The 57,671-nt window shown below is 44.6% G+C and carries 42 protein-coding genes and 1 pseudogene (1 of these 43 running past the window's edge); 25 read left to right on the forward strand and 18 right to left on the reverse strand.

From position 1 onward, the window contains the following. The coding region (locus tag GJQ68_RS23405; protein WP_235941702.1) for a hypothetical protein at positions 1-184 on the reverse strand (184 nt) is incomplete at its 3' end. Positions 185-237: 53 nt separating this feature from the next. On the opposite strand from GJQ68_RS23405, the gene GJQ68_RS17325 reads away from it, so the two are divergent. The 6 genes from GJQ68_RS17325 to GJQ68_RS17350 all read left to right on the forward strand — a co-directional run bounded on the left by GJQ68_RS17325 (position 238) and on the right by GJQ68_RS17350 (position 13,554). After that, positions 238-2,148 (forward strand): hypothetical protein, encoded by a 1,911-nt coding sequence (locus tag GJQ68_RS17325; protein WP_162418559.1) that lies wholly within the window; start codon positions 238-240, stop codon positions 2,146-2,148. A gap of 2 nt (positions 2,149-2,150) precedes the next feature. Next, the gene (locus tag GJQ68_RS17330) at positions 2,151-3,296 is read left to right on the forward strand and encodes a PKD domain-containing protein (RefSeq protein WP_235941704.1); all 1,146 of its coding nucleotides are present in this window, start codon (positions 2,151-2,153) and stop codon (positions 3,294-3,296) included. Positions 3,297-3,384: 88 nt separating this feature from the next. Continuing rightward, positions 3,385-4,395 (forward strand): Gfo/Idh/MocA family protein, encoded by a 1,011-nt coding sequence (locus GJQ68_RS17335; RefSeq protein ID WP_162418560.1) that lies wholly within the window; start codon positions 3,385-3,387, stop codon positions 4,393-4,395. A gap of 7 nt (positions 4,396-4,402) precedes the next feature. After that, the gene (locus GJQ68_RS17340; RefSeq protein WP_162418561.1) at positions 4,403-5,437 is read left to right on the forward strand and encodes a Gfo/Idh/MocA family protein; all 1,035 of its coding nucleotides are present in this window, start codon (positions 4,403-4,405) and stop codon (positions 5,435-5,437) included. 69 nt (positions 5,438-5,506) lie between these two features. Beyond that, positions 5,507-11,962, forward strand: a complete 6,456-nt coding sequence (locus GJQ68_RS17345) for a PAS domain S-box protein (RefSeq protein ID WP_162418562.1) — start codon at positions 5,507-5,509, stop codon at positions 11,960-11,962. Then, the gene (locus tag GJQ68_RS17350) at positions 11,959-13,554 is read left to right on the forward strand and encodes an ATP-binding protein (protein ID WP_162418563.1); all 1,596 of its coding nucleotides are present in this window, start codon (positions 11,959-11,961) and stop codon (positions 13,552-13,554) included. Before GJQ68_RS17345 ends, GJQ68_RS17350 begins: the two co-directional genes overlap by 4 nt. Before the next feature lie 144 nt (positions 13,555-13,698). On the opposite strand, the gene GJQ68_RS17355 is transcribed toward GJQ68_RS17350, so the two are convergent. From GJQ68_RS17355 to GJQ68_RS17375, 6 genes and pseudogenes are all read right to left on the reverse strand, one after another. Beyond that, positions 13,699-15,168 carry a Gfo/Idh/MocA family protein gene (locus GJQ68_RS17355; protein ID WP_162418564.1) on the reverse strand — a complete coding sequence of 490 codons (1,470 nt, stop codon included), beginning with the start codon at positions 15,166-15,168 and terminating at the stop codon, positions 13,699-13,701. A gap of 173 nt (positions 15,169-15,341) precedes the next feature. Then, positions 15,342-15,491, reverse strand: a complete 150-nt coding sequence (locus GJQ68_RS23410; RefSeq protein WP_235941706.1) for a hypothetical protein — start codon at positions 15,489-15,491, stop codon at positions 15,342-15,344. Next, on the reverse strand, positions 15,491-15,904 hold the full coding sequence (locus tag GJQ68_RS17360; RefSeq protein ID WP_162418565.1) for a hypothetical protein: 414 nt from the start codon (positions 15,902-15,904) through the stop codon (positions 15,491-15,493). Before GJQ68_RS17360 ends, GJQ68_RS23410 begins: the two co-directional genes overlap by 1 nt. Further along, complete coding sequence (locus tag GJQ68_RS17365; protein WP_162418566.1) at positions 15,901-16,743, reverse strand: hypothetical protein; 843 nt, start codon at positions 16,741-16,743, stop codon at positions 15,901-15,903. Before GJQ68_RS17365 ends, GJQ68_RS17360 begins: the two co-directional genes overlap by 4 nt. A 376-nt stretch (positions 16,744-17,119) precedes the next feature. Then, a complete protein-coding gene (locus GJQ68_RS17370; protein ID WP_162418567.1) occupies positions 17,120-17,818 on the reverse strand; it encodes a class I SAM-dependent methyltransferase in 699 nt (232 codons plus the stop codon). A 174-nt stretch (positions 17,819-17,992) separates the two neighbouring features. Next, positions 17,993-18,712, reverse strand: a pseudogene (locus GJQ68_RS17375) (TerC family protein). 297 nt (positions 18,713-19,009) lie between these two features. On the opposite strand from GJQ68_RS17375, the gene GJQ68_RS17380 reads away from it, so the two are divergent. Then, the gene (locus GJQ68_RS17380) at positions 19,010-19,957 is read left to right on the forward strand and encodes a ketopantoate reductase family protein (protein WP_162418568.1); all 948 of its coding nucleotides are present in this window, start codon (positions 19,010-19,012) and stop codon (positions 19,955-19,957) included. Positions 19,958-20,095: 138 nt separating this feature from the next. Here the strand turns inward: GJQ68_RS17380 and GJQ68_RS17385 are convergent, their stop codons facing one another. The 11 genes from GJQ68_RS17385 to GJQ68_RS17435 form a co-directional block, all read right to left on the reverse strand. Beyond that, on the reverse strand, positions 20,096-21,793 hold the full coding sequence (locus GJQ68_RS17385) for a DEAD/DEAH box helicase (protein ID WP_162418569.1): 1,698 nt from the start codon (positions 21,791-21,793) through the stop codon (positions 20,096-20,098). 261 nt (positions 21,794-22,054) lie between these two features. Further along, entirely contained in the window at positions 22,055-23,341 is a 1,287-nt protein-coding gene (locus GJQ68_RS17390) for a citrate synthase (protein ID WP_162418570.1), read from the reverse strand. A gap of 297 nt (positions 23,342-23,638) precedes the next feature. Further along, positions 23,639-24,055: a BrxA/BrxB family bacilliredoxin gene (locus GJQ68_RS17395; protein ID WP_162418571.1), complete on the reverse strand. Its 417-nt coding sequence runs from the start codon at positions 24,053-24,055 to the stop codon at positions 23,639-23,641. Positions 24,056-24,082: 27 nt separating this feature from the next. Then, on the reverse strand, positions 24,083-24,418 hold the full coding sequence (locus GJQ68_RS17400; protein WP_162343716.1) for a DUF59 domain-containing protein: 336 nt from the start codon (positions 24,416-24,418) through the stop codon (positions 24,083-24,085). Between the two features lie 5 nt (positions 24,419-24,423). Continuing rightward, positions 24,424-24,855 (reverse strand): SufE family protein, encoded by a 432-nt coding sequence (locus GJQ68_RS17405; RefSeq protein WP_162418572.1) that lies wholly within the window; start codon positions 24,853-24,855, stop codon positions 24,424-24,426. Beyond that, the gene (locus tag GJQ68_RS17410) at positions 24,856-26,112 is read right to left on the reverse strand and encodes an aminotransferase class V-fold PLP-dependent enzyme (RefSeq protein WP_162418573.1); all 1,257 of its coding nucleotides are present in this window, start codon (positions 26,110-26,112) and stop codon (positions 24,856-24,858) included. It abuts the gene before it with no gap. Next, positions 26,087-27,397, reverse strand: coding sequence for a Fe-S cluster assembly protein SufD (gene sufD, locus GJQ68_RS17415; RefSeq protein WP_162418574.1), 1,311 nt, complete (start codon positions 27,395-27,397; stop codon positions 26,087-26,089). The genes GJQ68_RS17410 and sufD overlap by 26 nt, the downstream gene beginning before the upstream one ends. 25 nt (positions 27,398-27,422) lie before the next feature. Then, complete coding sequence (gene sufC, locus GJQ68_RS17420; protein WP_162418575.1) at positions 27,423-28,184, reverse strand: Fe-S cluster assembly ATPase SufC; 762 nt, start codon at positions 28,182-28,184, stop codon at positions 27,423-27,425. 12 nt (positions 28,185-28,196) lie between these two features. After that, positions 28,197-29,642 carry a Fe-S cluster assembly protein SufB gene (gene sufB / locus GJQ68_RS17425; protein ID WP_162418576.1) on the reverse strand — a complete coding sequence of 482 codons (1,446 nt, stop codon included), beginning with the start codon at positions 29,640-29,642 and terminating at the stop codon, positions 28,197-28,199. Between the two features lie 252 nt (positions 29,643-29,894). After that, entirely contained in the window at positions 29,895-30,368 is a 474-nt protein-coding gene (locus GJQ68_RS17430; protein WP_162418577.1) for an Lrp/AsnC ligand binding domain-containing protein, read from the reverse strand. A gap of 140 nt (positions 30,369-30,508) precedes the next feature. After that, the gene (locus tag GJQ68_RS17435; RefSeq protein WP_162418578.1) at positions 30,509-31,537 is read right to left on the reverse strand and encodes a LacI family DNA-binding transcriptional regulator; all 1,029 of its coding nucleotides are present in this window, start codon (positions 31,535-31,537) and stop codon (positions 30,509-30,511) included. A gap of 360 nt (positions 31,538-31,897) precedes the next feature. On the opposite strand from GJQ68_RS17435, the gene GJQ68_RS17440 reads away from it, so the two are divergent. From GJQ68_RS17440 to GJQ68_RS17525, 18 genes are all read left to right on the forward strand, one after another. Next, complete coding sequence (locus tag GJQ68_RS17440) at positions 31,898-33,148, forward strand: DUF6807 domain-containing protein (RefSeq protein WP_162418579.1); 1,251 nt, start codon at positions 31,898-31,900, stop codon at positions 33,146-33,148. A 165-nt stretch (positions 33,149-33,313) separates the two neighbouring features. Continuing rightward, complete coding sequence (locus GJQ68_RS17445) at positions 33,314-34,735, forward strand: Gfo/Idh/MocA family protein (RefSeq protein WP_162418580.1); 1,422 nt, start codon at positions 33,314-33,316, stop codon at positions 34,733-34,735. 33 nt (positions 34,736-34,768) lie between these two features. After that, complete coding sequence (uxuA, locus tag GJQ68_RS17450) at positions 34,769-35,929, forward strand: mannonate dehydratase (protein ID WP_162418581.1); 1,161 nt, start codon at positions 34,769-34,771, stop codon at positions 35,927-35,929. Positions 35,930-35,961: 32 nt separating this feature from the next. After that, entirely contained in the window at positions 35,962-36,786 is an 825-nt protein-coding gene (locus GJQ68_RS17455) for a glycerophosphodiester phosphodiesterase (RefSeq protein ID WP_162418582.1), read from the forward strand. 240 nt (positions 36,787-37,026) lie between these two features. Beyond that, positions 37,027-37,248 carry a hypothetical protein gene (locus tag GJQ68_RS17460; protein WP_162418583.1) on the forward strand — a complete coding sequence of 74 codons (222 nt, stop codon included), beginning with the start codon at positions 37,027-37,029 and terminating at the stop codon, positions 37,246-37,248. A gap of 148 nt (positions 37,249-37,396) precedes the next feature. Beyond that, entirely contained in the window at positions 37,397-37,984 is a 588-nt protein-coding gene (locus GJQ68_RS17465) for an RNA polymerase sigma-70 factor (protein ID WP_162418637.1), read from the forward strand. A gap of 149 nt (positions 37,985-38,133) precedes the next feature. Then, positions 38,134-39,108 (forward strand): FecR family protein, encoded by a 975-nt coding sequence (locus GJQ68_RS17470; RefSeq protein WP_162418584.1) that lies wholly within the window; start codon positions 38,134-38,136, stop codon positions 39,106-39,108. 125 nt (positions 39,109-39,233) lie between these two features. Then, on the forward strand, positions 39,234-42,611 hold the full coding sequence (locus GJQ68_RS17475) for a SusC/RagA family TonB-linked outer membrane protein (protein WP_162418585.1): 3,378 nt from the start codon (positions 39,234-39,236) through the stop codon (positions 42,609-42,611). 11 nt (positions 42,612-42,622) lie between these two features. Beyond that, a complete protein-coding gene (locus GJQ68_RS17480) occupies positions 42,623-44,146 on the forward strand; it encodes a RagB/SusD family nutrient uptake outer membrane protein (protein WP_162418586.1) in 1,524 nt (507 codons plus the stop codon). 49 nt (positions 44,147-44,195) lie between these two features. Beyond that, positions 44,196-45,599, forward strand: a complete 1,404-nt coding sequence (locus GJQ68_RS17485; protein WP_235941710.1) for a sulfatase — start codon at positions 44,196-44,198, stop codon at positions 45,597-45,599. Next, complete coding sequence (locus tag GJQ68_RS17490) at positions 45,592-47,643, forward strand: sulfatase-like hydrolase/transferase (protein ID WP_162418588.1); 2,052 nt, start codon at positions 45,592-45,594, stop codon at positions 47,641-47,643. Before GJQ68_RS17485 ends, GJQ68_RS17490 begins: the two co-directional genes overlap by 8 nt. Before the next feature lie 451 nt (positions 47,644-48,094). Beyond that, positions 48,095-49,438 carry a sulfatase family protein gene (locus tag GJQ68_RS17495; RefSeq protein WP_162418589.1) on the forward strand — a complete coding sequence of 448 codons (1,344 nt, stop codon included), beginning with the start codon at positions 48,095-48,097 and terminating at the stop codon, positions 49,436-49,438. 167 nt (positions 49,439-49,605) lie between these two features. Then, complete coding sequence (locus tag GJQ68_RS17500; protein ID WP_162418590.1) at positions 49,606-51,063, forward strand: alkaline phosphatase D family protein; 1,458 nt, start codon at positions 49,606-49,608, stop codon at positions 51,061-51,063. 294 nt (positions 51,064-51,357) lie between these two features. Beyond that, positions 51,358-51,891: a DUF7800 domain-containing protein gene (locus tag GJQ68_RS17505; protein ID WP_162418591.1), complete on the forward strand. Its 534-nt coding sequence runs from the start codon at positions 51,358-51,360 to the stop codon at positions 51,889-51,891. Positions 51,892-52,157: 266 nt separating this feature from the next. Continuing rightward, the gene (locus GJQ68_RS17510) at positions 52,158-52,463 is read left to right on the forward strand and encodes a RagB/SusD family nutrient uptake outer membrane protein (RefSeq protein ID WP_162418592.1); all 306 of its coding nucleotides are present in this window, start codon (positions 52,158-52,160) and stop codon (positions 52,461-52,463) included. 57 nt (positions 52,464-52,520) lie between these two features. After that, a complete protein-coding gene (locus GJQ68_RS17515; RefSeq protein ID WP_162418593.1) occupies positions 52,521-53,450 on the forward strand; it encodes a dihydrodipicolinate synthase family protein in 930 nt (309 codons plus the stop codon). Between the two features lie 10 nt (positions 53,451-53,460). After that, on the forward strand, positions 53,461-56,160 hold the full coding sequence (locus GJQ68_RS17520) for a sodium:solute symporter family transporter (protein ID WP_162418594.1): 2,700 nt from the start codon (positions 53,461-53,463) through the stop codon (positions 56,158-56,160). Positions 56,161-56,243: 83 nt separating this feature from the next. Next, on the forward strand, positions 56,244-57,671 hold the 5' portion of the coding sequence (locus GJQ68_RS17525; RefSeq protein ID WP_162418595.1) for a sialidase family protein. 90 nt of this gene lie beyond the right edge of the window; the window shows 1,428 of its 1,518 coding nt (coding positions 1-1,428); its start codon is at positions 56,244-56,246; the stop codon falls past the right edge of the window.

Raw genomic sequence — 57,671 nt, forward strand, 5'->3', positions numbered from 1 at the left:
AATATTCCGGAAAAATAGCCGCATAAAAAAGGCTGCCCTTTTCGGACAGCCTCATTTGCTGAAACGGACATTTGCTGCGGAAGTTGAAAAATGCAATCGGGCTGAATGACGGTGCGGTTATTAAATACCGTAAAGCCGAACGCGTACAAAAGGCCGCGTCGGGCAATAGGGATTTTTGTGTCATATCTTTTTATTTTAAATACTTATTTTATTATATTCCAATCCCAAATAACCTATATGATGAATTGTTTTCTTAGCGCTGGCTTGTGGATTATTTTATTGCTCGTGTCACCTGATGCTCTTCCCCAATCGGACACTACTTTTCTTAAAACCGTCCCCTATCATACTCTGGCACCGCCTCCGGAATGGGCCCTGTTGCAAAGGCAATTAATGGATGCGCTCTATCCAGCGGCTATGGAATTCGTGGAGAAATACACCCATCCGGATGGCAGCTTGATATGGCGGGATGAGTGGCCGGGAATGGATGGCTCGGACGATGGTTACGAAAGTTTTTACAATTTCCCGCTGTATTACGCCTTGGGAGGACCTAAGGAAATGGACAAGCTTTCCAGGAAATTATGGGAGGGAGTCACCCGGCAATTTACCGAATATGGTCAGGTCGTAGATGAATTTGATGCCGGTTACGATTGGATGCATCATGGCGAGGCCTACACCAACTTTTACTTTTTTGGTTTGGCAGATCCGACCGATAAAAAAATGAGGGACAGGGCACTGAAATTTGCGGCCCTGTATTTCGACGATGGGACTGAAAACTCCAATTTTGACAGTGAGTTGAAAATCATCCGCTCCCCCTTAAATGGAAGCCTGGGTCCCAGAATGGTCAATACCGCCGAAGATTGGGTTACCCACAGGCCTATCCTTTCCAATTACCCCCTTCCTTACGACGATATTCCCCATGTCACCTCAGGAAAAGACTGGAACAACGACGAAAAATTCGCTTATATCCTGGAAGCGTTAAACGAAAGGATGATGAAAGGGGACGTACCGCTGAACCTGGCCGCTACCAGCTTAATGCTAAATGCTTTTATGTATACGGGGGATGAAAAATACAAAAAATGGGTGTTGGAGTATGTACAAGCCTGGATGGATCGGGTAGAAAAAAACGGGGGCATCATTCCGGACAATGTGGGATTGTCCGGCGAGATCGGCGAACACATGGATGGCAATTGGTGGGGAGGCTATTACGGTTGGAAGTGGCCGCACGGTGTCCGGAATAAACTGGAGGCTACCACCATTGGAGCTTCCAATGCGTACCTGGTATCAGGCGATGAGCGTTACCTGGAACTGCCCAATTCCGTCATTGAAGCCATCAGCCGGGAAGCCAGAGAGGAGGATGGTAAAAAGCTTTTGCCCCATCGGTACGATCAACGAGGCTGGTATGATTACAGACCCTTACAAGCCATGTACCCCACCCATATCTGGTACATGTCCAGAAAAGAAAGGGACTGGGAAAGGGTAAAAGAAATGTTGGATCCGGATGAAATGTTGCAGCTAAATTATGTTAAGGGAAAAGGGGAGGAACGGAATACGGCCACCTGGTTGGGGTATTTGGAAGGAGAGGTACCCAGCTATCCGGTTGATATCTTAAAGGCCACCTATCAGGAAATGCAAAAACGACTGGAAAAAATCAGAACGGATACCACTACTCCGGATCAGCAGGACGTTCATCATTGGCTGAACCTCAATCCGGTAATTCTGGAAGGTATCGTGCAAACCATGCTGGGAGCACCTAACCATATTTATCACGGGGGATTGCTGCATACCTCCGTTCGCTATTTTGATCCTGAAAATGAACGGTCGGGCCTTCCTGCGGATATGGCTGCCCTGGTGGAACAAATTACGGAAGCCGGAATTTCCCTTACCCTGGTCAATCTTCACCCCACCGAAGCCAAAAAGGTCATTATTCAGGGAGGCATGTTTGGGGAGCACCATATCCAAAGGGTGAATCAGATTGAAATTTATCCCTATCAATTTGATACCGTGGACCATAAATTTTTCCAGGCGGAGCTTGGCCCAGGATCGGTGGTTAAACTGGAAATAGAAATGTCCCGTTTTAAAAATACCCCCAGCTATGCCTTCCCCTGGCATGGCGATGAAATACCGGTGATAGAAAAGACATACGAATAACGATGGATTCGAGAAACCGATGGCGTTTTGGTTTGATGTGGAGCATGCTGTTATGCAGTGCATCATTGGTCTGGTCTCAGAAAGCTACGGAAGGTTCCTTTGCGACCGCCAGGGAGGGCCGGGTATTTAAAATTTATCAGTTTTCCCCGGAAAACATGCCGTATATAGATGGCAAAGCAGGTGATTGGGAAAGGGTACCCGATTCCTACACCTATGGCACCTCATTACTAAAGGATACCGAAGATGGGCATGGGGCTGAGATTGACACTACGGACATCGATGTTCGCGTAAAAGTTGGGTGGGTCAAAGGGATGAATCGTCTTTATTTTCTGTACGAGGCCTATGACGATTTTTGGGATTTCAAACGGTTTAATCCCAAAGGTTACCTCAATGACATTTTCGAAATTGTGGTAGACGGTGATTTCTCAGGAGGCCCTTTTATCTATAATCCTTTGCGGCCGGAAGCCAGAAAGTGGGGGAATCATCCGGCTCATATCCAAAATCACCTGGAATTCAGTGGCTATCACGCCCAGAATTACCATATTTTCACGCCTCCGGTAAACGGAAGCTGGGTGCTGATTTGGGGGTCCCAGCCCTGGGTAGCTGCTTTTCCCCATGCTCACCAGGCCTATGATTTTGATTTCAAACAGGGGGAATCCGGAAAATTGACCCTGGAATTTTGGATTACGCCGTATGACCATGCCCCCTATGAGGGAGCGGAGCTGGCAGTGGAATCGAAACTTTATGAAAACAAGGTAATCGGCTTGTCCTGGTCTGTTTTGGATTTTGATGGGGGAGACAGAGAGGGGCATTACAATTTATCTCACGATACCCGAATGGTATCGGATGCTTCCTATTTGTGCGCCTTTCGGTTGATGCCCCTGGAAAAGGATCAATTGCCGGATATCAAAGCGGACTGGACCTTTTCATTGGTAAAAAATAAAGCAAGAACGGTAGCTTTTAAAGATGAGTCGGTCGGTGAAATGGAGGCATGGTATTGGGATTTTGGAAATGGTGATTATTCCAGAGAGCAACATCCTGTATATCAGTATCCTGAATCCGGAGTACATTACAATGTTACCTTGGAAGTATCCGGTAGAGGTGGAAAGGATAAGAAAACCCGTTTTTGGGAAGTGATGATTCCCTGATTTTGTACTTACTTTAGATTTGGCAGTTAGCAGAAATCTACTGCTGCCATCGTTACACATTTAAAAACTTTTTCCTAAGTTTAGCCTTATGAAGAAATTGGAAGGTAAAGAAGTCAAATGGGGTGTTCTTGGTGTGGGGGATGTCTGTGAGAAGAAAAGCGCACCCGCCATGCAAAAGGTAAAAGGCTCCCGCTTAGTGGCGGTCATGCGTCGGGATGGGGAAAAGGCAGCAGATTATGCCCGAAGGCATGGAGTCTCCAAATGGTATGATGATGCCCAAAAACTAATCAACGATCCGGAGGTCAATGCCATCTACATCGCCACCCCACCTTATGCCCATCTGGAATTGACTAAACAAGCGGCAGCAGCGGGGAAGCCGGTTTATGTTGAAAAGCCCATGGCCCGGAATTACCAGGAATGCAAGGAAATGATCCGAGTGTGTCAGGCAGCGGAAGTGCCGGTATTTGTTGCTTATTACCGGCGAACCCTACCCAATTTTCTGAAAGTAAAAGAATTGGTGGAGGCAAGGGAAATAGGAGAGGTCCGCTATGTAAGCATTACAATCAACCAACCCAGGCATCCGGATATGAAGGAGGACACGGCAGCCAACTGGCGCATTGATCCCGAGATAGCCGGAGGAGGGTATTTTTACGATTTGGGTTCTCATCAACTGGATTACCTTGATTTTTTGTTTGGCCCCATAGCCGAAGTCAGTGGAATTGCTAGTAATCAGGCGGGTGAATACCCCGCAGAAGACATCGTATTGGCTAATTTTAAGTTTGAAAGTGGGGTTTTGGGCAGTGGAAACTGGTGTTTTACCACGGGAGAATCATCCAAAAAGGACGAAATCAAGGTTATTGGTACGGCTGGAGAAATCAGTTTTCCCTGTTTTTGGGGAACGTCGGTTACCCTCCGTAAAGACGGCAAAGAAGCGCAGGAATTTACGTTTGACATGCCTGAAAATATTCAGTATTTTTTGATTCAATCGATTGTAGAGGAATTATTGGGCAAAGAAAATGCCAGCCCAAGTACGGGAGATACCGCTGCACGAACCAATTGGGTGATGGAGGAAATGACGAAGAATTATTATAAAAAATAAGAACAAGATGACTCAAAACAAACCTTTAGGATTTGGGATTATAGGAACAGGGGCCATAGCCGGGATGCATGCGGAAGCCATCAATGCCTGTGAAGATAGTAACTTGATAGCGGTATGCAGTTCCAGTCCGGAACGTGCCCAAAAGGCAACTGCGAAATTTAACGTACCGGCCGATGCGGATCGAAAGGCCTTTCTTTCCAGAAAAGAGGTGGATGTGGTTTGTATTTGCACCCACAGTGGCAATCACTTGGAGCCTGCCCTGGAAGCCGCTCGGGCAGGTAAGCATGTTTTGCTTGAAAAGCCCATAGAAGTAAACCTGGAGCGGGCCGATGCCCTGATAAAAGCCTGCAAGGACGCAGGGGTGACATTGGGGGTTATCTTTCAAAACCGGCTTAAGCCGGGTTACCTGAAATTAAAAGAGGCCGTTCAATCGGGGAAATTAGGAAAGTTATTGATGGGTACGGCGGCCATTAATTGGTATCGAGATCCCTCGTATTACAGTAGTAGTTCCTGGAAGGGAACCAAAGAGGGCGATGGAGGAGCTGCGTTGATTAATCAAGGGGTGCATACCATTGATTTGTTGTTGGATATTATGGGAGATGTCGAGGCCGTATTCGGTCAGGTACGAACAATGGTGCATGCCATTGAGGGGGAAGATACCGGAGCAGCCATTGTTAATTTTAAAAGTGGAGCCCTTGGTACCATTACCGGTGGTACTTCCTTGTATCCGGGCAGTCCGGAACGATTAGAAATTTATGGGGAGAAAGGAACGATCATTCTGGAAGGAGGTAAAATTCTGGTTTATGCAATCAAAGGGGAGGAATCAGGCATTGCTGCGGATTCCGATTTGGGAGGTAGCGGGGCTTCCGACCCCATGGCGATTGACTATAAATTGCATCAGGGGCAAATAAAAGACATGGTTGAAGCAATCCGAACCGATCGTAGCCCCATGGTGACTGGCGAGGATGCCCGACGGTCTCTGGATTTAATTTTGGGGATTTACCGCTCTTCTGCTGATAACAAAAAGCTAGAATTAATGTAAATTTTCTTTTAAAAAGTGTAGCTTTAGTGCCAGGGAATCGAAGGAATTAAAAACGATTTTTAATTTTTTATGGGATCAAAGGAGCATCAAAAAGTGCAAGACAAACTGGAAAAATACGGTTTGCTGGACATTAGGAAGGAAGAAGAATTTGATTCCATTTCCCGACTAGCTAGTATATTATTTGATGCGCCCATATCCCTGCTTACTGTGCTAACGGAAGAAAAGCAGTACTTTAAGTCCCGAATAGGCATCGAACTTACGGAAACTTCGATTGATGAATCATTTTGCAAGTTTTCGATAGAAGATCCGGATGAGGTGATGGTAGTAGCCGATGCCAGGAAAGACCCCCGATTTAAGGATAACCCATTGGTTACCGGCGATCCAAAAATTGTTTTCTACGCCGGAGTTCCGATTTTCACCCCCGAAGGTCATCCTGTAGGAGCGCTTTGCGTCATCGACCATAAGCCCAGAAGGGTAGCGTCACATAAATTAGCCGCGCTGAAGGCCCTGGGGACTCAGATAAAGCGCATACTGGACCTTCGAAAAAGTCATCAGGAGCTCGAGAAAACCAGCGATAGGCTTCAAAATGAAACCAGCCGCCTTTCGAATATATTAGAGGCGACGCGGGTGGGTATCTGGGAGTGGGATATGGTGAAAGATAAGGTGGTAATTAATGAGCGGTATGCAGAAATGGCCGGATACACCAAAGAAGAATTAACGCCATTTTCCATGGAAACCTGGTATTCCCTTGTGCATCCCGAGGACCGAAATGTGTCGGATAAGATTCTGGAAGAGTGCTTTGAAAAAAAGAGGGACTTTTACAATACAGAATGCCGTTTGATTCACAAGGAGGGCCATCTGATCTGGATCAACGACAGGGGGAAGGTGACCAAATGGTCTGCTGACGGCAAACCGCTGATGATGTCCGGTACCCATACGGATATCACCGAAAGGAAAAACAGGGAAATTCAATTTCAATCCATTTCTGACAATATACCTGGGGTAGTTTACCGCTATCGCAGGTATCCTGATGGCAAGGATGCGCTGGAATTGGTCAGCAACGGGGCTTCGCGCCTTTGGGGTGTTACTCCCGAACGGGCAATGAATGATAACCAGGTAATTTGGGATCGCTACCACCGGGAGGATTTGAAATCCCATTTGGAAACGATAGCCGAATCTGCAAAAAACCTGAGTTTCTGGACTCACGAGTGGCGCTATCTTCACCCGGACGGCAGTACTCGCTGGCATAAAGGTACGGGAAACCCAAGCAAATTGAAAGATGGCAGTATTGTCTGGGATGCAGTTATCCTGGATATTACCAAAAGGAAGGAAGCAGAAATAAACCTTGAAAAAACATTCGATTCGCTTCGGGAGCGGATTAAAGAACAGGAGTGCTTATACCGCATCACCCGGTTAAGTAATTCCCTTTCGGAGTGGGATTCATTACTTGAACAAGCGGTGGAGATACTTCCGACTGGTTGGCGCTACCCCGAACATGCCATCGCTACCATACATTATGGAGAGAGGAACTTTTTTAGTTCCGGGTTTACCTCTTTTTCAACCTCGCTAAACGCCTCCTACACGACTATTGAGGAAAAAAAGCTTTCTCTCAAAGTGGGATATCCGATTGGTTTTGAGGTAAATGAAAAGGATTTTTTTTTCAAGGAGGAAGTCCGGTTATTGGATACACTGGTTGCCCATTTGGGGGCTGCCATCGATCAATTAATCGCAGAGGAAGCGATAAAGGCCTCCAATGACAGGGTTAATGCCTTGGTACGGAATATTAACGGTATTTTTTGGGAAGCAGCTATTCAAAACAATTCCATGAAATTTTTTAGCCCTCAGATAAAGGATATTTTAGGGTATACTGCAGAAGAACTGCTGGGATCGGAAAACTTTTGGGAGGAGCATATCCATAAAGATGACATGGAGCGGGTTCTTACCGAGTCTCGTAATAACATACGAGATGGAAAAGATTATACCGTTGAATACCGGATACAAACTAAAGATGGAAAATGGGTATGGATTAATGATATGGTTCATATTGAAACAATCCAAGGCAAGGTAGCGACCGTTAGAGGCTTTATGCTGGACGTAACGGAGAGGAAATTAGCCGAAGAAGCGCTGGCAAAAAGTGAAAAGCGATTTAAGGCATTAGTACAGGCGGGTTCCGATTTGACAGCCATTTTGTCCTATGATGGCGAATACCTGTATGTTAGCCCTAATTACCCACAACTTTTGGGTTATAACGAGGTAGACATTTTAGGCTCCAATGCCATCGAAAAATTTCACCCGGATGACCGGGAAAGGGTTATTGCTGAATTTGCGGATTTGGCTCAAGAAAAGCGGATAAAATGCAGTCCTTACCGGTATAAGCGGAAGGATGGTTCCTGGTGTTGGTTGCAAAGCGTGGCCACGGATCTTTCCGATGATCCGGTAGTGGGTGGCATCGTGGTAAATAGTGTGGAAATTACAGAATTGATTGAGGCACAGGAGCGACTGAAGAAAAGCGAAGCGAGGTACCGTGGATTTTACGAATCCCAGACCAATTTTGTCATCAGAACCGACCTGGATGGTAATTATACGTATGTAAATAAAAAATTCATAACCGATTTTGGATGGATTTATCCTGATGGGAAAATAATCGGGAAAAGTTGCATGCCCTCTATTTGTGCGCATGACCAGCAAAGGGTGATTGATATCGTGGAAAAATGCATGGCCCTTCCGGAAAAAATTTTCAAAATTGAGATCGATAAGCCTAAGCAGGGGGGAGGCACGGTCACTACGCTTTGGGATTTTATTTGTATGGTGGATGGCCAGGGAAATCCTCAGGAGATCCAGTGCATGGGCATTGATATCAGCGAGCGGGTCGAATTCGAACGAGAGCTGAGGAAAACAAATGAGCGGTACGAATACATTAATCGGGCTACGAAGGATGCTATTTACGAGTGGGATGTAGTGGCTGACGAATTTCTGTGGGGAGAGGGTTTTTACCGAATTTTTGGATTTGAAAAGGGGGAGGAAATTGCAAAAATCTCCGATTGGCCAGCATTTATGCATCCCATTGATGCTAAGAATCACCAGAGCGACTGGGATTATTTTTTAGCTGATGCGGGTCAAAAACGTTGGCATAAAGAGTTTCGCTTTCGCCATAAAAGCGGTGGCTACTTATATACCGAGGAGATCGGGCATCTGATTCGGGACGAATCGGGAAGACCCGTTCGAATGATTGGCGTATTGCGGGATGTTTCGGAAGTAAAAAAAGCTTCTCTTTTGCGGGAAATGGAGTATGAAGTTTCCAGTTTCTTTAAAAGTGAAGTCAGCCTAAATGAAACCCTTTTCGGCGTTTTGGCCTATTTATCCCGCTACGGCGGGTATGCGGGCGGAGAAATCTGGATGGTGGGTATCAAGGGCAAACAGATTAATTTGGTTCAAAGTTATTGGCAAAATGATAAACTGGCTCAAATAGCTGGGAATACCGGTTCGTTCTCTTATGGAAGCGGACTTCCTGGCAAGATATGGCAAGATGGAATCCTGCAGGTTTTCGAAAATTTATCGGAAGTTTCTTCCTTTAGCCGGAAAAAGCTGCTCACTTCGGGAAATATGAAGGAAGCTGCTGGTGTTCCACTCTTTCAAAAAGATGAAGTGGTGGGCGTGGTGTTGCTTTTTGGGGAGAAACAGGGGGAGGTCATTTTGACCGATACTCAGGTGTTCCATTCCCTGGGAGTATTTTTGGGGGCTGAGATCCGGCGTAAACAGCAGGAAGAAGAAATGAAGTTGTTATTCGAGAGCGCACCGGAAATTCTGGCCATCACGGATCCCGAGGGGTATTTCTTAAAAGTTAATCCTGCTTTTTGCGAGTTGTTGGGCTACTCATCCGGAGAGCTGGTTTCCAGGCCTTTTACGGATTTTGTTCATCCCGAGGATCAGGCAAAAACGAAGAGTGAGATTCCGGAAATGTTTTCGAGCGAACGACAAACCCGGAATTTTGTAAATCGCTACCGTACCAAATCCGGAGCTGTTCGATGGATTTCCTGGAATTCTTCCGAAGTTTTTGGAGAAGAAGGATTGGTATTTTCCTATGGCCACGATATTACTGAGCGGGTGGAATTGCAGGAATTGCTGGACAATGCTACGAAGCTTTCCCGGGTAGGAAGCTGGGAGATAGATTTGAAAAATAATAAATTGTTTCTCTCATCGACTTCCAGAGAAATTTACGAACTGCCGGAGGATCAATTTCCGACCGTCGAAGAAGCGATCCATTTTTATCGTCCGGATGTCCGGGAATATTTAACGGAGACCATTAATGAAACCATTCAATCCGGAAATCCATGGGATGTCCAACTTCCCCTAATTACCTATACGGGGAATGAAAAATGGGTAAGAAGTATTGGAAAAGCCGAATTTGAAGAGGGAAAGTGTACGCGATTGTTCGGATCTTTTCAGGATATTCACAAGCAAAAAACCAATGAAATTCAGCTTACCAAAAATAACCGCTTATTGGAAGTGATTTCCAAGGTAATTGGTAAGTTCTTGTTGGTGGAGGATTGGAGTCAGGTTTTGAATGAGGTCTTGGAGCTGACCGGAAAGGCCATCAGCGTCGATCGGGTGTATTTTTTTCAACGTCACCCGCTGCCCATTCATGGAAAGCCGGTAGTCAGTCAAACAGCTGAATGGTCCAGAAAAGGAATTCCTTCACAACTACATAATCCGGATCTCCAAAATATGACACTGGAGGATTATCCTGAAATATATCAACGGCTCCAAAACGGAGAACCTTTCGCAATTAACCGGAGGGATTTACCTGATGGTAAACTAAAATACTTACTTGATGACCAAGGGATTGTCTCCACATTGGGCATGCCAGTCATAATAGATAATGAGTTAAATGGATTGTTGGGATTTGACGATTGCGCCAAAGAACGGAGCTGGTCTGAAAATGAATGGTCCTTTTTGCAAACCATAACCTCCAATCTTTCCTCGGCCATTCAGCGGAGAAACAGCCAACTGGCACTTCAGCAATCCTTTGAAGAAAAAAATGCCATATTAGAGAGTATTGGGGAAGCTTTTTTTGCGTTGGATAAGGATTGGAAAATCCGTTATTGGAACCATCGGGCAGAGCAGCTTATGGGCTTAAACCGATCCAGTCTTTTGGGACTGGTGTTGTTCGAAGTGTTTCCGGATATAAAGAGATATAAATTTAAAAGGCAATACCTTCATGCCCTGGCCACGCAGTCTCCGCTTCATTTTGAAGAATACTTTGAACCTTTGAATAGTTGGCTGGAGGTAAATGCCTATCCCTCAGATGGTGGCTTGAGTGTGTTTTTTAAGGACATAACGAAAGAGAAAATGGCTTCTGAACATGTCCGCCTCTCCAACGAGCGATTTGAAAAAATTGCCGAAGCGACCAACGATGCCATTTGGGATTTCGATGTCGAAAATAACCGGTTATTTTGGGGTAAAGGGTTCAGCACCTTATTTGGCTATGATCTGGAGTCCCTTAAACCTACCTTGGATCTTTTGGTGGAATTCATTCACCCGGATGATCGGGAAAAGGTGGTCAGCAAAATTCAGCAATTTTTTAAAAGTGAAACGCTTACGAGCTGGTTTGAGGAGTACCGGTTTTTGCAAAAAGATGGATTTTACGCTTTTGTAATGGACAGGGCGGTATTTATCCGAAACCAGGAAGGTAAGGTTACCCGCGTGGTGGGAGCCATGACGGACATTACCTACAGGAAGGAATACGAAGAGTCATTGGAAGCCCTGAACCAACAGATGACCATGCATGCGAAAGAACTGGAACGGTCCAACCTGGAACTGGAGCAATTTGCCTACGTGGCCTCCCATGACCTACAGGAACCCTTGCGGATGGTGAGTAGTTTTATGGGGCTTTTGGAACGGAAATACGGGCCGGAACTGGATGAAAAGGCGCATCAATACATTCGTTTTGCCATTGATGGGGCGAAGCGAATGCGGCAGATTATTTTGGACCTGTTGGAATTTTCCCGCATTGGAAAACATGAGGAAAGTTTGAAGCTGATCTCGACCAAGCAATTGGTGGATGAAGTATGTGTATTACAAAAAAGAATGATTAGGGAAGCCAAGGCGCAGGTAATATACGGAGAGCTTCCCTCAGTGGTTTCCTATCGGGCACCACTCATGCAGGTGTTTCAAAATTTGATCGGAAACGCCCTAAAATACACCCGGGCCGATACTCCGCCGCGAATTGCCGTTCATGCCGAGGCGGAAGGAGATTTCTGGAAATTCTCCGTCGAGGACAATGGTATTGGAATTGATTCCAGCTATCACGAAAAAATCTTCATTATTTTTAACCGGCTTCATAGCGACAGAGAATTTGCAGGCACGGGTATGGGGCTGGCGATTGTGAAGAAAATCATTGAAAATTTGGGGGGTAAGATAGGGCTGGATTCCACTATAGGGAAAGGAAGTACCTTTTATTTTACCATACCCCGGACCTTAAGTTCCGTGGATAGTAATAGGCAGGAAAACGTGAAGGAGAGATGAGGAGAATTCCTAACCGACCGTTGTTAAATAGTATGATTGCCTTTATCGGCACCTTGCTGGTAACGTTTATTATCAGTAACCGCGTGTATGTTGTTGGAAAGCGTAATGATCAATTTTTGGTCAGAGAACAGGCGATAAGCATAAAAGAAAAAATTCAAAACTCACTGAAATACAGTGTTAGTTCTACGAGATTACTGGCATTTTTAGTAGAAAAGGACCTGGTGGCATCTGATTTTGAGTCACTGGCAGGGCAAATTTTGGCAGAGAACCAATCAATAGATGCGTTGCAGTTGGTAGAGGGGGGGATAATTGTAAGAACCTATCCGTTGGCAGGTAACGAGGCTGCTATTGGGTTAAACCTAATGGATGACGTGTATCATCGAAGGGCGGCCGAAAAAGCGAAAGCCAGAAACAGCTTGTTTTTTGAGGGACCTTTTGCGCTGAAACAGGGAGGTATGGGGTTGGTTGGAAGACTACCGGTTTATAGGCAGGGTAAGTTTTGGGGTTTTTCAGCGGTGGTAATCAAGTTGGAAAGCTGGATTGAAAATTTGCAACTGGGTCAGGATAGTTTCAGGGAGTTATACAGTATTCAACTGGCCAAGGTGAATGATGACGGATCTGAAACGTATTTTCCTTTTTCCGGTAACGAAATCCCGATGGATGGTCTTTACCAAAAAACCTATATTGAGGAAGGAGATTGGTATTTGTACGTCAGCCTGAATAAACCGAGGCATCTGCAGGAGGCGGGGCTTTTTTTTATTTTCGGACTGATTTTTTCTGGGCTTTTGGCGGGATTTGTTTATCAGAAAACGGCAGAACCCATCAAACTTAAACGGTCGGTATCGGATAAAACGAAGGATCTTGAGGTGCTGAATCATAAATTGGAAAACCGAGCAAAGGAGTTAAGCAGGTCCAACCTGGAACTCGAACAGTTTGCCTATATCGCTTCTCATGATTTGCAGGAACCCCTACGCATGATCAGTAGCTTTCTTACCTTACTTGAAAAAAGATATGCTCCGAAACTGGATGACAGGGCCCGAAAATACATTTATTATGCTGTTGACGGCTCCGACCGAATGCGGCAAATCATTCTGGGGCTTTTAGAATTCAGCCGGGTAGGGAAAAATGAAGGGAAACTGGAGAAGGTGGATCTTAACAAGGTGGTAGAGGAGGTTAGGTTGGTTTTTCGAAACCGGATTAAGGACCTGGATGCGTCGGTTCAGGTATCGGCCTTACCGGTGGTCCAGGGATATTACCTTCCGCTGATTCAGGTTTTTCAAAACCTCGTGGGCAATGCATTGAAATACCATTCCGAAAGCAGAAAACCGGAAATTCGATTGACAGCAGCAGAGGAAGGAGCATTTTGGAAAATCTCCGTAAACGACAATGGAATTGGCATCGCCCCTGAAAATTTTGATCGAATATTCGATATTTTTGTCAGGGTTCAGCGTAAAGAGGATTACGAAGGAACGGGAATCGGACTGGCTACCGTGAAAAAAACCATCGAAAGATGGGGCGGAAGGGTAGGAGTGGAATCCCAGATGGGGGTTGGATCCACCTTTTATTTTACCATTCCCAAAAACGCCGACTAATGCACCCTGTTTTGATTTCTAGATACATACCAACCAGCGACGATGTTTATTCTGTCAATAGGTGTCTTGCTATATCGTAAAAGGCATAAAAAAACCCTGAAGATGTGCTCCAGGGTTTGGTATAGGTAAGGATAAGATCCGAATTTATACTTGCGGTAACTCGAATCCTTCCCGGTAAGACTTGCTGACAAATTGATTGGCAGGCTCGAAATTGGTTACCTTCATGTTCTTTCCGTCCCAAAGCAACTTAATGCCTCTTCCCGGATAGTTGTATCCATCGCCGTCGGCTTGTGGTTCCCGGTAGTCGTAGCTTCGAATAGCCAGATTACCCATCAGTACGGATTCTGTCAAAGGTCCAGCAATGGAAAAGGGAGAACTTAGTTCCCTGTATTCCTTACTGCCATGTCCGGCAATGCAAGCATTAACCCACTGGGCATAATGGCCACCGATACCCCCTTCTACCCGGGGCAGCGTAGGTGCCACGTTTATGCTTTCATTAATAGAGGTCGGTAATAATTTAGGGTCAATTCCATAGGTGGAGCAAACCATCTTTCCCCGGGTACCTTCTATAATTACGCCGTTTCCATTATCTCCCAATTGTTCGTTGGCGCCAAGTTCCTCCGGTCTGCTGGGCTGAATACCTCCATCCATCCAATGGAATTCAAGGTCTTTACCAGAAGGCATTTTAAACCTCAAGGTGATATGGGAAGAAGGAGGGCAACTCTTAGGGAAATACCCTCTCGTAAATTCGCCAGTGTATACCGACCCTACGCTACATTCCGCTTCCGTGGGGTAGCCCAGATCCAGCGTTCGGAATGCTGGTTCCATGAGGTGACAGGCCATATCACCTAAGGCTCCTGTTCCAAATTCCCACCATCCTCGCCAGTTAAAAGGATGCAGGTTTTCTACGTACCCTTTCTTCTCAGCAGTTCCCAGCCATAGATCCCATTCCAAGTTCTTGGGGGCTTTTTTGCCGGATTCGCCAGGCCAGGGAACTCCCTGAGGCCAAACCGGCCGGTTGGTCCATACGTGTACCTTCGTCGCCTCTCCAATTAATCCTGCGGCATACCATTCTCTCATTTGGCGGACGCCATCTCCGGAAGCACCCTGATTTCCCATTTGAGTAACCAGTTTGTACTTTTCTGCCGCTTCGGTCAGCATTCGTGCCTCCTGGATCGTATGGGTAAGTGGTTTCTGAACATACACATGCTTGCCCATTTTCATCGCAGCAAGTGCCTGAACGGCATGATTATGATCTGGTGTGGAAACAGATACCGCATCAATGGAATCGCCTTCTTTTTCCAGCATTACCCTGAAATCATGATAAAAATTTGCTTTAGGATAGGCTTCTATGCTTCTGGAAGCCCTTTCCGGATCCACATCGCATAAGGCCACAATGTCTGCATTGCCACTTTCGTAAAAACTGCGAAGATCCCCGTGCCCTTTACCTCCGGCTCCGATTCCTGCTATCCGAAGCTTGTCGCTGGGGGCTTTGAATCCAGGTCCTCCCAGAACATGACGGGGTACAACGTAGAATCCGGCAGCTGCTGTGGTAGCTGTTTTCAGGAAATTCCTTCGGGAATTAGCCTCATTGGGCATATTGTCTTTTTTCATTAGTTATTTTTTAATTAAACGAATGGTCTAAAATAAAAATTATTTATGAAACATTTTAAAATTTATTCCAATTATCCCAGGCGCAGGTTGATTTGTAAATTAACCGGTAACTGACCGGTATAAAGGTGAAACCACTGCATCACCTGAAATCTTTTCCAGGTCTCACCTTATCCCTATTTGGTTGATGGCGACGGTTTTGGTACCGGCAATTGATATTCCTCCTGAATTTCGGGATCATCTTGATAGCACACCGGAGAGGAAGGCTCGATTACAGGAGTATGTGGCGCCGGGCGACTATTTTTCTCTTCGATTTTACTCTTCATTATTCCTCGGTTTTTTTTGCTAAAACATTCATAATGGTCCGAATATTTTCAGCAATGGAAGCTGGCTTTTTTTCCACTACCGCCTGCGCTAATTCCCCCAGGGTGCCAATCAAATTAAAAGCCACTTGAATGCTTTTTAGGGAAGTTATATTGGCCTTTATTTCCTGATTGATGGCTTGTAGCTGTTGGAGTGCTTCCGCAGCCTCTGGTTCCACAATAAGGGTGGATATTAATTTCATTTCCCTAGCCGTTTCCATGAGTTGGTTGGCTTTTATGCCCATCTCGACAAATGTCGTCTGGCTGATTAATTGCTGACTGATTTTTTCAAAGCGGTAATCATTGAATTTTTTGGCTATTTCCAAAAAATCGTCTGCCACCTGGCTCAAAAAAACGCTATCCACTCTTTCTTTCATTCGTTTAATTTCTCAAATTCATAATGTAAATTCCTGATCTCTTCTGATAATTTCATCACCCCGGATTTAAACCCATCTTGAGACGCCTTTTGATTCTTCCTGGATAGCTCGCTATGGCTTACGGCCAACAGGTCTAATAGACCTGCCATTGATTGTACGCGTAAATGAATGTTATCCGAATCCTCCAATAGACGGTAGTATTTTTCAACAGCCCATTCTTTTTCCAAGGGGCTAAGGGTATCATTGATAGTGAGTGTTTTGTAGTAAGCATACCAACTTTCCTTTTGAATTTCCAGCAGCCCAAGCAGGTTTTTCTCGAGAACAAAAGCTAGTTTTTTGCTGATCAGGCTCAGGTGGGGATCGGCCTCTTTCATGTAATAAACGATCCGATTTTTTCGGTACTGTCCCGTACTTGCATTTACTGCCAATTCTGAGAGCCTTTGGAAGGCTGAGGCCTCTCCTTCAGTCATGTCAATCAGATTTGCGGTTTGTAACCCTTTCACCGGATAGTAGAGATCATAATTCACCAGTCCGGGTGAACCCAACGATTCTAGTCCATTCCAATAATTTTCCAATACCAGAAATAAATTCTTTACTACCCTGTCGGCTTCCTGGTAATCCGTACAGGAGCAATCGAGCTTCCGGTCAATGGTATACGTTTGAATTTTCTGAAAATAACAATCGTCCTTGCAGTGGCTGGTAAAACTGTATTCCAGTTCATGCATGTGATCAAGACCCTGACTGGCCTCGGAAGATAACTGTTGGATAGGTTTAAGGTTGGTACAGGCCAGTAGAAAACCAGGCACTAGAAATATTACCGCTGGAATTTTTCTAACCATGGGCAAAGATACCAAAAAAACTGAGATTTTTGCAGCTGAGAAGCCATATAACCCGAAGAAAACCTTGTTTGAGAAGGCTTTTTTGCAGCGAGAACGGCTTTTACCTTCACATTAAAAATTATCCGATCTGCCTTGTAGCTGGCTACCCTATGGTGGGCCTTGATGAGTCAAGGAAACGATCCTGTGGTTTTCAGGTCCAAATTCCTTGCCGCGTATTAGGGTGTGTCGCGACTCAGGCTGGAGGGCCTGACTATCCGGAAAACTGAGCGATGCAGGTAAACACTATTTTCGATTTACTGCAATCGGAAAGGAATCCAGGTATAAAAAGGCAGTTACATTTTGTTGGGTATGGGAGAGGTTAAAAAACCTGCGGGACTTAAGATTTCGGCGGCTTTTCACAGAGGTAGGTTACTAATACCCGGTCCCGGGAGGATACTTCCCGGACCTTAAAACCAACATTTTTCAACATGGATTGCATGATCCAATCAAAGGTTGAAAATTCTTCCTTAAAATGGATAAGAGTATCTTCGCGTAAGAAATCTCCTCCTCTTTCGCCCTGCAAATCGATAAATTCCTGAATGGCTTTTTCCGGAAATTCGTTTGGGATTACCACATCGTGCAAGTAAAGTTTTCCAGCGGGTTTTAGCACCGAAAAAATTCGCTCCAGTGCCTTTTCCTTCCAGAAATCCGGCAAATGATGCAGGGAAAGGGAGCTGATTACCCCATGTATTGAATTATCAGGCAATTCATAATGTAAGTATCCCCCATGGATAAAGTCAATGTTGTCCAAATCTTCCGAGACTGATTTGGCACGGGCAAAAGAAAGCATGGGAGGGGAAATATCTATGGCATACACTTTTCGGCAGCTTTTGGCAAAGTGTATCGAAAAACTTCCGGTGCCACAACCAATATCTAAAATGGAGGCGTTGGGATCGGGCAGCATCCAACTTTCAGCATGAGCAATTTCTTGTCGGATGTTCCGGAAGTCATCGTGTGAGGGGTCATAGATTTCTACTTCCTCCTGGGAGGCATAGTCCTTTCCCGTTTGTTTGAATTCGTTATAGATCCAGTCCATTTCCGTTTATCGCATTTATATAAGCTAAAATAATTGGAATACCAATAGGTAGCAAATAAGACCTCCGGAAAAGGATACATGCTCGATTATCAAAATCCCGATTTCTGCTCAAGATAGCCAGGGATAAAATGAACTGGTTGGAAGGCTTACGAGAACATTATCCAGCTGTCAACGTCAGCTTTTTTCTTTAATACGTGGGTTTAACTGAACGGTATCGCTGCTACCCTTTTTACGCATCCGCATGTTCACGATTTCTACCCCCAGTGAAAAGAACACAGCAAAATAGATATACCCCTTAGGAACTTCAAAGTGCAACCCTTCTACCAGTAGCATGAACCCAATTAGCATTAGGAACGACAAGGCCAATATCTGCAAAGTGGGATGCTTATTAATAAACCGACTGATGGCACCTGCAAAGGCCATCATAATAGCGATGGAAATGACCACGGCGATAATCATGATAATCACTTCATCCACCAGACCAACCGCCGTAAGAATGCTGTCGAATGAGAAGATGATATCCAGAAAAATGATCTGAAAGATTACGCTTTTCATGCTGGTAGCGGACTTCGGCTTGATTTCCTGAGCCTGGCCTTCCATTTTATGATGAATTTCCAATGTTGACTTGAATAACAAAAAGAGGCCTCCAAGAAAAAGGATCAAATCCCTCGCGCTGAGATCAAATCCGGCGATCGTCACCAAGGGATGCGTGAATTTAATAATATAGCTAATCCCCAACAACAACAATATTCGAAAAATCAAAGCCAAGGCGAGTCCTAACTTTCTGGCTTATGGCTGCTGGTGTTCTGGTAATTTGTTGGAGACAATTGAAATGAAAATAATATTGTCTACACCCAAAACGATTTCTAGAAAGGTGAGGGTAAGCAGGGCAATCCACGTTTACGTGTGAAGAAAAATTTCCATTTTTTATTTTCCTTTATATTAAGTTGCAAATGTGATCAAAATATGGATGGGTAGTATCTGTAGGAATAAACTATTTCTATTCGTTAAGAATTTTAAGCAATAAGGGCGATGGAAACTGGGACGATTTTTAGGACACAGAAAGGTATCGAAATATCTGATGGTGAAAATCAATGCATTTGAAATTGGGTTGGATGCCATTTTCGTTCTAATTTCGTCCGGGGAGCGAAGCAAATGTCGCACTATTATTAAATTGGGTATATCAGAGACATGGTATTTGAAAAGAAACATAAACGGATTGCTATACTGGGATTAGGAGGAGTTGGAGGCTTTTTGGGCGCAAAGCTGCTCCTCGCAGATCGTCCGGCGGGAGTTGAAATTACCTTTGTCGCCAGGGGGGACACCTTGGCATTTTTGCAGGAGAGTGGACTGGTATTTGAGTTCGACCAACAAAAAGCCGTGATTCATCCCGATCGGATTCAGAAAAGTGGCAGCCCTTCCACGCCATGCGATGTGGTTATCCTGGCTACGAAAGCACCGGGATTGGTTGCGGCCGTACAGGAAAATCAGGGGCTCTTTTCCGAAAAGACGCTGGTAATCCCCTTGCAGAATATGGTGGACGCTGCCAGCCGGATCCGTCCCTTCGTTAGGGAGGCTGAGGTGTTGGATACCTGTATCTATCTAATTTCCAACGTTGTTAGCCCCGGAAGGGTGAAACATCTGGGAGGACCGGGGAATGTGGTAGCCGGAGTACTTTCGCAACATGATTTCCAGTGGTTTTTTTCTTTTCTGGAAAATTCTGGCGTGCCAGTCAATTTGACTCCTGACATCCAGCTTCACCTGTGGAGAAAATTTTTGTTTATTTCGAGCTTGGGTTGCCTTAGTGCTGCGTATGGGGTGAGTTTTGGCCAGGTGAAGGACTCTCCAGAACTGATGGCAGACTGGCGGGGATTAATGCAGGAATTAGTAGCACTGGCCCGTGCTAATGGAATCGCACTAAACGATGAAGACCTGGAAGTTACCCTCTCCCTGCTTTCAAATTTTCCTTACGACTCAAAATCTTCTTTTCAACTCGATGTAGAGCAGGGCAAAACCGGCGAAAAAGCGACACTCGTGGAGGATGTCATCGAAAAGTCCCGGCAAGTCGGGTTGGAAGCATTAAACTATCAAAGAATGGGAGAACTAATAGACACAAAAATAAAGGCATTCCGCAAATAATTGGCCTTTCTGTTCGGGAACAAGCACCTGCTTAGGTAAATAAGTTCATCCCCGACAGATGGCCAAAGCGTATGAAATGCAGAAAGTCACCCGGTTAAAGGTGACTTTCTGTTTTAACATCTAAAAATGCTAGGTGAATCAGGGCTTTGAAATTTCAAAATTCACCTGTTTACCTTTAATGGTGTTGGTATTCATTACTTTGATTACGTGCGTAACATCTTTTTTGGGAATGTCCACAAACGAAAAGCTATCGTAAATATCTATTTCGCCTATGCTTCCTCCGGATACTCCGGTTTCACCCGCAATGGCACCTACGATGTCATTGGGACGAATCCGGTCCTTTTTACCCAGATTCAAAAATAGCCGGGCCATATTTGGCTCTCTTTCTCTTTTCCCCTTTCTTCCGCCTCGTTCGCTTCCACGGTGACTTTTGCCCCCCCGGTCACGATCCGGACGATCTCTTCTGGGGCGTTTGTCATCCCTTCCGAAAGCCCGGTCTTTATCGGGAGTGAAATTCATTTCTTTGAACTTTTCCACCGCTTCTCCTAAATGCAACTTCACCAGCCCCATGGCAACCTGCTCCAGGGATATCCCTTCTGCCAATAAATTGCCTATCACTTCTTCAAATACCTGATCGTCTCCGGTTTTGGCAAGCTGTCGGTGAATATCTTTGATAAGCTGCTCTTTCTTCATTTGGATCAATTGATCCACTGAAGGGGGAGCTGCTTTATCGATTGAGGTTTTGATAAACCTTTCCAGATCATTTATTTTGCCAGCATCCCTTCTTCCGGAAACAAAGCTAATGGCAGTTCCTGATTTTCCGGCCCTGCCAGTACGACCTATTCGGTGAACGTAATTTTCTTCGTCCAATGGCAGGTCGAAATTAAATACCGCTTCTACATTTTCTACATCAATGCCCCTGGCAGCGACATCTGTCGCAACCAACACGGCGCAATGCCCTTTTCTGAACTTATTCATGACCTTGGTACGCTGTGCCTGAGACAGGTCACCGTGCAAGGCCTCTGCAGGAACTCCTTTGGCATTTAGTTCTTCCGTAACTTCATCCGTAACCCTTTTGGTATTGCAAAAAATAACACTGAGTTTGTATTGATGAAGGTTTATCAGCCTGCTAATAAGGTCCGTTTTTAAACCAGACCTCACTTCATAATATACCTGTGATATGTTTTCTACGGTTAGTTCTTTTCGGAGTACTTTGATGATCTCCGGATCCGTCTGATACTTTCTGGTAAGTTCCAGAATAGGTTTCGGCATGGTAGCGGAGAAAAACACCGTTTGCCTTTCATTAGGCATGGAACTCAGTATGGTTTCGATGTCTTCGCGAAATCCCATGTCCAGCATCTCATCGGCTTCATCCAGAACAATCACTTCCACCTGACTCAGGTCTAGTGTTCGCCTGTTCATGTGATCCATGATTCTTCCAGGGGTGCCTACTACAATCTGAACACCCCTTTTCAGACTTCTTATCTGCCTGTCAATGGCCTCTCCACCATAAATACAGGTAGAAGAAATTTGCTTTTTGTACTTGGTGAGTTTGACGATTTCTCCCTCTACCTGCACGGCCAGTTCCCGGGTAGGGCAGAGAATCAATGCTTGTGGCTTGCTTTTGCTGGTATCGATCCGGTCGATGATCGGAATGCCAAATGCAGCCGTTTTACCGGTTCCCGTTTGAGCTTGACCGATGACATCGGCGCCTTGTAATAATAGGGGAATGGTTTGTGTTTGAATAGGGGAAGGTTGGGTATAGCCCATATCTTCCACTGCCCTCAGGATTTCTTCCGAAACCCCAAGGTCTGAGAATGTTAATTCGTTTTCCATGAAATGTTCCTTACTTCTCAAAGCCACGGTATTCCTAAATATCCCAGTGTCGATCAACAATAAGGAACCCCACGGCGTAGGAGAAAAATATTAAATTATAATAAGTTGCAAAGGTAAGAAAAAATTATTTTCAAAGCAATGAAATTGACAAGGAACAAAAAATAATTACTTACTAAGCGGATCCACTGCTAAATATTATTTCGAATATAACCAAAAAAAGGGCTGTAAAGCCCTTTTTTATTTGGTATAACTCCTGCTGATTTATCTTTTTTCCATGGGAACGTATGCTCGCTGAGTTGAGCCCACATATACCTGCCGGGGTCTCCCGATAGGTTCGTTGTTTTCCCGCATCTCTTTCCACTGCGCGATCCAGCCTGGAAGCCGACCCAGGGCAAACATGACGGTAAACATATCGGTAGGAATCCCCAGGGCACGGTAGATAATACCGGAGTAGAAATCCACATTGGGGTACAATTTACGTTCTACAAAATAGGGATCATTTAACGCTGCATTTTCCAACTCCTTGGCGATATCCAGTACCGCATCATCGATTCCAAGTTTGTCCAGGACATCGTCGGCAGCTTTTTTGATGATTTTGGCACGAGGGTCAAAGTTCTTATATACCCGGTGACCGAATCCCATCAGACGGAAGGGATCGTTTTTATCTTTAGCTTTTTCCAGGTATTTTTTAGAATCCCCACCATCGTTTTTAATTGCCTCCAGCATTTCTATTACGGATTGATTGGCTCCGCCATGGAGAGGACCCCAAAGTGCATTGATCCCTGCAGAAATAGAAGCATAGATACTGGCTTGGGAGGAACCTACTATTCGTACCGTAGAAGTAGAACAGTTCTGCTCATGATCGGCATGAAGGATGAGTAATTTATCCAGGGCATTCGAAATAACCGGATCTACCTCGTATTTTTCCGAAGGCAAGGCAAACATCATCTTCATAAAGTTGCCGCAAAAATCCAGGTTGTTGTCCGGATAATTTACCGGATGCCCCATTTTATTTTTGTAAGCCCATGCTGCGAAAGTTGGCATTTTAGCCATTAGCCTAACGATGCTGAGTTGAATCTCTTCATCGGTATTGTTGGGGTCCAGGGAATTGGGATAGAAAGCGGTGAGGGAACAAATAAGAGAGGAAAGAACGCCCATGGGATGTGCAACCGATGGAAATCCGTCCAGTATTTTCTTTATATCCTCATGCACAAGCGTATGCTTGGTAATTCTATTAGAAAATTTTTCGTACTGAGCGGAAGTGGGCAGGTCGCCGTTAATCAATAGGTAGGAGACCTCCAGAAAATTAGAGTTTTCTGCCAAATCTTCGATGTTATATCCCCTGTATCTGAGGATTCCTTCTTCCCCATCCAAAAAGGTGATGGCACTTTTTGTCGACCCTGTATTTTTATATCCGGGGTCTATCGTGATCAGACCAGATTGCCCACGGAGTTTGGCAATATCAACGGCCTGTTCGTTTTCGGTACCTTCGATGACTGGTAGATCATATTCTTTTCCTTTAAAGGATAGTTTAGCAATTTCGGACATATTATTTTAATTAAATATATTATAAAACTCCAAATTGGATCAATTCAAAATATAATTTGGCACTAATGTAGTAAAATTTGATCAAATTTCACTTACACACGTACTTGAAAACGACTCTTAACTAACAGATTAAATAATGTTTTATTCTGTAAAAAGAAGAAATAACCTGATCATATTAAAAAAACAGGTTACAAATAATTTTAAATTATGGACCTAGCCTCCAAACTCGAAATTTAATTAAACTCACGCAATTAGTAGAAACAGCGCATCAAAAAAAGCCCCGGAAGGGCTTTTGGATTAACAAAAGTGCTCAAACACTTCGATTAAATGATCACCAATCATCTGGGCTGTTCTTCCCTCAATATGGTGCCGCTCTACGAAATGAACCAGTTCGCCATCCTTAAATAAAGCCATCGCCGGCGAAGATGGAGGGTAGGGCAGTACTTTTTCCCTGAATTTGGCGACTGCATCCGAATCATTCCCTGCAAAAACCGTCGCTAGCACCGTCGGCTTTTTCCCCGATTTATCCAGGGCAAATCGGACACCGGGTCTGGCAGCTCCCGCTGCACAACCACAAACGGAATTAACAACTACAAAAGTTGTTCCCTTGTGGTCCTTCAAATGGTTTTCTACATCCTCTGAAGACCTGAATTCTTGAAATCCTACATCGGTTAATTCTGCTCTCATGGGAGCTATCAATTCCTCTGGATACATATTTTTTTTGTTTGTTGATTTAAAATTTTATAAAAACCCAAGCTCTAGTTTGGCTACTTCTGACATCATGTCCTGGGAATAAGGAGGATCAAAGGTTAATTCTACCTCCACATTATTTACTCCCTCAATTTCCGAAACCCTCGCTTTTACTTCTGAAGGGATGGATTCTGCTGCCGGACAGTTAGGTGAAGTAAGCGTCATCAGAATGTATACGTTGTTGACTGGATAGACCGTTATTTCATAGATCAATCCCAGTTCATACACATCTACCGGAATTTCCGGATCGTACACCTCTTTAATGGCGTTGACCACCTTCCGCTTGCTTTCTTCCTGTTCATCGGTAATTTGTTCTGACTTTTCCATACTTTCTAGGCGTCAATTTTAGATTGGTAGGCAAGAGCGAATAATTTCATTTGCTTGATCATCGCTGCCAGGCCATTGGATCTCTGAGATCCGATTATATTGCCCATGCCTATTTTTTCAATAAAGTATAAATCTGCGTCCAGAATTTCTTTGGCTTTTCTCCCCGATAGTACGCGAATCAACAGGCTTATTAAACCTTTTGTAATATCGGTATTGGAGTCCGCCAAAAAATAAACCTGGCCATCACGAAGATCGGTAGTCAGCCATACTTTCGACTGACACCCTTTGATGATGTTTTCTTCGGTCTTTTCTTTATCTGGAAATGCAGGTAGTTTGTCCCCCAGCTCCATGATGTAGAAAATGGTAGATTCCTTGTCATCGCCAAGGATTTCGAACTCTTCAATGATGTCTTTTTGTACCGCGTCTATCGATGGCATTTAATTTTTTCTTTTCGCTATTCGTGCCAGACTTTCATAAAGCCTGTCAATTTCTTCAATAGTATTGTAAACAGCAAAAGAAGCCCTAACAGTTCCTTCTATTCCAAACCGATTCATAAGAGGTTGGGTACAATGATGTCCCGTCCTCACGGCAATACCCGAAGCATCGAGCATCATGCCTACATCAAACGCATGCATGTTGTTAATCGTGAAGCTCAATACGCTTACTTTGTCCCTGGCAGTACCTACGGGCACAAAGCCCTTAATCGCTGCACATCTCTCGAAGGCATGATTTAACAATTTGGCTTCCTGATTCCGAATGGCATCTTTCCCAAGGTCATTAATAAAGGCAAGGGCGGCATCAAAAGCGATCACATCCGCTATATTGGGAGTGCCAGCTTCAAATTTGTAGGGGATTTCATTGTAGGTGGTCTTGGCAAAGGTAACCTCATGGATCATTTCTCCTCCTCCCTGATAGGGAGGCATGGATTCCAAAAGCTCACGCTTCCCATATAACACGCCTACGCCGGTAGGCCCGTACATTTTATGTGCGGAGAAAGCAAAAAAATCGCAATCCAATTCCTGAACGTCTACATTCAGGTGAGCTGCACTTTGGGCACCGTCCACCAGAAACCTTGCTCCCTGTTCGTGGGCCAGATCTATCATTGTTTTCACCGGGTTGATCGTGCCTAAGGCATTGGATGCATGGACCACAGCTACCAGTTTTGTTTTCGCTGAAAGCAGTTGCTTGTAGGCCTGAAGATCCAATTCCCCACTATCGGAAACGGGAATTATCTTCAGTTGGGCATCGTTCTGCTCACAAAGCATCTGCCAGGGAACAATGTTGGAATGGTGTTCCATTGTGGAAATGATCACCTCATCGCCCGCCTTAATGAACTTTTTCCCAAAGGTACTGGCCACTAAATTGATGCTATCTGTGGTGCCTTTTGTGAATATCACCTCTTCTGCTGAGGGCGCATTGATGAAGGATTTTAGGGAATTCCTTGTCTTTTCAAATAGCTCTGTCGCCCGGGAGGCTAGCGTATGAGCGCCTCTGTGGATATTCGAATTATCATTTTCGTAATAATGCTTCAGGGCATCAATTACCTGATCAGGCTTTTGGGTAGTAGCGGCATTGTCAAAATAGGCGAGAGGCTTCCCGTTGACCTTCTGGTCAAGTACCGGAAACTTCCTGCGAATCTGTGCCAGATCCAATTCTTTTCTCTTTTGATCAGTAATGTCCGCCAAGTCTTGCATGTACTACTTTTTCACAATATTCCTTAAATCCTTCTTCTTTTAGCTGATCCAGCACCTCTCCGGCAAATGCATGCAAAAGCAATGCTTTGGCTGCATCTTTGCCGATTCCTCTGGCCCGTAAATAAAACAAGGCCTCTTCATCCAGTTGTCCCGTGGTACACCCATGCGAGCATTTTACATCGTCTGCCCAAATCTCAAGCTGGGGCTTGGTATTCACCGTCGCATCCTCCGACAGCAGAATATTGTTGTTCTGCTGGAAGGCATTGGTTTTTTGAGCATCCTGCCGCACAAAAATTTTGCCATTAAAGACACCCCTGGATTGGTCCGCCAGAATGCCTTTATACAATTCATTCGATTCTGAATGCGGTTTTTTATGGTCCACGTTGGTATGGTTGTCCACATGCGTTTTACCATTCAGCAGGTACAATCCATACATATTTCCTTCACAATTACTGGCGTTTAGATCCAGACTTAAATTGTTACGGATCATTCCACCTTCCAAACTCAATACGATGGAGGTAAAGCTGGCATCTTGCTGGACTTCCGAACGGGTGTTGCTGACTTCCAGGTTTTTTTTGTGGCCATCTTGCAGTTTGTAGCTACGAACGTGTGCATTTTGCCCCACCTTCCATTCCGATACAGAGTTGACAAAAACCGGATCGTCTCCAAGGTAGATGGTTTGTTCGATCAGGGTAAGCTGGGCATTTTTACCTACTTGTATAAAAACCCTGGGATGGATGCAAGCACCATTTTCATCTGGTCTTACGAAATTAACCAACAATAGGGGCTTTTCAATGATTTTCCCATCCGGAATGTCGATTCGAATTCCGTCACGAAAACACAGCGAATTTAAAGCCGTGAACGGATCGAATTCGTTCTTTTCAATGGCCCCAATTTGAGTCGCTTTTTCTTTACTAAGCTCATTAAGCGTTTGAAGCTGAAAAAGCTGTGGATCTATTTTTGAAAGGTGCGCATCAACTATTCCGTTGTTACATACCAACGTATATCCCTGATCCAACTGGAACAGCTCTTGCTGCCCCTGTATCTCCTTTTGCAGGTTGTCAATGGATGAAGGCGTTCCGAAACGCGTCAGCTGATCCGAAATCCGTTTGCTGATGGCAGTGTATTTGTATTCCTCATTTTTAAGCGTAGGCATGCCCGACACCTCCAAGACCTCTTTTGCTGATTTTTTAAGGTTGGAGTACAGGGGCAAATCCTGCATGGCCGCTGTGCCTGAGAGGAAAATTTTTGCTAGCTTATGATCTTTCTTAGTTGATACCGTCATTTGTAATTGAAACCGTGCAAATTTTTTAAACTGTTGTTCCTGAGATCTCTTCTTTGATCCAGTCATACCCCTTATCCTCAAGTTCCAGAGCGAGGTCTTTTGATCCGGATTTTACGATTCTCCCGTCAAAAAGGACATGGACATAATCCGGCACGATGTAATCAAGTAACCGCTGATAGTGCGTGACGACAATGGTGGCATTTTCCTTGGTCTTGAGCTGATTTACTCCATTAGCCACTACTTTTAGCGCATCAATATCCAGTCCGGAGTCCGTTTCGTCCAGAATGGAGAGGGTGGGTTCAAGTACCGCCATTTGAAAAATTTCATTCTTCTTTTTTTCACCCCCTGAAAATCCTTCGTTAAGCGCTCTGCTCAACAATTTTTGGTCGATCTCCACCAACTTCATTTTTTCTTTCATCAAGGAAAGAAATTTAACAGCATCCAAGGGCTCTTGTCCCCGGTATTCGCGGACTTGATTCACAGCAGTTCTAAGAAAATTGGTCGAACTGACCCCCGGAATCTCTACCGGATATTGGAAAGCGAGAAAAACACCTTCCCGCGCCCTGTCCTCAGGACTAAGGTCCAGCAGGTTTTTTCCTTTAAAATAAACCTCACCTTCGGTAACTTCGTATTCTTCCCGACCTGCCAGCACCGAAGCCAATGTTGATTTTCCGGAACCATTGGGACCCATGATGGCATGCACCTCCCCAGGTTTGATTTCCAGACTGATTCCTTTTAATATAGGCGTGCCTTCTATAGCGGCATGTAGATTTTTTATTGATAACATGTATATTGTATTTTATCCGACGCTTCCTTCTAATGTCAAAGCAAGTAATTTCTGTGCTTCTACAGCAAATTCCATAGGTAATTGGTTCAAAACTTCCTTTGCATACCCATTTACAATCAGTGCTACGGCATCTTCGGAGCTGATGCCACGTTGATTGCAGTAAAATATCTGGTCTTCTCCAATCTTGGAAGTCGTGGCCTCGTGTTCTACTTTAGCACTCGAATTATGAATGTCGATGTAAGGAAAGGTGTGGGCACCACATTTATCCCCCATCAACAGCGAATCGCATTGGGAAAAGTTTCTGGCATCGGTAGCTCGCTTCATTACCTGAACCTGCCCCCGATAGGAGTTTTGTGATTTTCCGGCAGAAATCCCTTTAGATACAATTCTGGAGCGGGTGTTCTTTCCAATGTGGATCATTTTGGTCCCCGTATCTGCCTGCTGGTAATTATTGGTCACCGCTACGGAATAAAACTCGCCAATTGAATGATCTCCTTTTAGTATACAGGAAGGATACTTCCAGGTTACAGCCGATCCGGTTTCTACTTGTGTCCAGGATATTTTCGAGTGGTTGCCGGCACAAATGCCCCTTTTGGTAACAAAATTATAAATGCCGCCTTTACCATTTTTATCTCCCGGGAACCAATTCTGTACCGTAGAATACTTCACTTCAGCGTTCTCTGCCGCATAAATCTCTACCACAGCAGCATGCAACTGATTTTCATCCCGCTGCGGAGCTGTACACCCTTCCAGGTAAGAAACATAAGATTTATCTTCTGCGATGATCAGGGTACGCTCAAATTGCCCCGTATTTGCCGCATTAATCCGGAAATAAGTGGACAACTCCATGGGGCATCTCACGCCTTTTGGAATGTAACAAAAAGATCCATCCGAGAAAACCGCCGAATTCAGGGCAGCGAAATAATTGTCCGTAGATGGGACTACTGAACCCAGGTATTTCTTCACCAGGTCCGGATGTTCTTTCACCGCCTCACTGAACGAACAAAAAACAACGCCCAACTTAGATAATGTATCTTTAAAGGTGGTGCCAACAGAAACCGAATCCAACACAGCATCCACGGCAATTCCCTGAAGCCTTTTTTGCTCATTCAAGGAAATCCCCAGCCGATCGTAGATCTTAAGCAGCTCCGGATCGACCTCGTTTATATTACTGGGCTTCGATTTTTGTTTGGGGGCTGAGTAGTATCTCAGGGCCTGATAATCGATCTTGGGGTACTTAACGTTCGGCCAGGTAGGTTCATCCATCGTTTCCCAATGCCGGAAAGCTTTTAACCTCCAATCCAATAACCATTTAGGTTCTTCTTTTTTGGAAGAAATCCACCGGATGGTGTCTTCAGTCAGACCGATAGGAGCTTCATCTGCTTCATAGTCTACCGACCAGCCGTGTTCATATTCTTTAGAGGTGAATTCTTCTAAAATTTCATTGTCCTTGCTCATAAAAAGAGTTATTTAGACTAATTATATTTTGATGCACAAATATACAACATTAATCTATTTTTTATTGTTCGGAGGGGATTCTAATTAAGTAAAAAAAATGCCAAATTCATTTCTATTTACCTGTAAATCAAATTATTAAAAATAAAATATTCCAAAAAAAAGAAATGGTATCTGTTAAAAAAACCATATTCAATATTGAAAATCCTTAAAAAAAATTTTATTTAGATTTAATCTTAATAATTAACTAATTTATTAATTTTTCTTTTCCAATAATTGGATGGGGCGATTGATACTTTCCTCCAAAACAATTAACGTTTCGGTGCGATCAATTCCTTCAACTTTCTGGATTTTGTTCAACACATCCCGAAGGTGGTTGGTGTCCTTACAAATGATCTTGGCAAAAATGCTGTAGTTTCCGGTGGTGTAGTAGGCGTTGATTACCTCGGCAATTTCTTTGAGTCGCTCGATTACGTTGTCGTACAAGGAGCTTTTTTCCAGGTAAATGCCCAAAAATGCAGAAATATCATAGCCCAATTTTGAGAAATCAATATTCAGCGTCGCACTCTTCACAATCCCCAGATCTTCCAGTTTGCGCATGCGTACGTGCACGGTGCCGGAGGAAACAAACACTTTTTTTGCTATTTCTGTGTAAGGGGTTTTGGCATCCTCGTTCAGTAATGAAATGATTTTTAGGTCGATATTATCAATATCTAAAATTTTATCCATTTTCGAGTTGGTTCATTGTTGATTTCAAAATAAAGATCAGTCTTTATTATTAACTTGTCAAAGTTTTTCCCAACTTTTTTGTTTTCTCGAACGAATTCTATAAAAATTACGGTTTAGGCTTTTTTCAGCAGGGTTGATTTTTAAGAATGCCTTTTTGAAGAATCCCGGATAATCAGTTCCGATCTCAAGGTGATGGTGTTGGTTTTCTGAAGGATTTCGTGCTGCTCGTCTCCCAGGTGATTGACGAGGTTTTTCATCGCTACCTCGCCCATATGATAACTGGGGTAGTTGATTGTACTGAGGTTAGGCTCGACCATTCGGGAGATTAGGTCGTTATTGAATCCTACAATCGCAATGTCCTGCGGAACTCGTATGCCCCGTTTTTTCAATGCCATCAGGCAACTGGCTGCGCTGGTGTCGTTAGATACCAGCAATCCATCCGGTCTGGGGGATAGTTTTAGAATTTTTTTGACAATTCGCTCTCCAGAATCTTCGTCCAGTTCAATGCTGATGACATTTTCAGCATTGAAAACAAACCCATGATCCATCAGGGCGTACTTATAACCTTTTAGTCGGTCTGCGTAGACGTTTATTTGAAGATTACCCACAGCGTGAACGATTCTTTTACAACCCTCTTTGATCAAATGGGAGGTTGCATCGTATATGGCCTGGGTATTGTTGATCACTACTCCGGTAGAATGATTATTCTCTGGAACCCGGTCAAAAAATAGCACAGGTATTTCTTTATTAAAGAAGGACTGGAAATGCTCAATGTTATCGGTGGTGCCCGCTTTGGATACCAATAGACCGTCTACGCGGCTATTGTACATGATATTGGTGTTCGAAATTTCCTTTTCCAACGATTCCATGGATTGACTGATGACCAGGTTGTATCCGGATTGGCTGGCAATTTTTTCCATGCCGGCAAGGACAGAAGACTGAAAGGGGCTATTTAGTTTGGGTACTATCACACCGATGCTTTTGGACCGACGCTTTCGAAGGCTAGAGGCAAAAATATTGGACTGGTATCCCAGCAATTTAGCGGCATCCATGATTTTTTTGCGGGTATTTACATGCACTCTCGGATGATTACTCAAGGCCCTGCTCACGGTGGTAGGAGATAACCCCACGTTTTCCGCTATATCGTAAATGGTGATTTCTTTTTTCATTTAATTTTCCTTAGCCCAATTGATTGCTAATAATAAATAAAATTAAAGATGGATGCAACCGATTTCCAAGCAATTATAGTTTTGAATTAACCCCATTACCGGTATTTATTTTTAGTAGGAAGAATAATATTGAATGATTTGGCAATTTTAATAATCTATTTCTTGATTTCACAGTCATTTTTCACATTTGACTTTTCAATTGTTTGGCAAATCAATGCCTGCAAACATTATTTGCTTGTCTAATTGACTTGTGAAGAATGGGGGTGACCTTCTTAAATATATATGAAATCGGTTGTATTGAAATAAATATATTAATATGTTTACGGTTATTGGAATTCGAAATAAGATAAGCTACAACGCATGAATAAAATTAAACTACTCTTAGGTGTTTTCCTAGGTTTTTCGTTGCCAATTTCAGGAATGGCTCAAAAACTGGCTACCGTGGAGATAGCCCTACCGGCAATTTCGAACTATGCCTATCCCGTCTCCTTGCATTTGAATACCGTCACCCATCTTCCCGATTCTGTACTCACTTTATTGGAGGTTTCCGGAGGGGAGCGAATTGAAGTTCCTTTTCAAATGGACCCGATGAAGGAACGAACCCTTCATTGGCTGGTTTCGCCTGAGACAGACAAGGGAATGACCCGTATCTACGAAATTCATCAGAAGAAGGCTACCCAAAACACCGGTAGTTTGGGCTTGAAGCAAACGGAAAAAGCGTTGGTCATCCGTAAAAACGAAGAAGATCTCTGGCAGTATAATTTTGGGATGGCCTATCCTCCGGAAGGGGTGGATTCGGCTTATGCCCGAAGTGGTTTTGTACATCCCATGTGGTCTCCGAGTGGAAAATCGCTTACGCGCATCCAACCGCCGGACCATTACCACCATTATGGCCTTTGGAATCCCTGGACAAGGGCGGAATATAAAGGTGAAACCATTGATTTCTGGAACCTGGCAGAAAAACAGGGAACCGTTCGTTTCGCCAATTTTGTCACCAAAAGCGAAGGTCCTGTTTTTGCGGGGTACCGGGTTCTTCACGAACACCTGGTACTTCAAAACCGTGAAACCCCGGAAGTGGCGATGACCGAAGTGCAAGGCACGCGCATTTACGCCCTGGATGAAGATGAAAGCTATTACCTGGCAGACATCAGCATCCTGCTTAACCCATCCGGTAAGGATCCTGTGACCTTGAAAGAATACCGGTATGGAAGCCTGGGATGGAGGGCTACTGAAAAATGGAACCGAGATAACAGCGAGGTCATTACCTCTGAGGGCCTGAATCGAAAGGAAGCGGATGGAAGCCTGGCCAGGTGGTGTATTGTGCAGGGAGCTATCGACTCAGATTACGCATCCGTGGTGATGATGTCTTCGCCTACAAATTACAATCACCCCGAACCCCTGCGCATTTGGCCGGAGGATATTTACGATCGGGGAGACATGTATGCCAATTTTGCCCCCACTAAAAACATGGATTGGCATTTGGAGGCAGGTAAAAATTATGTTTTAAACTACCGTTTTTTGGTTTCTTCAAAAAAAATAAGCCCCGAAGCCGCAGAGGCGGCCTGGAAACAATTTGCTAGCAGCCCAAAAATGACTATTATTAAAGAATGAATCGTAAGAAAAGGTGGTATGGGCTCTAAAGGTTTCCGAAAGTGGCCGTCTTATCGAAGCTGCCGATTTCTGAGATAGTCCCTTAAAATTTACCGATTGCTTACAGAAATTGCGAAATATATATTAAGAAAAAAACCAAATAGAATAACCAAAAAGCATGCTTCCATGAAAAAAGAGAACAAATCCAATCTTTCGAGAAGGAATTTTATGAAATCCAGTACCAAAGGGGCCCTGGCGGCATCTTTTGCCGTTTCGGGTTTTCCAACCATCGTACCGGCTTCAGTTTTGGGTAAAAATGCGCCCAGCAATAAGATCAATATCGGTCAGGTAGGCTTTGGTAGAATAGCCATGACCCATGATTTGCCGGAGACCATGAAAAATGACATCGCCAGGGTGGTCGCCGTGGCGGATGTGGATCGCGATCGTGCCGCCCAGGGCAAAACCTGGATCGAAAAACAATACGCCGATAAAACCGGAAGTAGCAATTACGTGGATGTAAAAGTCTTTGAAGACTATAAAGAAATGATCAACCACAAAGACGTGGATGCGGTCATTATTAGTACTCCGGACCACTGGCATGCTCAGCCTGCCATGGAGGCTGCCCTGGCAGGAAAGGATATTTACTTACAAAAACCCACCTCCCTAACCATAGAGGAAGGGAGAATGATGAGTGATACCATTCACAGGACCGGTGCCATCTTCCAAATAGGAAGTCAGCAGCGCTCCATGAATCCCTGGCCTCAGTTTAAAAGGGCCTGTGAATTGGTAAGGAACGGCCGAATCGGCAAAATAGAAAGGATTTTAGTAGGATTGCCGGGAGATCCTGCGGGCGGAAATCCGCAAGAAATGCCGGTACCGGACAACTTGAATTACGACATGTGGTTGGGGTCCACTCCCTGGGTGCCTTATACCTTAGATAGGGTGCATTCTCAGGATAATCTTCGTTCCAGGCCAGGATGGCTCAGGTGCGAACAATTCGGAGCGGGAATGATTACCGGATGGGGTGCCCATCACCTGGATATCGCTCATTGGGGAATGGGTAAAGAGTATTCCGGTCCCATAGAGCTGGAAGCCTCTGCTTCCTTTCCTACCGAAGGACTTTGGACGGTTCATGGTGATTTTAAAGTAACGGCCAAATACGATAATGATGTGATCATGGAAGTCAGCGGGGATTATCCCAATGGGGTAAGGTTTGAGGGTACCGAAGGGTGGATTTTCGTAGCCCGTGGGAATGTAGGTGTAACGGACAGTGATCCTGTACCAGGTGGAAAAGCCAGCGAAGCTTTTAAAGCCAGCGACCAAAAGATCCTTACTTCCGTAATAGGGCCGGAGGAGATTCATTTGTATGCAAGTGAAGAGCAGCATAAAAACTGGTTGGATTGTATTGTTTCCAGAGAACAACCCATTGCACCTGTAGAGGTGGCGCACAGATCCTGCAGTGCTTGTTTGCTTTCCCATATTGCCATGAAGCTACCAAGAAAATTGTACTGGGATCCCGTACGTGAAAAGTTCAAAAATGACGATGAGGCCAATGCCATGCTGTCCCGACCCAACAGGCATCCTTATGGAACTCAATACGTACTTTGAGCAAATAATTTTAACAAAGGATAGCAAACAAATATGTCTTTGATTCAAAGCTGGCGCTGGTTTGGGCCGAATGATCCTGTATCCCTGCAGGATATTCGCCAGGCCGGCGCTTCTGATGTGGTATCGGCCCTGCACCATATTCCCCATGGAGAAGTCTGGCCCCTGGAAGAAATCCTGGAAAGAAAAAAAATAATTGAAGCAGCCGGTCTGGTCTGGACGGTAGTAGAATCCGTTCCGGTACATGAGTCCATCAAAACCAGGGCAGAAGACTGTGAACAGTACCTGGAAAATTACCGACAAACATTGGATCACCTCGCTCAGGCAGGGATCCGGCTGGTCTGTTATAATTTTATGCCGGTTTTGGATTGGACACGAACGGACCTTTCCGTGGTTTTGCCGTCTGGTGCGCGTGCTTTGTATTTTGACTGGGCAGATCTGGCCGCCTTTGACCTTTTTGTATTAAAGCGGGAAGGGGCCAAGACGGAATACCCTGCTCTCATTGTGGATCAGGCCGGTGAAAAATGGTCGGCCATGGCTGCCAAAAGAAAGCAGGAACTTGCGGATATTATTCTCATGGGAGTTCCCACCGAGAAAAGCATGACCTTGGAGGGGCTTTCTAAGAGCATTTCGCTTTATCAATCTATTGGGAAGGAAGGATTGCGAGAAAATTTGCTGTACTTTTTGCGGGGTATCCAAGGTACCTGCGAAAAATATGGGATGACCATGACCCTTCATCCGGATGATCCGCCTTATTCCATTTTAGGTTTACCACGGATTGCTTCCGGTCTGGAAGATTTGGTTTTCATCACGGATGCCATCAGCGAGCCTTTCAATGGAATCTGTCTTTGTACCGGATCTTTGGGAGCCGGGAACAAAAATGACCTACCCGAAATTATCAGTGCCGTGGCCGACCGTATCCATTTTGTTCATCTCCGAAATGTAAAGAAAGACGAAAGAGGTAATTTTCACGAATCCGATCACCTCGATGGAGATGTGGATATGTTTGAGGTCATGAAACGATTGGTAAAAATCAATAAAAAACGGGCCAAGCCCATTCCATTTCGTCCCGATCATGGGCATCAAATGCTGGACGATTTGCAAAAGCAAACCATTCCAGGTTATTCTGCCATTGGCCGGTTAAAGGGACTGGCAGAATTGAGGGGGTTGGAAATGGCTTTGGAAAAGCACTTCTAATAAAAAACTATTCTTGGTTTTGCTGAATTGAAATGATTCAAAAACTAATCGTCTTCACTTTTCTTCTCGTGCTGAGTACGGTGCCTATTGTGGCACAGGATTTCGAAATGCCAGAAAAAGGGTTTTGCGCACATAGAGGAGCCATGGCCAGCCATCCTGAAAATACCATCCCGGCTTTTCTGGAAGCCATAAGAGTCGGTGCTCATATGATCGAACTGGACGTGCAGTTTAGTAGGGACTCTGCATTGGTGCTGATGCACGATGCTACGGTGGACCGCACCACCAATGGAAGTGGAGCGGTAGCTGCGTTGACCTTATCCGAACTCAAACGCCTGGATGCCGGGAGTTGGAAAGGCGATCAATTTTCCGGCATCCAAATTCCGTTACTGGAGGAAGTGCTGGAGCTCATGCCACGGAATATCTGGCTAAATATCCATTTAAGAGGGGGGCAATCCCTGGGAAGGCGCGTTGTCCGGTTATTGGAAGAAACGGGCAGGAGCCATCAGGCATTCTTAGCGGTGCAGGAGCAGTCTCGCCTTGGTGCTCGAAAGGCATCTGATTCGGTATTAATTTGCAATATGGAGAGGTTATCCGGAGGTGCGGATTATGTAGCCGCTACGGTCGAAATGGGGGCAAATTTCATTCAACTAAGGGGAGAGATCTTTCCTGAATTTAAGGATTATGCCCGCGTTTTACATGAAAAAGGAATCAAAGTGAACTATTTTGGCACCGATGATCCGGTTGTTTTTGAGGCACTTTTTGAATTGGGGGTTGATTTTCCTTTGGTGAATGACATTGCTGCAGCCATGGATTGGGCAGGCGATAATGGTCTAAAACCAGTTAAACCTATCTATTGAAAATCCATTAAAAATTCCGGAGCCTTTACATTTCACTACTTCCTTATACCAAATGGTATCATAATTGGCCTGAACCCCTTTAACCAATTGATGTGCAATGGCTCCCATGCTTTAGCGTCCCCTATCGGGGATGGCTAAATGATTTACATTCTATTTACGCAGATTGGTGAAATAATCTCATTCATTCTGCTTAATTGGAGGGATTTTTGTGATGGTATTTGTTAACAAACAGATGAAATTATGAAACGTTTAACTAATATTTGGAAGCAGCTATTGATGGTGCTTTTTTTCTCTTTGGTTCAACTCCGCTATCTGTTGGCCCAAACAGGGGAGGAATCTGGGGACGACTACCCGTTGAATCCTTCTCCGCTTCGAGTGGTATTTTATATCATCCTATCATTTATCGTGATTGCCGTGGTGTTTAAATTACTTTACAAACCCAGGAGAAAGAATCAGCCTTAAAAAACCATGGAGGTATAGAGTTACTTTAATAAGAGGGTACAAGTAAGAAACCAGCAGGGCAAATCATCTGCAGTAAAGGGCAGTATTTTTTTACGTTGCCAATTTTTTGATTGGCAAAAAAATTCTAAATTGACATTCTTTGAACAGAATGGCCCGACCCAAAATAACCGATAAAGCCCTTTGCGAGGCATTGTTTCACCACGACAAAAGTGCCTTTGATACCATTTACGACAGGTATTGGAAAAGACTTTATTGTTATGCCTATAAGATTTTTGAGGACCAGGTGCTTTGTGAGGATGTGGTTCAGGAAGTATTCTTAGGTTTATGGGAGAGAGCCCAAAAGAAAAAGATCAATCATCTGGAGGCTTATCTTTTTAGGGCAGTAAAATTTCAGGTATTGAATTTGGTCAGGAATATAAAACAAACCACAGATCTGGAAAGTATCTTTTCTCACCTTCCCGAACAACTGGAGGCGGATCATTTTTTGGAATATGAGGAAGTGGATACTATTTTGAAAAAGACGGTTCATGCCCTCCCGGAAAAGTGCAAAGAAGTGTTTCAGTTGAGCCGGGAAGCTGAGATGTCCAACCAGGAAATTGCCTTGAAAATGAATATATCTGTCCGGACAGTAGAGGCCCATCTGTACAAAGCATTGAAATCTATCAAAAAAAATCTTAACCAAATTTATTTTTGGACATCGCTGCTGCTAGGTGATGCTATTTATCTTTTATTTTGATTTTACGAATTAAATTAATTTTTTATTATATTTTTTATCGAATTTTAGGCATCTAAAATTGGCTTTCACCTCGCATTCCAATTTTTTTTCTCCTGGTTCGTAAGTATTTCAGTAGGCTAAGGGTACTATCCTTATAGATGGTAAATGATATGAAGAAAAAAGAATTCCTGAACCTGCTTCAGAAAAGGAGTAGGGGAGAGCTGAATAAAAGAGAAGAGGCCAAACTGCTGCAAATTTTGGACCTCCTTCAGCGAAGGGAATTGGATTGGGAAATGGACAGCCGGGAGCAGCAGGAAATTAAAGACAAGATGAAGGCAAAAATTGATTCAAACCTTCACCAATCAAAACCCCTTCCCCGACCATCCTATTATGGGATGATGAAATGGGCTGCCTCCTTTTTAGTATTGATGGGTCTTGCTTATCTGGGGTATCAAGTCCAGCAATTAACCCCGAACGTCGTTTGGGAGGAAAGAATTACCAACGAGCGGCAGAAAGCTTCCATTACCTTACCGGATGGCAGCATAGCATTTTTAAATACCAACACCAGGCTGAGGTTCCCCAAGGAATTTGTGAATGGAAAAAGGGAAGTTGAATTGGATGGAGAAGCTTTTTTTGAAGTGGTAAAAGACAAGGGAGCCACTTTTGAAGTAAACAGCCAGGGGATAAAGACGGTAGTTTTGGGAACAGCGTTTAATGTCAGGGCACACCAGGAATTGCCTGTAAAAGTGGCCGTGCAAAGCGGAAAGGTAGCTGTTTTTCACCAAACTTCCGCAGCCGACGCAAGTGGTGTGGAGTTGCAGCCCGGGCAAATGGCCACGGCCATTCCCAATGCTGAGGGCTTTGCGATAGCGGAAATGGATTCGGATTCTTTTCTGGATTGGAAAGCAGGTTCCGTTTCCTTCGATATGAACCCCTTTGATGAAGTGATACAGCGGCTGGCTTCCATCTACAATTACAAGATTGAGTTAGTGGGGGAGGGAATGGATCAATGCCAGATCAAAGCGACCTATGGCAATGGGAACTTATTTGCGGTATTGTACGGCCTGAAAAACCTGGTCGCGTTTGACGTGGAAAATACCGGTGAGAGGGCACTGAAAATAACCTATAAAAAATGTAAACTATAAAAATTAACAGCCTATGTGAAAAGTTCAAAGTGTAACCTTTAATCAAAAATATCCGGAACTGCTGCAACAGTCCCGGATCAGGATCGGTGGAAAACCACCTTGTTTAACAATAAACATTTAAAATTATGAAAAATAATTTACTCAGGCTAATTGTGCTTTATTCAAAACAAACCCTAAAGTACTTTTTACTTCAATTGCTTGTCATACAGGTGATTATGGCAGAACCAGGCTCCAGTCAGAGCATGGAAGATTATCAGGTACAGTTACAAGCCAAGAATCAAAAGCTGGTAACGGTATTGGCAGCATTAGAGCAGCAGACAGATTTTGTCTTCGCCTATAATCAGGAAGTAGCCAAAGACAAAACGAAAATTTCCCTCCATTTATCCACGGACCTTAAAACCATGCTTAAAAAGATCACGGAGCAGGTGGATTACGATTTCAAGCGGGTAAATGAGCAGATTTATGTGGTAAGGAGCGAGGTGGTTTACCTTTCAAAAGGAGAAACGGTTCCGGTAGACGAGGACCGGAGTTGGTTGGACATAGAAATAACCGGGACCGTAACAGATGAAAACGGAGAGCCCATTCCTGGGGCTACTGTTTCAATTCCTGGCACTTCGGTAGGAACGGTTACGGATATTGATGGGAATTATAGTTTAAATGTTCCGGATGGGGCTACTCTAGTATATTCATTCATTGGTTATGAATCAAAAGAGATTGAAATTGGAGATCGAAGCGTAATTAATGTAAGTTTAAAAGAGGATGTATCCTCATTGGATGAAGTAGTAGTTTTGGGTTATGGGTCTGTTCAAAAATCTGATTTGACAGGGTCCGTTTCTAAAATTGATGCCAAAGAACTATCAAATTTACCAGCTCCCAGGGTCGATCAATTACTTCAGGGGAGAGCAGCGGGAGTCAACGTAACTTCAGTAAGTGGTAGCCCCGGTGCAAGGGCGTCCATCAGGATCAGGGGAGGAAATTCTGTACAGGGAGATAATGAACCCCTTTATGTTATAGATGGATTTATTGCGGGAACCAATTTTAATCTGAACAATATCAATGTCAACGATATCGAATCCATTGATATTTTGAAGGACGGATCAGCAATATCCTTGTATGGAACACGGGGAGCCAACGGAGTAATTCTAATTTCTACTAAAAGTGGTAAAGGGGTTTCTGGAGGAAAACCCTCCGTATCACTGAATGCTTATACAGGATTTCAAAACCTTGCGAGGAAGATTGATTTTTTAGACGGCCCCGAACGTGCGGCGTATGGATTTGAATACGCAGAATTCAGTGGAGAAGCCAATCCTTTTGTAGATGAAAGTTTGATTGGAAATACCGATTGGCAGGAGCAAATTACCAGAACTGCTCCTATTACCAATCTGGATTTATCAGTAAGAGGGAATTCAGATAGGGTTAATTATTTTATTTCTGGAAATTATATGAACCAAAGGGGTATTATCCGGGAATCAGGGATTGAAAGATATAGCTTTAGGGCAAACTTAGATTTTAAATTAACCGAGAATCTTACTTTAGGGACAAGGATCAATACGTCATTTGTAAAAAACGATAATGACTTAGTCAGTTTGTGGCAAGCAAGGAGAGCCCTGACCACTTTTCCGGTATTTCAGGAAGATGGATCGCTTTGGGACGAAGACTATGTTCAGGGAGGTCCTTTCGATAATCCAGAAGCTTTATTACGAATGCAGACCAATAAAAGCATGGTCAATAATTTATTGGGCAATTTTTATATTGAATATAAACCAATTGAGTCGATTACCATTCGATCTACGATAGGGCCTCAATTAAATTGGCGGAAGCAGAATGTTTTTCAATCTGGAAGTTTGCCATCCAGAGCTGCTGCACAAAGAGGAGGATTTGGAAGGATTACTAATAGCTTCAACAATCAGATATTACAAGAAAACACCATTACTTTTGACAAAGAATTGGCTCCAAACCATAAGATTAATATTCTCGGAGGGTTTACCTGGCAAACTTCCCGCACAGAAGGGTTCACGGCACAAACAGATGGATTACCAAATGATGGTGTCTCCTTTGATGTATTGCAGTTAGGGAATCCAGAAACCTTTAGGCTCACCTCAAGTTTCAATGATCCGTTCCAGATAGTTTCCTGGATAGGAAGGACCAATTATTCCATTTCTGACAAGTATCTTTTTACCCTGGCAGGAAGAGTGGATGGCTCATCGAGATTTTCCGGAGCGAATAATCAATATGCCTTCTTCCCCTCAGGGGCTTTTGCGTGGCGCATTGGAGATGAAGAATTTATCCGGGACCTAAACGTTTTCGACGAACTGAAATTACGGACAAGTTTTGGTAGGTCTGGAAGTCAGGCCATAGACTCTTACAGCACTTTGGCCGTGTTAAATCCTGGTACCGTAATATTTAATGGAAGTCAGGGGATTGGCGTAAGACGAGACAGGCCTGCCAATCCGGATCTTAGGTGGGAGACTACCTCTCAATTCGATATCGGTTTGGAGGCTGGTTTTTTTGATAACCGATTAAGCGTTGAACTCGATTATTATTATAAAAAGACTGAAGACCTACTTTTAAATAGGGAAATCCCCAGACAAACCGGTTTTAGCCAAAGGCTGGAAAACATTGGTTCTCTGCAAAATCAGGGTATTGAGTTGATGATAAGGTCCGTGAACATTGATAGAAATGACTTTAGATGGTCCTCCAGCCTTACCTTATCCGGAAATAGAAGCCGGGTGTTGGATCTGGGAGGTGTAAATGAGATCAATATTCATTTTCTTGACCAAGGGGGACAGGCCGCCAAACTGGTAGTCGGAGAACCAGTTGGGGTTTTCACTGGACTAGAATACTTGGGAACTTGGCAAAGCCAGGAAGAGCTGGATCAATTTAGGTATAGTGGCCTTCGTGCGGTGGTCGGTGGACCGAGATTCAAGGACACTAACGGAGATGGAATGATCAGTTTTAACGATGATTTTGAGATCATTGGAAATCCTGAGCCAATATTCTTTGGGGGAATCAATAACAGCATACAATGGAAGAATTTCTCCTTGGATATTTTCCTTCAGGGTACATTCGGAAATGATGTTTATAATGAATTCGCCCAAAGGGGCTTTTTTGGTAGAAGTGACCAAAACATTTACGGTGTGGCGAGAGATCGTTGGACGGAATCCGATCCACACCCCTATATCCCGAGAGCAGGTGGCACTGTTAGTATTTCCGATATTCCGTCCAATAGCGAATTGGTAGAAGATGGTTCACATCTCCGGTTGAGAAATGTCATGCTAAATTACAATGTACCCTTACGAAATAATAAGTTGTTTAACAGCTTTAGTGTGTATGCAAGTGGTGCAAATCTTCTTCTGATTTCCAATTTTAGGGGATACGATCCGGAAGCGACCCGCATTGGACCGCAATCAGGAAATACCTACGGCAGTGTGGTTCGGGGAATCATTCGTGCAGAATACCCGAACGCTAGAACCGTAACTTTGGGAATAAATGCCAACTTTTAAACCTACACATCATGAAAATTATAAAAACTAATTACCTACTGATTGTATTTTCTTTAGTGTTTGCCACCAGCTGTGAGAGCTATTTGCAGGAGGAAGTTCGGGGAATAATTGATCCCAGTACGTTTTATCAATCAGATGAAGAGGCCGTGCTTGCTGTAAATGGCATTTACCTGAATTTAAGGCAAAATGGATTTTATGGCAATTGGCAGGGAATTCATACCTTCACTCAATTAGGGGCAGACGAATTGGAGTCCAGCCGGCAATTTGGCGGCAATGAACCCATGCAAAATTACACCCTGACCCAAAGCAACTATTCGAATGCCAGGCAATTGTGGCAGTTGATTTATCGTATGATCGGGGATGCTAACTCGGTGATTACAAATGTTCAAAACAGTCCAAACATCAGTGATGCCGTCAAAAATCAATCGATCGGGGAGGCTTTGTATTTACGGAGTTTCGGGTATTACCACCTAAGTAATCTGTGGGGAGACGTACCTTACTATGACGAAGAAATCCCAATTGCCGATGCCGCCGCTTTGGGTAGAATGCCAGTCGACGAAATCCGGAATAACCTTGTTGGTGATTTGAAGCGCATCGAAACGGAAAATCTATTACCTGATTCCTATTCCGGCAATGATCTTGGAAGACCCACCGTTTGGGCAGCCAAAACCTTGCTTGCAAAAATTTATTTATGGCAACAAGACTGGACAAATGCCAGGTCGGAATGTTTGTCTATCATAAGCGAATCTCCGCATCAAATATTGCCAAGTTTCGGTGAAGTTTTTGATGTAAATAATCCATTTAATGAGGAGGTTATCTGGGCCATTGATTTTCAAAAAGACGTTCCGGGGAATGCACAAGACCGCACGGACGGATTCAACCCGAGACTCAGGGATGAGCCAAAAAATCCCGCAGACAGAGGGCCTCTTTCCGATGCATTGGCAGCCAGAAATGAAGAATTTAATGGATATGGTTTGACTGTTCCTATTCTGAGCTTTATCGATGAATTTCCCGAAAATGACTTAAGACGTCCCTATAATATACTCAGTCACTATTTGGGTTTTGAATTAACGTTCCAATACCTGACTAAATTCACCAACTTTGATTTCGTCAATTCCCCCCGCGGAAACCACGGAGAGGCGACCTTAATATTTAGATTGTCAGATGTCTACCTAATGCTGGCAGAAGCCGAGAATGAGTTGAATGGCCCCGGTAATGCTTACCAATACATTAATGCCGTCCGGGAAAGAGCCTATGAGCCCGATCAGCCTTATGCTGGAATGAGCCAATCCGATTTACGAACGGCCATACAGGCTGAGCGAAGATGGGAGTTGGCAGGTGAGGGCCACCGACGGTATGATTTGATCCGATGGGGCATTTTAGTGGAAACGGTAAAAAATGCCGAGTACCGTACTTATGACCCCGGAAACAATATTCAACCACATCATATCCGACTGCCTATCCCCGAAGAGGAAATCATTCTAAATCCTGTACTTTTGGATTCGGACCCTTCTAATAATGGTTATGGGAATTAGAAAAACCCTAATAATAAATAATTATTTAATGTGCAGCTGTCTTATTTTGATGGCTATTCCTATACTTTATTCTTGTGGAAAAGAGAATAAACCCAACATCATCCTGATCAACGTAGATGATCTGGGCTATAAAGACCTGGGCTTTATGGGAAGTACATATTATGAAACCCCAAACCTGGATCAATTGGCAGGGCAGGGCATGGTTTTTTACCATGCCTATGCTGCTGCTGCCAATTGCGCCCCCAGCCGAGCCAGCCTGATGAGTGGCAGGAATACCCCCAGACATGGGGTGTATACGGTCGACAATTCGGAAAGAGGAAATGCAAAAACCCGTAAAATCATTCCTACCCCCAATCGGGATTTCCTTCCTGATTCCTTGTATACCCTGGCCAAGATGCTAAAGGATAATGGCTATACGAATGGCACTTTCGGAAAATGGCATATCAATGAGGATCCCTTGCAACATGGTTTTCATGTCAATGTGGGAGGGGCGCACCATGGAAACCCGGGTAGAAATGGGTATTTTAGTCCCTACAATATCAGCTTTATAGAAGATGGGCCTGAGGGCGAATACCTGACCGACCGATTGACCCGGGAGGCCATCGCATTTATTGAAGCCAATCAGTCGAAACCGTTTTTCGTAAACTTAGCCTTCTATTCCGTACATACTCCCATTATGGGCAAGGAAAGTCTGATAGAAAAGTTTAAGAATAAACCGGGAAGGGAAGGACAGGACCGGGCTGATTATGCGGCCATGGTAGCTTCGGTAGATGAAAATGTCGGTAAACTATTGCAGGTCCTTGATGAATTAAACCTTTCAGATAATACGCTTTTGATCTTTACTTCAGATAATGGTGGGATCAGGGATATCTCCTACCAGGACCCTTTGCGAGCAGGAAAGGGTTCCTATTATGAAGGAGGTATCCGAATCCCTTTGGTAATTCGTTGGCCTGGAAAAATTCCCGCCGGAACTACCTCCGATGTTCCCGTGACTCATATGGATTTTTACCCAACGATAAGGAGTATCATTGAAGTGGAGCAGGTGGGGGAGGAGAACTGGGACGGAATGGACCTGGCTCCCCTGTTTAAGCAAGAATCGCAAGCGGAGAGGCCCCTCTTTTGGCATTTTCCCGTCTACCTTCAAGCCTATAACCCTAAAGAAGATGGGGGCCGGGATCCCTTGTTCAGAACCCGTCCGGGGTCTGTAGTCAGAAAAGGGAAATGGAAGCTCCATCATTATTTCGAAGAGGATGATTATGAACTCTATAACCTGGAGGAAGATCCGGGAGAAACAACCAATTTGGCGGAAAGGGAGCCAGAAATCCGGGACCAGCTGATTAAAATGCTCGAAGGCTGGAGGAAGGAAGTCCATGCACCTGTTCCGAATCAGTCAAATCCCCATTATGATAAAGCATTTGAAATGAACCTTATAAATGAAAAATTGAATGAATAAGCTGTTTTTAATAATGTTGCTGGTAGTTTCCCGCATTTTGATGCCTGAATTTGCCTTTGGAACCAGCCCGGTCGCTAAAAAACCCAACATCATTTTTATTCTAACCGATGATTTGGGGTATGGTGACCTGGGGATATTGTATCAAAACCAACGGAAAGCAGAAGGCAAACCCTATCACCGTACACCCAATTTGGATAAAATGGCCGCAGAGGGAATGATCTTAACCCGTCATTATGTACCTGCACCGGTTTGTGCGCCTTCCCGGGCTTCCTTGCTCCTGGGGCAACACCAGGGACATGCCGAAATCAGAAACAATCAATTTGATAAAGCCCTTCCTGCCAACCATAACCTGGCGACCGTGCTGAAGGAGGCCGGTTATGCGACGGCATTGATTGGTAAATACGGGCTTCAGGGCCTGCAGGGAGACAGTCCTGCTACCTGGGAAGCCTACCCTACCAAAAGGGGCTTTGATTATTTCTTCGGATATGTCCGTCACCGGGATGGACACAATCATTATCCGTCACACGATGTGGCAAATAGGGGACCGATGGAGTTCTACGACGGAAATGAAGAGATATCCAGTCAATTAAAGGGAAGTTACACCACGGACCTTTTTACAGCCAGGGCAAAAAAATACATTCAAGACCATAAAAAGGGCCATCCCGATCAACCGTTTTTTATGTACCTGGCCTACGATACCCCGCATGCAGGTCTGGAAATCCCCAGCATGCCCTATCCCTCGGGTGGGGGTGCAACCGGAGGTATGCAATTCATCGGAGAAAAAGATAATTTTATCAATACCGCCAAGGGGGAGGTAAATGGTTTTATCCATCCGGATTACCGCAAGGAAGAGTGGCCGGAAGTACAGCAACGCTTTGCCAGCATGGTTCGCCGAATTGATAACGCCATCGGAGATCTGATTCACTTATTGAAGGACCTGAATATTGACGAGGAAACACTGATCGTATTTACCTCCGATAATGGTCCACATCACGAATCCTATGGTTATGGAGATTATGATCCTGTTTTTTTTGAAAGTTTCGGAAATTTGGATGGAACCAAACGCGATACCTGGGAGGGAGGTATCCGTGTGCCGGCACTGGTAAGGTGGCCGGGAGAAATACAGGAAAGCGTGAAAAATGACTCTCCCTCAGGGTTCCATGATTGGTTGCCGACATTTGCTGAAATCAGCGGTTTGCCAGCGCCAGCCAATACCGACGGCAGGTCACTCTGGCCCATACTTTCCGGAGAGGATAATGAGCACGATGGTAAAGTTTATATTGAGTACCAGGTTAATAATAACACGAAGAGCTACGAATCCTTCCTCGAATCCAAAAGGGGAAAAAAGCGGGGTGAAATGCAGGTGTTGTACCTGGATGGCTATAAGGGTATCCGATATAATATATTATCTCATGAAGATGATTTCCGTATTTTTGATACGAAATCCGATCCCGGAGAAGCCAATGACCTCGCCGGAACGAATGGGGAGTTTGTCAAGCTCCAAAAAGAAATGAAAAATGCTGTTCTACGTTGGCGAAGGTACAATGCTTCGGCCGAACGGCCCTATGACGATTTGCCGGTTCCTGCGCTGGACCTGAATGGGATTCCTGAAATGGGGGTGCAGGTTGCCAGCTACCGGGGGGATTTCCCATGGGTGCCCTTTATCGATACCGAAAAGGACCTACCTTCGGAGTTTCACCTTTTGGCCCAATTGGATGACTTTGTACCCAAGGAGGAGGCTAAGGTATTTGTATTCCAGGGATTGCTAAAAGTAGATCAAACCGGTGCTTACGAAATCCGCTTTCACACCAATGGCGGTCTGGTGATGCATGTCCACGATGCGCTGGTGGTGGATAACGATCATCCAAGCCTGGCAAAGGAATCCGGAAAGTCCAGCTTGTTTCTGGAGAAAGGGTATCATCCCGTTAAATGGGTTGTCAAAAAGCCGGAGGATAAGGAAAACCTGAAGCTGGAGCTGAAATGGACCGGACCGGGTTTTCAGGACAAACCCTTGAGCCTGTACCAACAAACCCCAACCAACTAAATGGAAGGATTATAAACATACGTTTCGACCTATATTCATAATAAAACCGTCATTCCGAGGCTCCTAGGGTGGATTTGTGCGGAGGAAGCCGTGGGAATCTTTAGTAAAACGGGACTGCCACACCATAGTGCGCACAAAAAAGGGTTCGCAGTAACGATATAGCCGGGTTTAAGTACGCTCTTAACTGGAAATCAGGTTATAAGGGTAAAAAGATTTTAATAGAGGGGGTATTCGGATTCCTTTTATGGTCGGCCAGAAAGGCAAAATCGAATGGTAGATACGAAAATGAAAACCAAACCCCGGTAGGGGTGAAAGGAGTGTAATCCCGGGTAAGCCTACAGCGGAGGCGCAGCCCGGGGTATTTTTGTGGGGTTTTCCGGAATAATAGGTAAATAATTTCTATATTTAAAAGACTACTTAAAATGACCAAAACCCAATGAAACCTCCTTCCATGAATTTTATTCTGAGTTACAAAATAAGCTTAACAGTTGTTATTTTATTTCTTTCCGCCAGCTTCGGTTTCAGCCAAACAGCGAAACCAAACATCATATACATCCTTTCCGATGATCAGTCCTGGACCGATTATGGGTTTACCGGACACCCGCACATAGAGACCCCCCGCATCGATCAACTGGCAGCGGAGGGACTCACCTTTACCCGCGGCTATGTGACGGCTCCTCTTTGCAGTCCTTCCCTGGCTTCCATCATCACAGGGTTGTATCCCTACCAGCATGGTATTACGGGAAATGATCCGGAATTCACCTTTGAAAAACCACGGTACCAAACCGATTGGCAGGAAGCCAGGTCCCGGCTTTACAAAGACTACCTGGACGAATTCCAACAACACCCTACGGTACCCCAGCTGTTACAAAAACTCGGCTATGTATCCTTTCAGTCCGGCAAATGGTGGGGTGGCCACTGGAAGGAGGGTGGCTTCACCGATGGCATGACGCATGGAGACCCCACAAGGGGAGGCCGCCATGGGGATGAGGGATTGAAAATCGGAAGAGAAGGCATGGACCCCATCTTTGATTTTATGGATCAGGCCATAGCCGATCAGGATCCGTTCTTTATCTGGTATGCTCCCTTTTTGCCCCATTCTCCGCATACGCCACCGGATTCTCTTTTGCAAAAATACCTGCCCAAAGCTCCTACCGAAGCGGTGGCTGCCTATTGGGCCATGTGTGAATGGTTGGACATCACGGTAGGCCAGCTATTGGATAAGGTGGAAGAGGAAGGATTGACCGACAATACCCTGGTGGTATTTGTAACCGACAATGGCTGGATTCAGGATCCTGACCGGCCCAACCGATATGCACCCGGATCCAAACAAGACCCACAAGACATGGGCATTCGGACACCTATCATTTACAAGTGGCCGGCAAAAATCAGCCCCCGCATGGATACCGAAAACCTGACCAGCAGCATCGATATGGCTGTGACCACCTTGGCAGCGGTAGGTATGGAGCCGCTTCCAGACATGCAAGGCGTCAATGTGCTGGACACAAAAGCATTGTCGAAAAGAAAACAGATTTACAGCATGGATTTCTCTCATGACATGGTGGCCGTGGACCAACCGGAGCAAACATTGGAAAGCCGCATCATAATCAGTGGTTCCTGGAAGTTGATTAACCCGGGTATTGCCAATCCCAACAATCAGGAAGTCCTTCTATATGATATTCTGAAAGATCCCATGGAAACGGAGAATTTAGCGGATGAGCATCCTAAAGTGGTTAAAAAGCTTGTGGCTGACCTGGATAAGTGGTGGGCCGGAGAGGTAGGTTCCAAACAATAGTTAAGGAAAGTATTAGTTAAAAAAAGGCGGGGGTTTTTCCTGCTTTTTTTAATTGGTGCTGATGTACTCCTATGAACACTAAGTTTCCATCCCTCAAAATGGTCATTTTCGGGTTTTTTGGGTAGATAAGGAAAGAGGAAAAGTCTAAAAACTAATAATTCTATTATATGGAAGAAAACAGGCGCACATTTTTAAGCAAAATCGGATGGCTAGCGGGAAGTTTGCTTACTCCGGTCAATGCTATCTGGGCCAAGGTTCCTTTCAAAGGGTCAATTGCACCGGTATATTTCACCAATGGATTTAAGATGACGGAAGTTTCTCAATCGGAAGTAATCGTATGGAGCCGTCTTGGTACTCAGGCCAAACCCAATCCCCTTATCCACCGGAAAGAAAAGCATCCCAGTCAAAACAACGAATATCCTATTGACTTTGATGAACAAATGCCTGCAGAAAAAATGGATGGAGGCCTGACCGGTTCACCCGGGTGGGTACGGGCAATTCTAGAAAACAAGGGAGACAGGATGGTGTCCGACTGGCAGGAGGCCAGGGCAGAAAGGGATTTTACGGTCCATCTTTCCTTTTCAGGTTTGCATCCTGCTACGGAATACAAGGTGCGGCTGGAAGGTAAAGCGGAAAAGGGTGAAGTTACGGCCTTCCAAACCGGATCGTTTAAGTCTGCAGGAAGCCAGACAGATCCTTCGGAACTTTTACTGACTACTTCTACCTGCCAGTATTTCTGGAATCATGATGATAGGGAAAGGGGGTTTAAAACCTATGATGCCATGCGTAAGCTACAACCTGATTTTTTTGTGCATACCGGTGATTATGTGTATTATGACAGGATAGGACCCATGGCGACTACCCTTGAAAAGGCCAGACATAAATGGCATGCCATGGATGGCTGGCCCGCTTTAAAGGAATTTTACCGGCAAGTCCCCCTTTATATGTTGAAGGATGATCATGACCTCTTAAAAGATGATGTTTATCCCGATACCAGTCCTTTGGGTGAGTTTACGCTAGCGCAAGGCCTCCAAGTCTGGCGGGAGAATGTCCCCTTAAAGGGTGAGCCGTACAGGACCTACAGGTGGGGTAGGAATTTGCAGATATGGTTGGTGGAGGGCAGAGAATTCCGGACGCCGAAGGAAAGCCTTTCAGGAAGTTCCAGGACCATTTGGGGTGAAGCACAAAAGCGGTGGTTTGTGAATACCATCAAGGCCTCCGACGCAACCTTTAAAATCCTTTTTTCTCCTACACCTGTGGTAGGTCCCGATAGGGAGAAAAAAATGGATAATCATGCCAATCAACTGTTTGATGAGGAAGGAAATTGGTTGCGGCAATTATTGTCTGAAATCGAGGGAGTTTTTGTGGTTAATGGAGACCGGCATTGGCAGTATTTTTCCATAGACGATAAAACAGGCCTGAGGGAATTCGGTGCAGGTCCCGTGTCGGATGCGCAGTCAGGGGGCTGGTCAGAAGACGATGTGCGTCCCGAACATCAATTTTTAAGGGTAAAAGGAGGATTTTTGAGCATCAGGCTATCTCATCAGGCTGGTAGACCAAAAATTGAATTCAGACATCACGATGTAGAAGGTGAGGTTATGCATCAGGAGGAATTTGAAGCTTAGGGATGAAATCAATTTGAGCTGTTCGGGAAACAGGTTGAATGAAATAAAAAAAATACTATCTGGTATTCCTTTTTATCCGGTCATAAACCGCTACTTATTAGGATAATTGTCTGTATCATTTGTTTAATATCAATACGTTAATAAAGCTTAATGATGGATACCAGCTATTTAAAAAATCATCAGAACTTGACGAAACATACTTTTTTAACGATAGTCATATGCTTTACATTTTTTCTGTTTTTTGGATTGCCTTTTCAAAATCATGCCCAGGATTTCGGCGAACAAGGTCATCCAATGAATAAAAACACGGATAGCAGGGAGATCTTTAACTATTGGGGCACTACTTCCGATGCTGATCAAAAATTTTATGAATCGGCTTATACCATTTTATCATCGGGAAAAAATAGCTCCTATGCCGACCTTATGGAATCAACTTTTTTTAATCAACTGGTTGAAAGGCAGGGAAGAAAAATTTTGGCTGGCCCAATGCTTGGCCAAATCAAATCCGATGGTGCTACTGTATGGGTTAGAACGTTGGAACCGGCAAAGATTGAAGTGGAAATAGAAAAGGAAGATGGAATAGTTGTTTTTGGTCCGGCATATTCCAATTATGAAACGGATTTATCTGCTGAAATAAGGATTGATGGGTTACAATCTTCCTCTCGCTACCCCTATCAACTAATAGTTAACGACAAGGATATTTCTCCCAGCACCGATCAAGTGATCAATACCGTGCCGGAATTGGGAACAAACCAAGAGGTTAAAATTGCCTTTGGTTCTTGTCCTCACCGTTGGGGGTTGGGAAATCACAACTTATCATCCTTCTAAGGAGGATCCAGCTGTTACCTTCCGACTTATAAGTGATGATGGTAACTACCTATTTGAAAAAACCATAAATATAAGTGAATTGACACCATGATGATCAAACTCCTTTTTTTATGTTAATCTTCATTTAAAAGTGATAAAAATTGTTTTATAAACATATCAATAAAAAAAAGCCATAATTAATATGGAAAACATCAAGCCGATTTCTTCTTTAAAAGAGATCTAATGGATATTAAATAAGAAAGGCTTCATTTTAAATTTTGTTAAAAATGGGAGCCCCAGGCTTAATACCAACCAATATAAGACAAAGAGCATATGGCGATCAGTTTTCAGCAGTTGAATACAGTGATTCAGGCCAGGAAGCCAACGATGAAGCGATTCTTCAGGAAAGGATGCTGGAGTTGGCGTTTGAAGGCAAGCGTTGGTTTGATCTGGTGAGGTTTGACCAGGCATTTGAGCGGGTCCCCTCTTTGCAAGGCAGGAGCAATGAACGCCACCTTTTGCTGTGGCCAATATCCCTGGGCACCATTAGTTTGAATGCTAAAATTGAACAGAACCCGGGATACGGGAATTGAGAGGAACTAGAATGGAAGCCAAATAGTATCTTTGGCTTCCATTTAAAAATAGAAAATATGAGATTTAAAAAAATTGAAGGGCTGATTGCCGCTACTTTTGCTCCCTATAATGGAAAAGGGGAAATCAACCCGAATATCCTATCCAACTATGCCTATTCTCTGAAAACCAATGGCATAAAAGGGGTTTTTATCAATGGCACAACCGGCGAAGGGGCATCTCTGAATCTGGAAGAAAAACAAATTTTAATGCAAGCCTGGGCCAGGGAGCAGACAGAAGCTTTCAAGGTCATGGCCATGCTTGGGGGAACTAACCAAAAAGAATCGATCATACTGGGTAAACTAGCGGCGGATTTGGGGTTATATGGGGTGGCTGTCACAGCGCCCTATTATTTCAGGCCTGGTAATGTGATCCAATTGGTGGATTACATGCAGCCCATCGCTGCTACAGCTCCCGACCTGGCTTTTTACTTCTACCATATTCCGCTGCTCACCAAAGTAGATTTGCCCATGGTAGGATTATTGGAGGCTGTAACCGATAAGATCCCAAATTTTGCGGGTATCAAGTACACCCACCATAACCTGATGGAATTTAACCAGTGCCTGCGTTTCAATCATGGCAGCTATGATGTGCTTTGGGGCTGGGATGAGACCTTTTTAGCCGGACTGGCCATGGGGGCAAAAGGAGCCGTAGGCAGCACCTATAATTTTGCAGCACCCCTTTATCAGGGCATTAAAAAAGCCTTTGATGGGGGAGATTTGTTAAAGGCATTGGCACTTCAGGAAAAGTCAATTGATTTTATCAACTTGTATGGAAGATTTGGGGGACCGGCTGCTGGAAAGGCTATATTAAAGCTTTGTGGCATCGATTGCGGTGATTTCAGGGCACCAGTAAAAAACCTGGACCCGAAAATGCTGGACACCTTGAAAGCTCAATTGATGGCTCAGGGATTTTTTGATTTTTCAAACCTAAATACCCAAGATTCATGAAATCCCTGCTATGGTAAAAGTGTATAAATCAATTCTTTTTTGCCTGATTTTGTGTCCATTTCTGTGGAGCCAACTCTGGGCACAGGAAGTACCGAAGACCTATGGTGATTATAATTGGGAAACGGTAGCAGAGCTGCCGGCCTGGCCGGAGCAAAGTGCTTCCCTGGGATATGCCGGAATGTATGCCGGTACTCACAACGGGGCATTGATACTGGCTGGGGGAGCTAACTTTCCAGATAAAAAACCCTGGAAGGGAGGGGAGAAAAAATTCTGGGATAGGATTCACGTGCTGGAAAAAGATAAGGCAAGATGGGTGGAGGGTATTGATATACGGCTTCCGGTAAACATGGCCTATGGGGCATCGGTAAGTACGCCCATAGGGCTTTTCTGTTTAGGGGGAGAGAATGAAGAGGGGTACCACAACAGCACCTGGTGGATATCCTGGGACAGCAATAATCAAAAAGTTGCGTTGAAAGAAGGTATTGCTCTTCCCATGAAACTGGCTAATGCATCAGCTGTTTATGTCGAAGGTTATGTTTACCTGGCAGGAGGTGAAAATCAGGAGGTATGGAATCGATTTTACCGGCTTGACATCAATGACCCCGGAGCGGTGTGGGAGGCATTACCACCTATTCCGGGACAAGGCCGGTCTCATGCGATGATGGCCGTGCAGCATGACGGCAGGGAGCAAAAAATATTTTTAGCCGGTGGAAGAAGAAAGCAGACAGATGCGCCTGCCTACTTTTATGACGATTTTCTGTCCTACTCCCCGATGAGGAAAGAATGGGTAAGCCAGGGAAACATAGAAGATGGACAGGGTAAGACGATTCCTCTGGCAGCAGGCACAGCAGCAGCTTTTGGTTCCGGGCACATCTTGCTGTTGGGTGGAGATGAAGGAGTATTGTACCGGCAGCTGGAGCAAATTGCTCTTGATCTGGAGGATGCTACTTTGAGTAGGTCAGATTCCTTACAGTTGATAGCAGAAAGAAATGGCATTTTGGATGCGCACCCGGGTTTCAGTCAAAGGGTATTGGCCTATCATGCGGTGACAGGCACCTGGTCCCGGCTGGCCGATATGCCGTTCCAGGGCCCGGTAACCACTACTGCTGTATTTTGGGAAGGGGAACTTATTCTGCCTTCGGGAGAAATTAGCCCCGGAACCAGAACTCCTGCCATCCGTGGGATGAAACTTTCAAAAAAAGAAGGTTTTGGCTGGGTGAATTATTCAGTTCTGGGTTCGTACCTGGGAATTTTGGTGGTTATGGGGATTATCATTTCCAAAAAACAAACCTCTGTTACAGATTTTTTCAAGGCAGGAGGAAGGGTGCCCTGGTGGGCTGCGGGAATCAGCGTTTTTGGTACTCAGCTCAGTGCCATCACTTTCATGGCGATCCCTTCCAAAACCTTTGCCACTGACTGGACACTGTTTTGGCTACTCATGACGATCATAATGGTTTCTCCCATTATCATTTTTTGGTTTTTGCCTTTTTTCAGACGGCTTAACCTCACCTCAGCATATGAATACCTGGAGATGAGGTTTGACAAAACCGTTCGCCTGCTGGGAAGCCTGATTTATATCGCCCTGCAGCTGGGAAGGTTAGGCATCGTATTGTTGCTGCCTTCTCTGGCACTTGCAGTGATTACCGACATTGATGTCATGACCTGCATCCTGTTAATGGGTGTGTTGAGTATTTTGTACACCGTCTTGGGGGGAATTGAAGCCGTCATATGGACAGATGTGATCCAGGTGGTGGTATTGTTGGGGGGAGCCCTGATGTGTTTGGTGTTGATGGTATTCAGCATTGATTTGAGTTGGCAGGAATTGGCTACCTTTATCATGGAGGATCAAAAAATGAAGCTATTTGATACCCGGCTGGATTTCACAGGAACGGCCATTTGGGTCATCTTACTGGGAGGCTTGGCCTCAAATATTGTACAGTATGGCAGTGATCAAACCGTGATTCAAAGGTACTTGACCACCAAAGACGAATCCTCAGCCGCCAAAAGTATTTTGACAGGGGCCTTGATGGCATTGCCCTCAGCCCTGATTTTCTTTTCTATAGGGACGGCCCTGTATTTGTTTTACCTCAGCCATCCCCAGGAATTATCACCTGTCATGTCCAATACCGACAGTATTTTCCCCTGGTACATCGTTACCCAATTGCCCAATGGGGTGTCAGGCTTACTGATTGCCGCTGTTTTTGCGGCGGCCATGTCCAGCCTGGACAGCAGCATGAATTCGGTGGCTACCGTGGTGACCACCGACTTTTACCATCAATGGTATCCCCGCGACGGGGAAGGTAAAAATTCCCTCCTTTTTGCCAGGTCCATTACCGTAATCGTTGGTTTATTGGGGACAGGTTTTGCTCTGGTGATGGCCAATATGGGCATTCCTTCGCTCTGGGACCAATTCAATATGCTGGTCGGCCTTTTTGCTGGCGGGCTGGGAGGCATCTTTCTGATTGGAATACTTTCCTCCAGCACCAATGCAAGGGGAGCGCTGATCGGCATTTCTGGCAGTGCGGTCATTCAGGTTGCGATCAAGTATCAAACCGAGCTGAGCATCCACCTTTATGCATTGACGGGTTTGGTGAGTGCCATGGTGCTGGCTTACCTGGCCAGTAAATGGTTTCCCAGGTCAAGCAAAGAAAAACTGGCAGGCCTTACCCTCAAAACCATGGGTAAAAGGGTAAAAGAGGAATTGGCCTGAAGGCAAAAAAGGTAATAAGGAGGTCGTTAGGGAAAACCATAACAGGCCAATACAGAAAAAACGTAACTATTAATCAATTGACTATGAAACTGCTTAACATTTGCTTACTGATTTTAATATTGTCTGGCTGCCACAGCGAAAAAAATTGGCCATTATCAGAAGACATGGCCTGGAAGCAGACCTATGTTCCTGTAATTACAGGAAAAGCTACCACCATAGGCCGGCTGGAAATGAATTTAAAAACGGAGAAAAGCTTTAACGGGATGGGATTGGACCTCGAGTCCGACATAGAAATAGTCGACGTTTCCCTTTTCCGGATACTGGATAATGAGCCGGAAAAAATGGGGTCTTTCAAAGCTACAGATGGCCGATGGTTGTTGGAGGCAGAAACGGTTTTGCCGGCAGGGAATCAGCAACTCGATATCGCCATAACTACGGGAAAAGACGCTGATATAAAAGAAAGAATAGATTTAAAGGTGACTTATGTGAATTTGGCAGGTGAAAGTGTCAGGCCTCAGGGGCAGGAAAACCTGATGCCGTACCGCCTGGCAAAAGGTCTCAGAAACAAGGGGGACGATGGGGTGCATACCTACAGGATTCCAGGTCTGGCGACCAGCAAAGCGGGAACACTGCTGGCGGTATATGATGTGCGTCGTGAGCAGGGAGCTGATTTGCAGGGAGATATTGATGTAGGCTTAAGTAGGAGTACGGATGGAGGTCAAAACTGGGAACCCATGAAAATCATCATGGATATGGGAGCGTGGGGCGGCTTGCCCCAGGATCAAAATGGGATAGGAGATCCTGCCATATTGGTAGATGAAGAGACGGGCACCATCTGGGTAGTGGCTTTATGGTTGCATGGGAAACCCAACACGGCAGCCTGGAATAGCTCCGGTCCGGGTCTGAAACCGGAAGAAACAGGGCAGATGATGTTGGTAAAATCGGAGGATGATGGAAAAACCTGGTCTGCACCCATCAATATCACAGAACCTATGAAAGACCCCTCCTGGAACCTTTTTTTCAATGGCCCGGGAAAGGGAATTACCATGAAGAATGGCACCTTGGTTTTTGCGGCTCAATATAAGGACGCTGATAAAATGCCCTACAGTACCATTATTTACAGTGAAGACCGGGGAGCGTCCTGGAAGGTAGGTACAGGTGCCAAATCCAATACCACGGAAGCTCAGGTGGTAGAATTGGCTGATGGAAACCTGATGTTAAACATGAGAGACAACAGGGGAGGTTCCCGATCTGTGGCGGTCACAGCGGACATGGGAAAAACCTGGACGGAGCATCCCAGTAGCAGGTCTGCCCTGATTGAGCCGGTATGCATGGCCAGCCTGATCAATTTCAATGAGGAGGTATTGTTTTTCTCCAACCCGGCCTCTACGGAAGCCAGACAGGATATTACCATAAAGACCAGTTTGGACCAGGGAAACAGCTGGCCGGAGGACATGCAGGTATTGTTGGATCAGGAGAAAAGTGCCGGGTATTCTTGTCTGACCATGATT

The organism is Cyclobacterium roseum (assembly GCF_010119225.1).
Lineage (GTDB): Bacteria > Bacteroidota > Bacteroidia > Cytophagales > Cyclobacteriaceae > Cyclobacterium > Cyclobacterium roseum.

Excerpts from the sequence above, each read along its gene's own strand:
- GJQ68_RS17325 (WP_162418559.1), top strand. The coding sequence starts at position 238 with ATGATGAATTGTTTTCTTAGCGCTGGCTTGTGGATTATTTTATTGCTC.
- GJQ68_RS17330 (WP_235941704.1), top strand. The coding sequence starts at position 2,151 with ATGGATTCGAGAAACCGATGGCGTTTTGGTTTGATGTGGAGCATGCTG.
- GJQ68_RS17335 (WP_162418560.1), top strand. The coding sequence starts at position 3,385 with ATGAAGAAATTGGAAGGTAAAGAAGTCAAATGGGGTGTTCTTGGTGTG.
- GJQ68_RS17340 (WP_162418561.1), top strand. The coding sequence starts at position 4,403 with ATGACTCAAAACAAACCTTTAGGATTTGGGATTATAGGAACAGGGGCC.
- GJQ68_RS17345 (WP_162418562.1), top strand. The coding sequence starts at position 5,507 with ATGGGATCAAAGGAGCATCAAAAAGTGCAAGACAAACTGGAAAAATAC.
- GJQ68_RS17350 (WP_162418563.1), top strand. The coding sequence starts at position 11,959 with ATGAGGAGAATTCCTAACCGACCGTTGTTAAATAGTATGATTGCCTTT.
- GJQ68_RS17355 (WP_162418564.1), bottom strand. The coding sequence starts at position 15,168 with ATGAAAAAAGACAATATGCCCAATGAGGCTAATTCCCGAAGGAATTTC.
- GJQ68_RS23410 (WP_235941706.1), bottom strand. The coding sequence starts at position 15,491 with ATGAAGAGTAAAATCGAAGAGAAAAATAGTCGCCCGGCGCCACATACT.
- GJQ68_RS17360 (WP_162418565.1), bottom strand. The coding sequence starts at position 15,904 with ATGAAAGAAAGAGTGGATAGCGTTTTTTTGAGCCAGGTGGCAGACGAT.
- GJQ68_RS17365 (WP_162418566.1), bottom strand. The coding sequence starts at position 16,743 with ATGGTTAGAAAAATTCCAGCGGTAATATTTCTAGTGCCTGGTTTTCTA.
- GJQ68_RS17370 (WP_162418567.1), bottom strand. The coding sequence starts at position 17,818 with ATGGACTGGATCTATAACGAATTCAAACAAACGGGAAAGGACTATGCC.
- GJQ68_RS17380 (WP_162418568.1), top strand. The coding sequence starts at position 19,010 with ATGGTATTTGAAAAGAAACATAAACGGATTGCTATACTGGGATTAGGA.
- GJQ68_RS17385 (WP_162418569.1), bottom strand. The coding sequence starts at position 21,793 with ATGGAAAACGAATTAACATTCTCAGACCTTGGGGTTTCGGAAGAAATC.
- GJQ68_RS17390 (WP_162418570.1), bottom strand. The coding sequence starts at position 23,341 with ATGTCCGAAATTGCTAAACTATCCTTTAAAGGAAAAGAATATGATCTA.
- GJQ68_RS17395 (WP_162418571.1), bottom strand. The coding sequence starts at position 24,055 with ATGTATCCAGAGGAATTGATAGCTCCCATGAGAGCAGAATTAACCGAT.
- GJQ68_RS17400 (WP_162343716.1), bottom strand. The coding sequence starts at position 24,418 with ATGGAAAAGTCAGAACAAATTACCGATGAACAGGAAGAAAGCAAGCGG.
- GJQ68_RS17405 (WP_162418572.1), bottom strand. The coding sequence starts at position 24,855 with ATGCCATCGATAGACGCGGTACAAAAAGACATCATTGAAGAGTTCGAA.
- GJQ68_RS17410 (WP_162418573.1), bottom strand. The coding sequence starts at position 26,112 with ATGCAAGACTTGGCGGACATTACTGATCAAAAGAGAAAAGAATTGGAT.
- sufD (WP_162418574.1), bottom strand. The coding sequence starts at position 27,397 with ATGACGGTATCAACTAAGAAAGATCATAAGCTAGCAAAAATTTTCCTC.
- sufC (WP_162418575.1), bottom strand. The coding sequence starts at position 28,184 with ATGTTATCAATAAAAAATCTACATGCCGCTATAGAAGGCACGCCTATA.
- sufB (WP_162418576.1), bottom strand. The coding sequence starts at position 29,642 with ATGAGCAAGGACAATGAAATTTTAGAAGAATTCACCTCTAAAGAATAT.
- GJQ68_RS17430 (WP_162418577.1), bottom strand. The coding sequence starts at position 30,368 with ATGGATAAAATTTTAGATATTGATAATATCGACCTAAAAATCATTTCA.
- GJQ68_RS17435 (WP_162418578.1), bottom strand. The coding sequence starts at position 31,537 with ATGAAAAAAGAAATCACCATTTACGATATAGCGGAAAACGTGGGGTTA.
- GJQ68_RS17440 (WP_162418579.1), top strand. The coding sequence starts at position 31,898 with ATGAATAAAATTAAACTACTCTTAGGTGTTTTCCTAGGTTTTTCGTTG.
- GJQ68_RS17445 (WP_162418580.1), top strand. The coding sequence starts at position 33,314 with ATGAAAAAAGAGAACAAATCCAATCTTTCGAGAAGGAATTTTATGAAA.
- uxuA (WP_162418581.1), top strand. The coding sequence starts at position 34,769 with ATGTCTTTGATTCAAAGCTGGCGCTGGTTTGGGCCGAATGATCCTGTA.
- GJQ68_RS17455 (WP_162418582.1), top strand. The coding sequence starts at position 35,962 with ATGATTCAAAAACTAATCGTCTTCACTTTTCTTCTCGTGCTGAGTACG.
- GJQ68_RS17460 (WP_162418583.1), top strand. The coding sequence starts at position 37,027 with ATGAAACGTTTAACTAATATTTGGAAGCAGCTATTGATGGTGCTTTTT.
- GJQ68_RS17465 (WP_162418637.1), top strand. The coding sequence starts at position 37,397 with ATGGCCCGACCCAAAATAACCGATAAAGCCCTTTGCGAGGCATTGTTT.
- GJQ68_RS17470 (WP_162418584.1), top strand. The coding sequence starts at position 38,134 with ATGAAGAAAAAAGAATTCCTGAACCTGCTTCAGAAAAGGAGTAGGGGA.
- GJQ68_RS17475 (WP_162418585.1), top strand. The coding sequence starts at position 39,234 with ATGAAAAATAATTTACTCAGGCTAATTGTGCTTTATTCAAAACAAACC.
- GJQ68_RS17480 (WP_162418586.1), top strand. The coding sequence starts at position 42,623 with ATGAAAATTATAAAAACTAATTACCTACTGATTGTATTTTCTTTAGTG.
- GJQ68_RS17485 (WP_235941710.1), top strand. The coding sequence starts at position 44,196 with ATGGCTATTCCTATACTTTATTCTTGTGGAAAAGAGAATAAACCCAAC.
- GJQ68_RS17490 (WP_162418588.1), top strand. The coding sequence starts at position 45,592 with ATGAATAAGCTGTTTTTAATAATGTTGCTGGTAGTTTCCCGCATTTTG.
- GJQ68_RS17495 (WP_162418589.1), top strand. The coding sequence starts at position 48,095 with ATGAATTTTATTCTGAGTTACAAAATAAGCTTAACAGTTGTTATTTTA.
- GJQ68_RS17500 (WP_162418590.1), top strand. The coding sequence starts at position 49,606 with ATGGAAGAAAACAGGCGCACATTTTTAAGCAAAATCGGATGGCTAGCG.
- GJQ68_RS17505 (WP_162418591.1), top strand. The coding sequence starts at position 51,358 with ATGAATAAAAACACGGATAGCAGGGAGATCTTTAACTATTGGGGCACT.
- GJQ68_RS17510 (WP_162418592.1), top strand. The coding sequence starts at position 52,158 with ATGGGAGCCCCAGGCTTAATACCAACCAATATAAGACAAAGAGCATAT.
- GJQ68_RS17515 (WP_162418593.1), top strand. The coding sequence starts at position 52,521 with ATGAGATTTAAAAAAATTGAAGGGCTGATTGCCGCTACTTTTGCTCCC.
- GJQ68_RS17520 (WP_162418594.1), top strand. The coding sequence starts at position 53,461 with ATGGTAAAAGTGTATAAATCAATTCTTTTTTGCCTGATTTTGTGTCCA.